Source organism: Aureispira sp. CCB-E (assembly GCF_031326345.1).
In the GTDB taxonomy this organism is placed as follows: Bacteria; Bacteroidota; Bacteroidia; order Chitinophagales; family Saprospiraceae; genus Aureispira.
This window is the reverse complement of record NZ_CP133671.1, coordinates 6,838,186-6,895,856: the sequence shown is the minus strand read 5'-3', so window position 1 is coordinate 6,895,856 and position 57,671 is coordinate 6,838,186. Positions and strand designations below refer to the sequence as shown.

Annotated in this window: 39 protein-coding genes (2 of these 39 only partly in view); 26 read left to right on the top strand and 13 right to left on the bottom strand. The window is 36.5% G+C overall.

The genetic code is table 11. From position 1 onward, the window contains the following. The 5 genes from QP953_RS26610 to cobC all read left to right on the top strand — a co-directional run. On the top strand, positions 1–338 hold the end of the coding sequence (locus tag QP953_RS26610; RefSeq protein WP_309553442.1) for an alpha/beta hydrolase. 475 nt of this gene lie to the left of the window's left edge; the window shows 338 of its 813 coding nt (coding positions 476–813); its start codon lies off the left edge, out of view; it ends in the stop codon at positions 336–338. 2 nt (positions 339–340) lie between these two features. Beyond that, entirely contained in the window at positions 341–790 is a 450-nt protein-coding gene (locus QP953_RS26605) for a macro domain-containing protein (RefSeq protein ID WP_052599191.1), read from the top strand. Between the two features lie 534 nt (positions 791–1,324). Further along, positions 1,325–2,326 (top strand): nicotinate-nucleotide--dimethylbenzimidazole phosphoribosyltransferase, encoded by a 1,002-nt coding sequence (gene cobT, locus QP953_RS26600; RefSeq protein WP_309553441.1) that lies wholly within the window; start codon positions 1,325–1,327, stop codon positions 2,324–2,326. Between the two features lie 2 nt (positions 2,327–2,328). Continuing rightward, positions 2,329–3,102: an adenosylcobinamide-GDP ribazoletransferase gene (locus QP953_RS26595; protein WP_309553440.1), complete on the top strand. Its 774-nt coding sequence runs from the start codon at positions 2,329–2,331 to the stop codon at positions 3,100–3,102. Continuing rightward, the gene (gene cobC / locus QP953_RS26590; RefSeq protein WP_309553439.1) at positions 3,087–3,650 is read left to right on the top strand and encodes an alpha-ribazole phosphatase family protein; all 564 of its coding nucleotides are present in this window, start codon (positions 3,087–3,089) and stop codon (positions 3,648–3,650) included. Before QP953_RS26595 ends, cobC begins: the two co-directional genes overlap by 16 nt. Positions 3,651–3,654: 4 nt before the next feature. Here cobC and QP953_RS26585 read toward each other — a convergent pair whose 3' ends face one another. Next, positions 3,655–4,086 (bottom strand): hypothetical protein, encoded by a 432-nt coding sequence (locus QP953_RS26585; protein WP_309553438.1) that lies wholly within the window; start codon positions 4,084–4,086, stop codon positions 3,655–3,657. Between the two features lie 119 nt (positions 4,087–4,205). Further along, positions 4,206–5,114, bottom strand: a complete 909-nt coding sequence (locus tag QP953_RS26580) for a DMT family transporter (RefSeq protein ID WP_309553437.1) — start codon at positions 5,112–5,114, stop codon at positions 4,206–4,208. Between the two features lie 706 nt (positions 5,115–5,820). On the opposite strand from QP953_RS26580, the gene map reads away from it, so the two are divergent. From map to QP953_RS26565, 3 genes are all read left to right on the top strand, one after another. Beyond that, positions 5,821–6,621, top strand: coding sequence for a type I methionyl aminopeptidase (gene map, locus QP953_RS26575; RefSeq protein ID WP_052599197.1), 801 nt, complete (start codon positions 5,821–5,823; stop codon positions 6,619–6,621). A 247-nt stretch (positions 6,622–6,868) separates the two neighbouring features. Then, positions 6,869–8,431 (top strand): LptF/LptG family permease, encoded by a 1,563-nt coding sequence (locus QP953_RS26570; protein WP_052599198.1) that lies wholly within the window; start codon positions 6,869–6,871, stop codon positions 8,429–8,431. Positions 8,432–8,638: 207 nt separating this feature from the next. Further along, a complete protein-coding gene (locus tag QP953_RS26565; RefSeq protein WP_052599199.1) occupies positions 8,639–9,373 on the top strand; it encodes a phosphatase PAP2 family protein in 735 nt (244 codons plus the stop codon). A gap of 187 nt (positions 9,374–9,560) precedes the next feature. On the opposite strand, the gene QP953_RS26560 is transcribed toward QP953_RS26565, so the two are convergent. Beyond that, the gene (locus QP953_RS26560) at positions 9,561–10,541 is read right to left on the bottom strand and encodes an SPFH domain-containing protein (protein WP_052599200.1); all 981 of its coding nucleotides are present in this window, start codon (positions 10,539–10,541) and stop codon (positions 9,561–9,563) included. A gap of 169 nt (positions 10,542–10,710) precedes the next feature. Between QP953_RS26560 and QP953_RS26555 the strand changes: the two genes are divergently transcribed. From QP953_RS26555 to QP953_RS26545, 3 genes are read left to right on the top strand one after another with little or no spacing between them, the layout of a single operon-like run. Further along, the gene (locus QP953_RS26555; RefSeq protein WP_309553436.1) at positions 10,711–11,010 is read left to right on the top strand and encodes a cytochrome c; all 300 of its coding nucleotides are present in this window, start codon (positions 10,711–10,713) and stop codon (positions 11,008–11,010) included. A 15-nt stretch (positions 11,011–11,025) separates the two neighbouring features. After that, on the top strand, positions 11,026–11,577 hold the full coding sequence (locus tag QP953_RS26550) for a GNAT family N-acetyltransferase (protein WP_309553435.1): 552 nt from the start codon (positions 11,026–11,028) through the stop codon (positions 11,575–11,577). Positions 11,578–11,616: 39 nt separating this feature from the next. Beyond that, positions 11,617–12,252 (top strand): polysaccharide deacetylase family protein, encoded by a 636-nt coding sequence (locus QP953_RS26545; protein WP_309553434.1) that lies wholly within the window; start codon positions 11,617–11,619, stop codon positions 12,250–12,252. 9 nt (positions 12,253–12,261) lie between these two features. On the opposite strand, the gene QP953_RS26540 is transcribed toward QP953_RS26545, so the two are convergent. Beyond that, complete coding sequence (locus tag QP953_RS26540) at positions 12,262–13,662, bottom strand: hypothetical protein (protein WP_309553433.1); 1,401 nt, start codon at positions 13,660–13,662, stop codon at positions 12,262–12,264. Positions 13,663–14,032: 370 nt separating this feature from the next. On the opposite strand from QP953_RS26540, the gene QP953_RS26535 reads away from it, so the two are divergent. Next, the gene (locus tag QP953_RS26535) at positions 14,033–15,157 is read left to right on the top strand and encodes a glycosyltransferase family 4 protein (RefSeq protein WP_309553432.1); all 1,125 of its coding nucleotides are present in this window, start codon (positions 14,033–14,035) and stop codon (positions 15,155–15,157) included. A gap of 10 nt (positions 15,158–15,167) precedes the next feature. Here QP953_RS26535 and QP953_RS26530 read toward each other — a convergent pair whose 3' ends face one another. After that, complete coding sequence (locus QP953_RS26530; RefSeq protein WP_309553431.1) at positions 15,168–16,901, bottom strand: BRCT domain-containing protein; 1,734 nt, start codon at positions 16,899–16,901, stop codon at positions 15,168–15,170. Positions 16,902–17,049: 148 nt separating this feature from the next. Continuing rightward, the gene (locus tag QP953_RS26525) at positions 17,050–19,602 is read right to left on the bottom strand and encodes an ATP-dependent Clp protease ATP-binding subunit (protein ID WP_052599205.1); all 2,553 of its coding nucleotides are present in this window, start codon (positions 19,600–19,602) and stop codon (positions 17,050–17,052) included. 548 nt (positions 19,603–20,150) lie between these two features. Here QP953_RS26525 and QP953_RS26520 point away from each other — a divergent pair. Then, a complete protein-coding gene (locus QP953_RS26520) occupies positions 20,151–20,549 on the top strand; it encodes an STAS domain-containing protein (RefSeq protein WP_052599206.1) in 399 nt (132 codons plus the stop codon). Positions 20,550–20,656: 107 nt separating this feature from the next. Further along, positions 20,657–21,568 carry a ribonuclease Z gene (locus QP953_RS26515; RefSeq protein ID WP_309553430.1) on the top strand — a complete coding sequence of 304 codons (912 nt, stop codon included), beginning with the start codon at positions 20,657–20,659 and terminating at the stop codon, positions 21,566–21,568. A 42-nt stretch (positions 21,569–21,610) separates the two neighbouring features. Here the strand turns inward: QP953_RS26515 and QP953_RS26510 are convergent, their stop codons facing one another. Beyond that, positions 21,611–22,081, bottom strand: coding sequence for a DUF6565 domain-containing protein (locus QP953_RS26510; protein ID WP_309553429.1), 471 nt, complete (start codon positions 22,079–22,081; stop codon positions 21,611–21,613). 681 nt (positions 22,082–22,762) lie between these two features. Here QP953_RS26510 and QP953_RS26505 point away from each other — a divergent pair. The 6 genes from QP953_RS26505 (at position 22,763) to QP953_RS26480 (ending at position 39,371) form a co-directional block, all read left to right on the top strand. Beyond that, the gene (locus QP953_RS26505; protein ID WP_309553428.1) at positions 22,763–32,680 is read left to right on the top strand and encodes a gliding motility-associated C-terminal domain-containing protein; all 9,918 of its coding nucleotides are present in this window, start codon (positions 22,763–22,765) and stop codon (positions 32,678–32,680) included. A 269-nt stretch (positions 32,681–32,949) separates the two neighbouring features. Continuing rightward, the gene (locus tag QP953_RS26500; RefSeq protein WP_309553427.1) at positions 32,950–35,178 is read left to right on the top strand and encodes a zinc-dependent metalloprotease; all 2,229 of its coding nucleotides are present in this window, start codon (positions 32,950–32,952) and stop codon (positions 35,176–35,178) included. Between the two features lie 218 nt (positions 35,179–35,396). Continuing rightward, positions 35,397–36,017 carry a hypothetical protein gene (locus QP953_RS26495; RefSeq protein WP_052599211.1) on the top strand — a complete coding sequence of 207 codons (621 nt, stop codon included), beginning with the start codon at positions 35,397–35,399 and terminating at the stop codon, positions 36,015–36,017. Between the two features lie 111 nt (positions 36,018–36,128). Further along, positions 36,129–37,157: a GTP-binding protein gene (locus tag QP953_RS26490; protein WP_309553426.1), complete on the top strand. Its 1,029-nt coding sequence runs from the start codon at positions 36,129–36,131 to the stop codon at positions 37,155–37,157. A 478-nt stretch (positions 37,158–37,635) separates the two neighbouring features. Continuing rightward, complete coding sequence (locus QP953_RS26485; protein WP_052599213.1) at positions 37,636–38,223, top strand: GNAT family N-acetyltransferase; 588 nt, start codon at positions 37,636–37,638, stop codon at positions 38,221–38,223. A 161-nt stretch (positions 38,224–38,384) separates the two neighbouring features. Next, positions 38,385–39,371, top strand: coding sequence for an aldo/keto reductase (locus QP953_RS26480; protein WP_052599214.1), 987 nt, complete (start codon positions 38,385–38,387; stop codon positions 39,369–39,371). 239 nt (positions 39,372–39,610) lie between these two features. Here the strand turns inward: QP953_RS26480 and QP953_RS26475 are convergent, their stop codons facing one another. The 3 genes from QP953_RS26475 to QP953_RS26465 form a co-directional block, all read right to left on the bottom strand. Beyond that, the gene (locus QP953_RS26475) at positions 39,611–40,798 is read right to left on the bottom strand and encodes a T9SS type A sorting domain-containing protein (RefSeq protein ID WP_309553425.1); all 1,188 of its coding nucleotides are present in this window, start codon (positions 40,796–40,798) and stop codon (positions 39,611–39,613) included. A 5-nt stretch (positions 40,799–40,803) separates the two neighbouring features. Further along, entirely contained in the window at positions 40,804–41,814 is a 1,011-nt protein-coding gene (locus tag QP953_RS26470; RefSeq protein WP_052599216.1) for a hypothetical protein, read from the bottom strand. Positions 41,815–42,136: 322 nt separating this feature from the next. Further along, positions 42,137–42,268, bottom strand: coding sequence for a hypothetical protein (locus tag QP953_RS26465; protein WP_255351970.1), 132 nt, complete (start codon positions 42,266–42,268; stop codon positions 42,137–42,139). A gap of 269 nt (positions 42,269–42,537) precedes the next feature. On the opposite strand from QP953_RS26465, the gene QP953_RS26460 reads away from it, so the two are divergent. Further along, positions 42,538–43,107, top strand: coding sequence for a Crp/Fnr family transcriptional regulator (locus tag QP953_RS26460; protein WP_052599217.1), 570 nt, complete (start codon positions 42,538–42,540; stop codon positions 43,105–43,107). A gap of 118 nt (positions 43,108–43,225) precedes the next feature. Here QP953_RS26460 and QP953_RS26455 read toward each other — a convergent pair whose 3' ends face one another. Further along, entirely contained in the window at positions 43,226–44,260 is a 1,035-nt protein-coding gene (locus QP953_RS26455) for an NAD(P)H-dependent glycerol-3-phosphate dehydrogenase (RefSeq protein ID WP_052599218.1), read from the bottom strand. A 393-nt stretch (positions 44,261–44,653) separates the two neighbouring features. Between QP953_RS26455 and QP953_RS26450 the strand changes: the two genes are divergently transcribed. Beyond that, positions 44,654–45,808, top strand: a complete 1,155-nt coding sequence (locus QP953_RS26450; protein ID WP_309553424.1) for a VWA domain-containing protein — start codon at positions 44,654–44,656, stop codon at positions 45,806–45,808. Positions 45,809–46,113: 305 nt separating this feature from the next. Further along, positions 46,114–46,353, top strand: a complete 240-nt coding sequence (locus QP953_RS26445; protein WP_309553423.1) for a CDGSH iron-sulfur domain-containing protein — start codon at positions 46,114–46,116, stop codon at positions 46,351–46,353. Positions 46,354–46,416: 63 nt separating this feature from the next. Here the strand turns inward: QP953_RS26445 and QP953_RS26440 are convergent, their stop codons facing one another. Together QP953_RS26440 and rmuC are read right to left on the bottom strand one after the other, a co-directional pair. Further along, positions 46,417–46,821 carry a thiol-disulfide oxidoreductase DCC family protein gene (locus QP953_RS26440; RefSeq protein ID WP_052599221.1) on the bottom strand — a complete coding sequence of 135 codons (405 nt, stop codon included), beginning with the start codon at positions 46,819–46,821 and terminating at the stop codon, positions 46,417–46,419. Between the two features lie 7 nt (positions 46,822–46,828). Further along, a complete protein-coding gene (gene rmuC / locus QP953_RS26435) occupies positions 46,829–48,121 on the bottom strand; it encodes a DNA recombination protein RmuC (RefSeq protein WP_052599222.1) in 1,293 nt (430 codons plus the stop codon). A 462-nt stretch (positions 48,122–48,583) separates the two neighbouring features. Here rmuC and QP953_RS26430 point away from each other — a divergent pair, with 462 nt between their 5' ends. The 3 genes from QP953_RS26430 to QP953_RS26420 form a co-directional block, all read left to right on the top strand. Next, positions 48,584–51,868: a CHAT domain-containing protein gene (locus QP953_RS26430; protein WP_309553422.1), complete on the top strand. Its 3,285-nt coding sequence runs from the start codon at positions 48,584–48,586 to the stop codon at positions 51,866–51,868. Then, entirely contained in the window at positions 51,849–52,916 is a 1,068-nt protein-coding gene (locus QP953_RS26425) for an OmpA family protein (protein WP_052599224.1), read from the top strand. The genes QP953_RS26430 and QP953_RS26425 overlap by 20 nt, the downstream gene beginning before the upstream one ends. Before the next feature lie 313 nt (positions 52,917–53,229). Then, positions 53,230–57,671: the start of a gliding motility-associated C-terminal domain-containing protein gene (locus QP953_RS26420; protein WP_309553421.1), read on the top strand. It continues 13,255 nt past the right edge of the window; 4,442 of the gene's 17,697 nt are visible here — the first part of the coding sequence; the start codon lies at positions 53,230–53,232; the stop codon falls past the right edge of the window.

Below are 57,671 nucleotides of genomic sequence, written 5' to 3'. Positions count from 1 at the left end.
CAGGAACCACCAGCTTGTCTCAAGCTAAAATAGCCACTATGATTTCCAAAGCTTCTAAAAAGGCAATTCTTTACTGTCTGCCTCATTTAGCAAATTTTGATTATCTAATGGATATTAAGAATTCTAAAGCACCTACCTTATTATTAGTAGGAGAAAAAGATAAGGAAATAAATGCTTGCCTAGACAGTACAATTGAAGCTTTTCAAGCTAGGGGAAATTTTCAACTAAAGTCTATCAAAGGAGCTGGACATTTTATAAATTTGGATGCTCCAGAGTTATTTAATCGAGAGCTAGAAGCCTTTTTGCAGGGTAGGAAATTATCTTCACCAAAAACGTAAACATGAAAACAATAACAGGAGACTTAATTCAGTTGGCATTAGAAGGAGTCTTTGAGGTAATTGTACACGGATGTAATTGCTATGGTACAATGGGGGCTGGAATTGCCAAAGGTATAAAAAAGCATTTTCCAGAAGCTTATGAAGCTGATTTGAAAACCGAAAAAGGGGCAAAGGATAAATTAGGTACCTTTAGTTTTGCCAATATTGAGGATAAAAACTTGATTGTAGTGAACGCTTATACGCAATATCATTGGAGAGGAACTGGGAGAAAAGTTGACTATGAAGCGGTACGAGCTGTTTTTAAACAGATCAAAAAACAATTTGAGGGAAAAAAGATAGCCTATCCAGCCATTGGAGCGGGGTTGGCAGGTGGAGATTGGAACATTATTGCCACAATTATTAGAGAAGAATTAGAAGGAGAGGATCATACCTTTGTTTTGTATCAAGCTTAATGAGTATAAGTAATCGTTCAGAAAAAAAATCTAAGAATAAGGCTATTTTTTTACCTATAATTTTTCAGCCTAACTGCTTGTATTATATAGTTATATAAATTTGCTTTTTAAGAATTAAAAACGGAATCTACTCCAAAAAAGAGCTTATACCCTGCTTTGAAGGGGCATATTGGAGCTTGGGAAATCGGGATGGCTTGTACTAGTAGTACAAAAGAATAAGCCTACGAAGAATACGTCCGCATTTGTCAGTTGTGACGAAGGAACAATCATTTGACAAATGCAGTATTCGAGTAGAGTAAGCCATCCAAGCGTAAATTAAGCCCTTAATTTTGCTTCTTTTATCAAGAAAAGAAGATACAAAAATCTTATTTAAAATTTGTGTACGGTTTAATAACTTAGATTAGAGAAATTAATGAGATAGCTTTAGAAAGCTACCAAAGAATTTTTTCTATACAGTTTGTGACAAAACTAATTTTAATAGAGCATTTTTAAAGCTATCTTTGCAAACAGTCATTGACCTCAAAAAATGCAACAATGTTAGACGCAATTCAACACAAGATCAATTTTAAAACCAAACCACTAGGAGCATTAGGATATTTAGAAACACTCGCAGAGCAAATTTGTGTCGTACAGAATACTTTGTGTCCTCAGTTAATCAAGCCAACGTTATTGGTTTTTGCTGCTGATCATGGCATTGCACAAGATGGTGTAAGTGCTTATCCTGCTGAAGTAACTGCTCAGATGGTGCTCAACTTTTTAAATGGAGGAGCTGCTATTAATGTATTTTGCCGTCAGAATGATATAACGTTTAAAGTGATAGATGCTGGAGTGAATTTTGATTTTGAGGCAGACCCATGCCTTATTGATGCCAAAATTAGTAAGGGAACGAAAAGTTCCTTAACAGGAATGGCAATGTCCCAGAAAGAACTGAACGACTGTTTTACCAAAGCCAATACAATATTGTTAGAGTTGTATGCATCAGGTTGTAATATAGTGGGCTTTGGAGAAATGGGGATAGGAAATACTTCTTCTGCTAGTTTGTTGATGAGTGCTTTGTGCGACTTGCCAATAGAGGACTGTGTAGGTAGAGGCACGGGGCTGGATGATGAACAATTGCAACGAAAAGTGGACATTCTGAAGGCGGTTCAAAAGCATCACCGCAAGCCTCAGGATGCCAAAGAAGCCTTGTGCTTTTTTGGAGGTTATGAAATTGCTCAAATTTGTAGCGCTATGTTAACTGCCTATGAAAAAAATATGCTCATCTTAGTAGATGGTTTTATAGCAACCGCTGCTTTTTTGTGTGCTTATCACATAAACCCCAAAATAAAAGAAAATGCTATTTTTTGTCATCAAAGTGATGAACAAGGGCATGGTCGAATGTTGACGTATTTAGATGCAAAGCCACTGTTAAATTTAGGTTTGCGTTTGGGAGAAGGAACGGGCTGTGCCTTGGCTTATCCGTTGGTGAGAAGTGCTGTTCAGTTTGTGAATGAAATGGCAAGTTTTGAAAGCGCAGGTGTGCAAAATAAATCATAGTTATGCTTAAACAGGAGCTTCATATCTTTTTTACTGCAGTAATGTTTTATACCCGAATACCTTGTCCTAGCTGGGTAGATCATTCAGAAGATTATCTAAATCAAGCCACTCGTTATTTTCCACTTATTGGTTGGATCGTAGGAGGAACAACGGCTTTGTTAATTTACGGACTCCACTTTTTACTGCCTATCTCTGTTGTGGTTCTGTTATCGTTAGCTTATAGTGTATTATTAACAGGGGCATTTCATGAAGATGGTTTTGCAGATGTTTGTGATGGTTTTGGAGGAGGTTGGACAAAGGATAGAATCTTGGAGATAATGAAAGATAGCCGAGTGGGTGCCTATGGAGCTATAGGAATGATTATTCTGCTTTTGTTAAAGGTGTTTGTCTTAATAGAGTTGTTTCAAATAGATGTGATGTATGCTCTAAAAGCGATCGTGTTAGGACATGTTTTGAGTCGATTTAGTGCTGTGACAATGATTTTTACACACGAATATTCTAGAGCAGATGCAAAAAGTAAGGTGAAACCGATTGCTAAAAAATTGAGTAAATCTAGCTTGTGGATCAGTTCATTTTGGGTTGTTCCTGCTTTATTATGGTTTCAAAGTAGCTGGATATTGCTTGTGTTAATTCCTGTTTATATGATGAAAATGTATTTAGCGCACTATTTTACAAAATGGATTGGAGGATACACAGGAGATTGTTTGGGGGCTACCCAGCAGATTAATGAAATAGTAACGCTTTTATTTTGTCTTGGTTTATGGAAATTTATTTGATTCGACATACGACACCTTCTATTGCCAAGGGGATTTGTTATGGTCAAACAGATGTTTGGGTAGAGCCCACTTTGTTTGATAAAGAACGAAAATTGGTTCAAAAAAAATTGCCATCTGACATTCAATATGGTTACTCTAGTCCGCTTCGTAGATGTACAGAATTGGCTACAAAACTCTTTGATAATATACAGGTAGACGCTCGTTTGATGGAATTAAATTTTGGAAATTGGGAGCAACAAGCTTGGAACAATATTGCGCCGTCAGAGTTAAACCCTTGGATGGAAGATTTTGTACAAGTTGCCCCTCCAAATGGAGAGAGTTACAGGGAGCTGCATCAACGCACCAATGTCTTCTGGGAAGACTTATTGGAGCGTAACGATTCACCTGTTGCTGTCGTAACACACGCTGGTGTTATTCGAAGTTTTCTTAGCTGGATGCTAGAGTTGCCTTTGTCCAATTCATTTCGCATAGATATTGCATATGGAGGAGTGGTTCATGCCTTTATAACAAAAGACAAACACTATAATAAGTTAATAAGAATAGAATGAGTGTTTAAATCTTTTGATTTTCATAAGCTGCCCAACTATCCAAAACCGAAATATTGTAATCAATTTTTGTAAATGCTTTGGTAAGCTGCCAATTGTTATCCGAATCTACTAGAATTTTTTTGACTTCTTTTAGAGGATCTTGTAAGTGAATATAGAGCTTCTGTTGGCTCCTAATGTCATCAGGAGTACTCAAGCCAACCAAAGACCATTTATTAATTGGGAAAAATTCTCGTTTTCTAAATTGATTATCCCAAACAGTATAATCATAAAGCATGAGTTTTTTCATTCCTGAGGTTTGGATATAACGATCTGTTTCCATCTTTTTTATCCAAAGATGAACGTTAGGAATGATAGCAGGTCTAGGGTCATTCCAACTAGTTCTTCTAATGACGTCCCATTCTTCGGACAAACCAATCCACCATATTGATTTTGACATATGCAGCGTTGTTTTGATACGAGTTTTTGTATTGGTTGCTTATTGCTTTTTTTTAAAACTACTCATTACTCTTACAATCTATTAAATATAGTAATTTCAAGTTCAAAATAAGGCATTATTCATTGGTTTTTTATCATCACATATAAAGTAACAGCTAGAATGATACTGCCACCTAAGTAGACATAGAGACTAGGACTTTCTCCTAAGAAAAGCCAAGCCAATAAGATGGCATAAAGCGGTTCCAAGCTAGCTATTAAACTAGCCGTTCTTGCTTTTAAGGCTTGCATACTGTGAATGAATAGTGTATGCGCAATAGCTGTAAATATAATTCCTAATAAAAGCAAATAAAGCCAATCTTGGGTAGTTCCTTCAAAAATATCAAGGGCAAAAAAAGGCATTAAAAAAATGGCGGCAATTCCATTTTGATAAAAAGAAACACAGTGACTTGTATATCCCTTTAACATACGTTTGCTTAGTAAGGTTAAAACAGCAAACGAAGCCCCAGAGGCAATCCCCCACAGTGCCCCTTGTGTATAACGATTGTTATAGTCAAAATCAGGCAGTACCAATGCAACACCTATAAAAACGATGAAAGCTAAGAGAAGGTTAGTTGCTTTTAGGGGTTCGTGATTTAAGAATGGTTCTAATAATGTTGTAAAAATCGGAAATGTAGAAAATGTCAGTACACCAATGGCGACACTTGAATTTTGGATCGCTTCAAAAAAAGCGACCCAATGAAATGCTAAAATGATTCCTAGTAAACAAAAAACAATAAAGTCTTGGGTTGATTGAGGACGGAATTGTTGTACACGAACAGAGGACTGAGAAGGATAAAAGTTGGATAGCTGACTAAAAAAATAGACAAATAGAGCGCCTAAGCATGCTCGACCTAAGACAATGCTACCAGCAGGCAAGTCAATTAGCTTTCCAAACAACCCTGCTCCTCCAAATAAGAGAACGGCTATATGAATACTTAGATAGGCATGTGTTTTAGGGGGATAGGAATTGGCATCAGGTGCGGTAGGCATGAGAAATAAGTTAAGAATAATAGAACAGTGTGTTGACACGAAGTTAAGTAAAATAGAGGCCTCAAATGCTATTTTTCAATTAAAAGTGAATCAGCATGATAAGTGATAATACAACTCAACGGAAAGTTTAAGTGTAGAATTTTTTACTATTCCTTTTCGTTTGCGTATTTTTGTAGTCAATAACTCATTTAATAAATGAAATATTCAAGTTTCTAACATTACTTCGTGGGAAAATTGCATCAGTTTGATTATCATTATCAATAGAGTATATTTTTGCTGCTTAGTTCTTTAAGGAGTTGATAATTAAATTGATGTAAGGGTACTTTTTTGGTTTTTTACAAAAAAGCTAAAAAATCCGCGAAGTACTATTCTAAGTAAGTGGGGAGAAAAAAGTAAGACTAAAATAAGGTTGTTTGACTACGTTGTTATTGCGTGGTTGATATATTTCTTCGAACAATTGCTTAGTTATTACTCCGTTGAAACCATGTAGTAGCAGCAAACTGAGCTTCGCAAGTTCACAGTAACAAAACAAAGCGATCTCGTGAAGTCGAAGCTAAAAAAGCAACGGAGCATTATTAGTGTAATATATTATAAAATAGTTGATGGCTTACGAAAAAATACTTTGTGATATAAAGAGTTTTTTGCAAAAAAACATTCACGAAGTTATGATTAAGTAGGCACCAAAAATAAGATAACGAACAAAAAAATGGCTGATTCACCAATCATATATAAAACGAGGGAAGAGATAGAATTGATGCGAGAAAGTGCTCAGTTGGTATCCAAAACGCTTGGATTAATAGCAGAGCATATCGAGCCAGGAGTAACAACCTTGTACCTTGATAAATTGGCAGAGGAGTTTATTCGTGATAATGGAGGAGTTCCTGGGTTTTTGGGACTATATGATTTCCCAAATACACTTTGTATGTCACCCAATGCACAGGTAGTCCACGGTATCCCGACAGATACTCCGTTGGAGAACGGAGATATTATTTCTGTAGATTGTGGCGTATTGATGAATGGTTTTTATGGAGACCATGCTTATACGTTTGGGGTAGGAGAGATTGATCCTAAGGTAGAAAAATTGTTGGAAGTTACGAAAGAAAGCCTTTATCGAGGAATCGAACAATGTTGTGTAGGAAATCGTATTGGTGATATTGGATATGCTATTCAAAGCTATGCCGAAAAGCACCGTTATGGAGTCGTAAAAGAATTGGTAGGGCATGGTTTAGGACGCACCATGCACGAAGAACCCCAAGTACCCAACTACGGTCGTAGAGGAAAGGGAAAGATGTTGAAAAATGGAATGGTCTTAGCTATTGAACCAATGATTAACATGGGAACAGCTAAGATTAAGCAGCTGTCGGATGGATGGACAATTTTGACTCGAGATGGTAAACCTTCTGCTCATTTTGAGCATGATGTGGCTATTGTAGATGGCAAACCTGATATTTTATCAACATTTGACTATATTGATGCTGCATTGGCAAAGAAAAAAGCACAGGTATAATTGCACTGTAAATTTTAGTTTTCTTAAAGAAAACTTATGTAATACCTAAAAATAATACAAAAGCTATTTAAACACCTGTTGTTTGAGTGGCTTTTTCTATATTTATGAAGTTGCTTTTTAATCGTAACAATGTTTAGAAATGGATGCTTGCTGATAACATGGTTTGGTTGGAAAGGCATAACATATCGACAGCTACAACACTTGAAATAACCTATTTTTTTTGAAAAATTGATAACTGTTTTGCCACTTGAAGAAAATTGATAAATTAATTGTACGAAGCTTTTTGCCACCTCTGATCATCTGGACATTGGTTGCTATGTTTATCTTTAACATGCAATTTCTTTGGAAATATATTGATGATATTATTGGCAAGGGACTGGATCTTTCAATTATTTTTGAATTGTTATTTTACCAATCATTAGCAATGATTCCTCGTGCAATGGTTTTTGGGGTTTTGATTGCATCGGTAATGACTTTAGGAAATTTAGCCGAGCATTACGAACTGGTAACCATGAAATCGGCAGGAATGTCTTTGTTTAGAGTAATGTCTCCTTTGATCTTTTTTGCCTTTACCTTAGCAGGCGTCTCCTTTCTATTTTCGGATCAATTGATCCCTGTAACGGCTCTTAAATTTAAGTCTACTCTCTATGATATTCGCAAACAAAAGCCTGCTCTTTCATTCAAAGAGGGACAGTTTAACGATGATTTTCAGAAGGTTTCTATTTTTGTAGACAAAAAAGCACCTAGTGGAAAGGTGTTGAAAGGGCTGAAAATCTATGATCATACCACTACTGTTGGTTATAAGGGACAAACCAATGCAGAATCAGGAGGATTGTTTTATGCTAGAGATACCTTACAAACAACGGTAAAAGCAACAATTCAAGATTCCATAATAAACAAAGACACAACAATTCAAAGAAGCTTTTTGGTCGTCAAACTTAAGAATGGAACTCGCTACGAAGAAATGGATCCCGATAGTAAGAAACCCAATGCTTACCCTCACATAGAGATGAACTTTGACACGTATACGACTTTATTTGACATGAGCGAATTTGAGTTTAATGAAACCAATGAGGATTTGTTTAAGGGGCATTATAGTTTGTTGACAACTAGGCAGTTATTGCGGGCAATAGACTCTTTGTTCAAGAAGCGAGAGGAACGTTATGAAATGCTAAAAAGAAATGCAGATGCGATGTTCCACTTTCGAAGAGAGGGCTTAGCTGAGCCAGGAGTAGATACTATAGAGATGATTCCGACGAGATATGCCAAGCATTATTACCCTCCAAATGCAGCACATGCACCTAAAGTTGAATTGGATACTACCGTTCATAATTTTTATGATTATATTCCACAAAGCAAGCGAGATTATATCTATCAACGTGCTTCTGGTTTTTGTCAGAATGTCAAAGGACAGGCTAATGGCGTTGCTAAGTATTGCAAAACAAGTGAAAAGATACATGCAGAACACGAAAATGAAATTCATCAAAAATTTTCGTTTGCTTTAGCTTGTTTACTTTTCTTATTTATTGGCGCCCCAATGGGAGCAATTATACGAAAAGGAGGCTTTGGATGGCCAATATTGGTAGCCTTTATCTTCTTTATGTCGTTTTTTGTGTTATTTTTAGTTGGCGAGCGATTGGCAACAAGTTTATCTGTTCCCTGTTGGGTTGGATCTTGGTTGCCTAATTTAGTATTGTTGCCTTTTGGCTTGATGTTAACCCACAAAGCATTATACGATTCAAGGTTTATTAGTATGGAAAAGGTGCTAAACCTTTTGCAATGGATTAAGGGGATTTTTAGCCGAAAATAAGTTATATCCAATAAAAAAAGCAGCAAAGCCTACTATACTCTAAGAACAATTTTACCCGCTAGATTGTATCTATGTTGACAACTTTTGTACGACACGAAGTATACATCAATAGAAGTTTTTTATCAAGCTAATACGGTTTTAAGCATGCTCTAAAGCGAATTACAAATCAAAGCAATAGATTTACCAACGAATATACCCCACGATAAAATGACAAAAGAAGCAACTACCATATCTGATTTAACAATAGCAGATCGCAATTTACAAGCTCAAATTGACCATTTTGTAGCAGAAAACAGATGGTATATTGCGAGTTTTTTATTGCTTTGGGGAATTGCTTGTTATTTTTTGATGGGGGTATTGAGCAAAGGAGATGTGATTTTATTCTTTGCAGAAAATCGAAGCGAACTAAAAAATACATTTTTCCTCTTTTGCACTTATATAGGAGAGGGCTATGTGTACTTGTTGGCTACAATCGTCCTATTGTTTTCAGGTTATTCAAGAAGTTTGGCTATTTGTCTAAATGCTATATTGGTTTTGACAATTAGTCATGCCTTAAAGGTTTTCTTTGCCCATGAACGCCCAGTTCGTTATTTTGATAATTTATTAGAGCAGCCCGATTTGCCGAATTATGTTCCTGATGTTGTTTTGTTAGATGGATGGACAACTAGCTTTCCTTCTGGGCATACAACATCTGCTTTTGCATTTTACAGTCTTTTAGCATTTTTCATCCCCAACAAATGGATTAAAATGTTGTGTTTGTTGCTGGCAACCTTAGTAGGACTTTCTAGAATGTACTTGGTTCAGCATTTTTTGAAAGATGTAACTACGGGAATGTTGACAGGTTTTTTGATTGCTTTGATAGTGTATTGGGGACATGAAATGCTATCACCTAGTGTTACTAGCAAGAAATTACGATTAAGAAGAAAGAAGGCTAACCATTAGTATCTGGAAATAAAAATACAGCCCAAAGATTACTTTACTTCGTGGAAAATAAACACAAGTATTAACTTCCAACACTTATTATTGCCATCATAAAAAAAGCGTTACGAAGTTATTCTCCATAACGCTTTTAGAAGCTTATTGATAATTGTTTGGTAATTGATCAAAAGGGTCACCTTTTGACAGTCACTTAATCTAAGCTTTTATTAATATCTAAAATATCCTTTTCTTTCTGAGCAAATGTTTTCTTAACAGTGGGAATCTTAGTACGATCTTTACTCAATCGATTAATTTCATCAGCCATTAAATTACCTTCCATAAGTTGTTGTTGCAAATTTTGTAAATTGCCAGGAGAATAAGGAACAATAATAGAGCTGTTTTTCTCTCCAACTTCCTTGATGGTATCGTAATGTTGTGTTAATAGAACGAACTGCATAATTTCAATTGGAGATACATCGTTAAGTGTGTTGCTAAAATCTTCTACAGAATCTGCAAAACCTTTGATGATTGCTAAACGTTGTTCGGCAACCCCTTCTCCTTGCAAACGTTTGGATTCTTTATCGGCTTCCGCATCTTTAATTTTTGCAATTTTTCGTCCTTCTGCATCTTCATAAATCGCCTCTTTGTTGCGTTTAGCAGCATTGATTCGGTTCATAGATTCTTTTACCATTGCATCGGGATCAATGTCAGTAATCAAGGTTTGGACAATACGATAACCGTATTTTTCCATATGTTCAGACAACTCTGTCTTTACTGCTGTAGCAATATCGTCCTTACGAGCAAATACATCATCCAATTCTAATTTAGGAACTTCAGCGCGAACGGTATCAAAAATATACGAAGATATTTGACTATATGGATCGTCCAATTCATAGAAAGCTTCTTTTACCTTACTCTTCATGATTTGCACATGTACCGAAACTTGTAGTTTTACAAATACATCATCTTTTGTTTTTGTCTCAATATGGATGTCCAACTGTTGAACTTTGAGGTTAACGGTTCCTGCAACAGTTTCTAAGATTGGAACACAAAAGTTAATACCTGGGTGTAAAATTCTGTTAAAACTACCCAAGCGTTGAACAATTTTTGCTGATTTTTCTTGAACTACTTTTACTGTGGAAAAGAGAAAAAACAGAAAAACAACCGCAGTGACAATAATAAATGGATCCATAGACGCTGATATTTTGAGAAGGTTATTAATTAAGATTAAAAATAGATATTGTCCAGCCTTTTTAAGTATTTTGTGTGCCAAACGATGATTAATATAGAGAATCAATCATTATCTAATATAATAAATAATGTGGAACGATGAATAAGAGTTCCCAATAATCATAAAAAAGATGCGAATTACATTTGTTTTGATAATACTGAGTTGGTATGTATGGGCTTGTTCTGCCCCCGAGAGTAAACCCCAAACCATTTCAGGAGTAGAGATTTATAAAACACGTTGTGTGACTTGCCATGGAACCGATGGTAGAATGGGAATGAATGGCGCCAAAGAATTACCTGACTCGCCTTTGAATGCGGCGCAACGAATAGAGGTGGTCACACATGGTAGAAACATTATGCCTGGATTCAAAGAAATGTTATCAGAAGAAGAAATAAAGGCAGTTGTAGAGTTTACAATGACTTTAAAGTAAATAGTAGTAGGATGTATGAAAAAGATGATCGAATCTAAACGGTGGGTAATCCGATTATTGGGAAAAAAGGATGCAGCGAAACTTCAGCAGTATTATAGTAAGAACAAAGCTTTTTTTAAACCTTGGATGCCAACGTATGCGCCCAATCGATTTCAATTAGAATATGTAGAAGCCAGTATTGTTGTTTCGCTCGATCATTATCAAAAAGGAGTTTTGCTTCCTTTTATAGTATTACATCCTATAACTGATGAGCTAATAGGCACCATTACCTATTCTCAAATTCAAAGAGGAGTTGCTCAATATTGTTGTGTAGGATATAATATATCTGAAACTTGGAATGGTATGGGGGTCGCAACAGAGGCTTTGGAAGCAACCAATCGTTATGTTTTTGAAGTGTTGAACTTGCATCGGATAGAGGCTAATATATTGCCTGTCAATAAGGGATCTATTCGAGTAGTAGAAAAGTTGGGCTTTGAAAAAGAAGGGATTTGTAAGGCTTTGTTAAAAATTGATGGACATTGGCAAGACCATATAAGATATGCTTTAATTAATCCTCTAGTTGAATAATAACCTACGTCGAGCCGATAGTATCAAACTCCAACAACTATGTATTATCCAATTAAGGTTCCAAAGTGGTTTCAAAAACTTTTTCCAGCCTATCTGTGGAGAGGGGCAACAGTGCAAAATAAAAAACAACTTTATTTGACATTTGATGATGGTCCGATTCCACAAATAACGCCTTGGGTGTTGGATCAACTTAGAGCATATAAGGCCAAAGCAACTTTCTTTTGTGTTGGTGCCAATGTGCAAAAAAACAAAGCAATTTATCAACGGATTTTAAATGAAGGACATCAAGTCGGAAACCATACTTTTAATCATGTCAATGGTTGGAAAACAAAACACCAAGATTACATCACAAATGTTACGGCATGTAGGGAACAAGTCGAAAGCAAGCTTTTTAGACCTCCTTATGGGCGCCTAAAATGGCAGCAAGCCAAGGAACTACGCAAGGATTATAAGATTGTAATGTGGGAAGTTTTGGCAGGCGATTTTGATGCTTCTATAACAGGAGAACAGTGTTGGCAAAATGTATGTCAGTCAGCTAAAAATGGTTCTATCATAGTTTTGCACGATAGCCAAAAATCATGGCAGCATTTGTCCTATGTATTGCCGAAGTTATTAGAACATTATCATCGACAAGGATTTACTTTTGAGGCTATAACTATAGAAGACGAAAGCTAGAGCAATACCCTAGTTTAGAGATGCCGTTTGTATTGTTGTATTGGGACTTGAAAGTGGTGGTGGCGGAGCAACTTTAGGCTTTCGCACTTTGTCCAATAACAAAACCATAGCAATGTAATAAAATGGTAAACAAGGAATTTTATACCGAGCTAAGGCACCAAAATTAAAGGAAGTGAAGCCAACTGCAAAGGCAAAAATAATCGCAAAAATTAAACAGAACAGAATAACAGGATCACTGAATATGGCTTTTAACGTTTTAAAAACACCTACTTTAAAAAATACGTAGATGGTGAAACCTAACGTAAATAAGGCTTCGGCCGCTGATGGCAAAACGATGATCTTTGTGGCTTCCCAAGGATAGGGACGAAAAAGAGCTACGTTAACTGCTTTGGGAAATGTGGCAATTAAACCACCTAAAGAAGGGTCTAAAACTCCTAAATCATACCCTGTGCCATTGTCTCGTTCTGTACTCAGCTTTAACCACCACTGAACCTTTGCCGCTTCTTCCAAGAAACCTTCTAAAGTATATTCTGAAAAAACGCTGCCCAGTTGTTGTATAACAATTACGCCTCCTAAGGCTCCTACGCCAAAAAAAATAGGGGTCGCTAATTTTCTTAAAGTATCATTTTTGATGCGCTCTTTGATCATAAAAAAGACCCAAACAACAGTTGCTGGAAAAATAGCGACCAAAACATATACCTTAATATTTTTCATCAAGAAAGCTCCCATGATAATAAAAAAGATAGAACGCAGTATTTTTTTCTTTTTGCTAATCAAACTATAATAAATACCATTAACAAAAAAGCCTAAGGCTCCAATAACAATAGAATCTTTCATGATACCTGTGCTCCAAAACCACATAGAGGGCAAAAATAAAACGGCAAGTGCTATTGGAAAATGTAAGTGAGGAACGAGGTCATAAAAAACTCGATACATTGCCCAACAACCTAAAAAACTAAAGACAGTTAAAGCAAAGGAGGTGCCTATATAAGTGCCAAACCCTAATGGGCTAACAATTCCTGCCAATTTAATTACCATTGCCTCTTTCGGATTGACAAAGAAGCCACGTAAAGTAACCGAATTGTAAGCTTCTAAGGACCACTGTTTATAGTCAACGGCAATAAGCTCGTAAGCGGTTCCTGGATTGTTGAGCATGGCATTGTAAATATCTCTTGCACCAAAGAAATAAAAAAAAGTATCTCCATAACCATAATAATATTGATACATCAATGCGGTTAGGATGGCTCCCAACAAGCGAAGACCTAATGCAGGTAGAAAATATTTTTTTATAATATCGTTGGAGTACTTTCTGTTTCGGTAGAAATAGAAAATGAGCACCCAGATCACCAAGAAAAAAGGCAATAAGATAAAATCTTTCGTATAAAGTATTTGCCATGCAAGTAAAAACATACTAGATAAAGCTGTATTTTGTGCTTGAAAGATTAAGAGGATGTTGCGTCACCAATTTAAAGTTATCCCTTGGGTGTATGATGAAAATATAAAGGTACGCAAATATTGTATCTAGTGCAAAAATAAAACTCAAGCATTTTAATGTACCTTTGAGAAGGGGGAAATAAATAAAAGGAAGGCAGCACAAACTAGTAGCAGCGTTGCTAACTAAAAGCAAAGTGCTCGCGAAGTGCCACGGAGCTAAATTGATGGGGCTTTCCAACAAACAATAGTTCGTTGAAAAACTAATATAAATGTGCTTTTTTATCTTTTTGGTAAAAAAGTAAAAAATCAACGAACTACTAAACAAAGTAATGTAATAATAGAAAGTGTGAATAAGCAACTAAAAATAGGAATTGTTTTAAATACAGCATGGAATATATACAACTTCCGATTGGGGTTGGTCAAAGCTTTATTAGCGGCAGGGCACGAGGTTTATGCTATTGCTCCAGTTGACGATTTTGTACCAGCAATAGAAGCAACAGGGTGCCAATTTGTTCCCGTTCAATACTTAAGTAGAAAAGGAGTAAATCCGATTCAAGACATGCGTTTTGGATATGAATTGTATCAAATTTATAGCTCCAAAGAACTAGATGTTGTGTTGCAGTATACCATTAAACCTAATATTTATGGATGCTTAGCAGCAGGAAGAGCTAAGGTAAAGAGCATTTCAACGGTGACGGGATTGGGATATAGCTTTTTGAAAGAAGGTTGGGTAAATAAAATTGTAAAATTGCTGTACAAGACAGCCTTCAAATCTGGGACACGCATTGCCTTTCAGAATCGAGATGATAAAAAACTATTTGAAAATTTGACCTTGTGTCCTGCTTCCAAAACTACTCTAATCAAAGGTTCTGGGATTAATACCAGTCATTTTAAACCCATGCCCAAACAAAAGACCTATGACAAATTAATTTACCTATTTGTGGGGCGTTTGTTGTATGATAAAGGAATCAATGAATTGTTTGAAGCGGCACAGAAGTTTAAAAAACAGTGCCCTGATACAGAAATTTGGGTAGTTGGAGCGATTGATGATGGCAATCCCTCTGCTGTTAACAAAGAAGAAGTAGCAGAGCAAGAAGCCAATGGAACGATTCGTTATTGGGGTGTTTCGAAGGACGTACGCTCGATTATGCAAGAAGCAGATGTTGTGGTTTTGCCTTCTTACAGAGAAGGGTTGCCTAGAGTTATGCTGGAGAGTTTAGCAATGGCTAAGCCAATTATCACAACAGACACCGCAGGTTGTAGAGAAACAATTCAAGATACTAAAAATGGATTTCTAGTTCCTGTGAAGGATGCAGAAGCGTTAGCCAGTGCGATGTTAAAAATGTACAACTTGACAGATGAAGAAAGAAAAAATATGGGGAAAGTGGGACGAGAAATGGCTTTGCAAGAGTTTGATGAACAGGCTATTATAAAACGCTATTTTGAAGAAATACAAAACATGACGTCATAAGACACCATCCCTATAATTTTAATTGCAAGTTGGGTATTAATTCTTTTATTTTTTCGAGTAATTTTTTGTTTTCTAAAAGATTATAATTCCCTTTTAAGATCAGGACTTTTAATTGGTTGAGTTTGGGGAGCAATTTAGTAGAAATAGATCGCAATTGATAGTTGTAAGATAAATCTAAGATTTCCAATTCATCTAATTCAAAGAGCGAAGTTGGCAAGGTTGTTAGACCAATTTGAGAAAGAGACAATTGCTTGTCTTTGACGCGTTCTCTAAGTAGTTCAATGCTTTCTTTTTGAGGGAGTTCTGACAAAAGAAAGGTAAACCCTTTTTTATAGGTTTTGTATCCGTGCCAAGCTATTTTTAAGCAGTCCAGTTCTGTACGCCTTTGCAAGCTTCTTAATTTGCGTTTTATACCTACCTCAGATGCATATTTTGAAAAAATGACTTGATTTTTTTTGAGCTCATCGACAAGATTAATAGAGCCATATTGCCGAATTAGACGTTCTGACTCTCGATGTATGGCATTGTTATCGGTTTGTCGATGCGCCAAGAACAACTCTGTAAGCAATTCCATCGGAAAACCTCCCTGTTTGAACAGCGTTAAGGCTAATAAAATATTTTCATCTTGACCAGATAACAATAGTTGCCCAATATGCTCCGTGTTGACATCTGCATCATCTACTAAGTATTGCTCCGAATTACTATTGATAAAATTCAAAACATATTGTTCTGATAAAATTGGTATTTGTTGCTCCAAAGCATCTAGATAAGCACCATGAGATAGTTGCCCTAGCAGTAGATGGGTAGTTTTGGATGTTATTTTAGAACTGTATTTAATTCCTTGTGCTTTCAGTTTTTTGCGCAACTCTTGTTTGTTAATGCCAATTTTGCCAGCAACAGCTAGTTGTGCACCTTTTAGAAGGGGAGAAGTCGTATTTTTTGTCCATCTATTGTGATAATACTCTAAAGCTTTGAGCCTAATAATCTCCAACAACTTAATATCAGTTGTTTTCAAAATCATTTCTTGCGTAACAAAACGATCTAATTTGGTCATATTACCAGCTAACAAATTGAACAAAACAGCTCTAAAAGTCCAATCAAATTGATGTTTTCGGCAAATGTTTAATAAATTATAGTAATACTTCTTTTCTAATGTGCTATGACCATACAAATAAGGGATGTTAGCACAAAAAATAGGATGCTTTTTAATTAGTTGATTATAAAGTTTTTTAGGAAGTGCCAACTCAGATAAAGTATGCAGCTCTGCAATCTCTACAGGAAGTGCTTTTAGTTTGGCACGCAATAAATTGACGTATTTTAATGATTTAATAGAGTTAAGGACAGCCCATTCGTGTATGTCGTTTTCAAAATGAGAGCCATTAAAATCCAATTCTTCGAGGCGAGGAAGATCAGCAAGGGATCGAGGGATGGAGGACAAAGAATGCTCCTGCAAGCCCAAGGTTTTTAAGCTTTTTAACTTTCCGATGGAGGGCAAAATAGCATTTGCTTCTACTCCTCTAAATACCAATGTTTGTAGTTTAGGAAGTGTCAGGATAGAAGCGGGAATAGTGACTCTAAAGTAACTCTCTAAAAAATAAAGTTCTTCGAGGTTAATACATTTACTAATTAACTCGCCAAAACGCTTAGATTTGTAGTAACTATTTGTCCGAATACAAACAATTTCTTCGTAGTCATCTACAGTTTCCAAGTCATCGATGCTATATAAGGTAATTCGTTGCTTCATGCATTAAAAATAACTTTTTTCTACAGAAAAAAAGATAATTGATTCAAAGTTCTCATCCTAAAATGCTTGCTTTGAGGCATTTTTTCTAAAAACAAAATGCCAACACTTTTGGGAGTGTTGGCATACATTATTGTATTCTTATTAAAATCTATTTTTTAGTAGATTTTTTCTTTTTCTTAACTGTAATAATCATTTCATCTTCTTCGCCCAAAGTTGCAATCAAGGTTGCCCCTTCCTCTAAAGTAGCTTGATTGTTCAAGATAAATTCTGCCAAAGGATCTTCCAAGTATTTTTGAATAGCTCTGTTCAACGGTCTAGCTCCAAATTGAGGATCGTAGCCTTTTTCTGACAAGAATTTTTTCGCTTTTTCGTCCAATTCTAAGCTATAGCCTAGTTCTTGGATACGTTTGTACAAATCTTTTAAGGTAATATCGATAATGCGGAAAATATCTGCTTGATCTAAGCTGTTAAAGACAATTACATCATCAATCCTGTTTAGGAACTCTGGCGAGAACGTACGTTTTAATGCTCCTTGAATAACACTTTTCGCATTATTGTCAGAATCTTCTTTTCGAGCCTGAGTTGCAAAACCAACCCCTTGACCAAAGTCTTTTAGGCGGCGAGCACCAACATTAGAGGTCATGATAATCAGTGTATTTTTGAAATCTACTTTTCTACCTAGACCATCTGTCAATTGACCATCATCTAACACTTGCAACAAGATATTAAAGATGTCGGGATGTGCTTTTTCAATTTCGTCCAATAAAATAACTGAGTAAGGCTTGCGGCGTACTTTTTCTGTCAATTGTCCCCCTTCTTCGTAGCCTACATAACCTGGAGGCGCACCGATAAGACGACTAACAGCAAATTTCTCCATGTATTCACTCATGTCAATTCTAATCAAAGAATCCTCAGATGTAAATAGTTGACGAGCCAATACTTTTGCCAATTCTGTTTTTCCAACTCCAGTAGGTCCCAAGAAAATGAAGGTACCAATTGGTTTGTTGGGATCTTTTAGTCCAACACGATTGCGTTGAATTGCTTTGGTTACTTTTAGAATTGCTTCGTCTTGTCCGATAACCTCACCTTGCAGATCCGTTGTCATACTCAACAATTTATGGCTTTCGTTCTCTGCAACACTACTTACAGGAATGCCAGTCATCATAGAAACTACTTCAGCGATGTCGGCTTCTTCAACAGGATAACGTTTTGTTTTAGCCTCTTCATCCCATTGTTTTTTTGCCTGTTCCAATTGACGGATCAATTTAGACTCTTTGTCACGATAATTAGCAGCTTTTTCATATTCTTGATCTCGAACCGCTTGATTTTTGTGTTCCTTGGTTTGTTCGATTTCATCTTCTAATTGAACAATGTGTTTAGGAACATGGATGTTTTTAAGATGGACGCGAGCCCCTACTTCATCCATAACATCAATAGCTTTGTCTGGCAAGAAACGGTCAGAAATATAGCGATCACTCAACTTCACACAAGCCTCAATCGCATCATCAGAGTATAATACATGATGAAACTCTTCGTATTTCTCTTTGATATTGTGCAAAATATGAACGGCTTCTTCAGGTGTAGGAGGGTCAATAACCACTTTTTGGAAACGACGATCCAAAGCACCATCTTTTTCAATATATTGACGATATTCGTCAAGTGTAGAAGCACCAATACATTGCAATTCACCACGAGCTAAGGCTGGTTTAAATATATTAGAAGCATCCAACGATCCTGTTGCACCACCGGCCCCTACAATCGTGTGAATTTCATCAATAAATAGAATGACATCCCGTGATTTTTCTAGTTCTGTCATAATCGCTTTCATTCGTTCTTCAAACTGACCACGATATTTGGTTCCAGCCACTAGTGCAGCCAAGTCCAACATCACAATACGTTTGTTAAAAAGCGTACGAGAAACTTTGCGTTGGTGGATACGTAGCGCCAATCCTTCGACTACTGCTGTTTTACCAACACCAGGCTCCCCAATCAAAATAGGGTTGTTCTTTTTTCGTCTAGACAAAATTTGAGAAACACGTTCGATTTCTACTTCTCTACCAATAATAGGATCTAATTTATCTTCTTCAGCAAGTTTTGAAATGTCTCGTCCAAAATTATCCAAAACAGGCGTATGCGATTTTCCTTTTCCTCTACCACGAGATTGAGGACCAGAATCTCCACCGCTACCAGCACTTTCTTCTTCATCGTCAAATTCGCCACCAGGCAAATCAGAAGTGATATCAGGATTAATTTCAGTGCCTACAAATTCTAATTCTGTTTTGAAAACATCATAAGAGACATTAAATTGTAGTAATACACGAGCTGCTAAGTTGTCTTTGTGTTTTAGAACAGATAGCAAAATGTGTTCTGTTCCAATAAGCTCACTTTTTAGTAGCTTAGCTTCCAAAAAAGTTACCTTTAAAACCTTTTCAGCTTGCTTTGTTAACGGTAAATTCCCAATATTATAAGAAGTAGGTAATGTATTGGTGTTTTGATTAATTGAATTCTCAACAGCAACACTTAATTGATGTGAATCCACATTAAGTGATTCTAAAACACGGACAGCTAGGCTAGTAGGCTCTTTTAATACTCCTAATAAAAGATGCTCTGTACCTATGTAATCATGACCAAACTTAAGAGCTTCTTCTCTACTATGTGAGATGATCTCTTTTACTTTGGGAGAAAATCTGTTGTTAGGCATATCTTTAGTTTATAAATTGCTAGACCAAGGGTCTAGTAAATAGTTTTAGATTTATGGGTATTATGATTTCTAATTTGACGTGTTCCTAACAAGAACAATAATTTTAGTCAAAAAGTTTTGTCCTCGTTTTCTTACAAAGAAAGGTAGAGAATATTTTCAGAAAAGGAAAATTTTTGATTTTTTTTTGTCTTTTATCTACGATATCTAATAATAGTTTCTATCTATCTCGCAACAATTTTGTCAGGTATTTGTCTATTATAATATAATAACGTCTACTTTGTAATTACTGACGAAAATAGTGCCAAGCTAATTTTGTATTTTTTATAGAAAATTGATTACATTAGCCAATAACTTACTTACTTTTGCAGTACTATTGTATAGTGTATAGAAACAAAAGAAGCCTTACTAGGTTGATTAAAAGGTAGTTATTTGTTGTGTGCCTATGTTAATACACTAAAAATTTTATTAAAAAGTTTTGTTACTTCAATATTATTTGGAGAAATAAAAAATTTAGTACATTTATTTTTGATAAAGAAATACCAAATTTTATGAAATATTCTGTTGATAAGAAAGATGATTACGCGGTTTTGACCCTTGCAGAAGAAAATTTAAATTCTCTGAAAGCACCAGATTTAAAAGCAGAACTTATTGTACTGCACAATGCAGGTATTAAAAATTTAATCATGGATTTGTCAAACACTAAGTTTGTCGATTCTTCAGGATTGAGTGCCATATTGACAGGAAATCGTCTGTGGGCAGAATCTGGAAATGCTTTTGTTTTAACAGGGTTAGTACACCCTAGCGTTAAAATGCTAATCACAATTTCTAGACTAGATAGTGTATTGACAATTAAAGAGACCTTGAGTGATGCTGTTAAATATGTTATGATGGAAGCATTTAAGAGCGAACTAGGAAGTGAAAAAACGACTGAAGAGGAAGAAGATTAATCATCGAATAGTCTCTTCAACAACAACCATAAAAAATATTAAAGCACTCATAAGCATTTCCTTGTTTGAAATGTTTATGGGTGCTTTTTGCTTTATAGGATAGAAATATGAACTTTGAATTGCAAATCTTGGGAACCAATGCTGCTACTCCTGCTCATGGAAGGCATTTGTCTGCTCAAGTACTAACAATAGGGAAAGAATCTTTTTTGATTGATTGTGGTGAAGGGACACAATTTAGAATGTTGAAATTCCAAGTCAAGAAAAGCAAAATCAACCATATCTTCATTAGCCATTTGCATGGCGATCATACCTTTGGTTTGGTTGGATTACTAATGACCTATGACTTAATCGGGAGAAAGAAGCCTTTGCACATATACAGCCCAGAAGATTTGCAAGCAATCGTTGAAATTCAACTAGGAACAACCTTACGATTCCCATTGCATTTTCATACCACAGACTCTACGAAGTCAACCGTATTGTTTGAGAATAGTGCGGTTACAGTTCATTCGATTCCCTTGGTGCATCGAGCGCCCTGTCATGGCTTTTTGTTTGTAGAAAAAGAACGTCCAGCTAATATCATAAAGGAAAAAATCGATGCTTATCAAATTCCACATACAGCTATTCCTGCCATCAAAAAAGGCGCAGGTTATACATTGGCGGATGGTCGTATTATTCCCCATCAAGAATTAACCAAAGCTCGTACAGCCCCTCGGAAATTTGCTTATTGTTCCGATACAATCTATTCAGAAGCTATAATTCCCTTAATAAAAGGGGTCGATATATTGTACCATGAAGCAACATTTATGCACGATATGTTACTCAAGGCTGAAAAAACAATGCACACGACAGCAAAACAGGCTGCTACTATAGCGGCACAAGCAAAGGTAAAACAATTGATTCTAGGTCATTTTTCATCTCGATACAGCAATTTAGAGCCTTTGTTAGCAGAGGCAAGGGCTGTGTTTAAGGACAGTTTTTTGGCTGAAGAAGGAAAGAAAATCAGCATAGAGAGCAGTTAGTATTCTTATGGTAATAACTACTAATTTTACAGGTGCTCGAACTTATTTCCCATAACGCTTTTCTAAATCATCCATGATTTGATGAATTTCATCAGGATTATTGAGAATTTCTGTGGCAGCATTAAATAAAACGGTATAATCTATTTCTAACAATACTTTTTGAATGGCTAGTTCTGCCTGTGCTAATTTTATCATGGCGCCCATTCCATGTTTGGCATAATAATAAGTTGCGACAGAAGCGGCAACCCCTAATTGGTCCGTTGTGGTAAGCTCTTTTTCAAACTGAGGAAAACATTCTTCGGTTAATTTCTTAAACTTAGCATCATAACTTTCCCACTGACTATCGGAGATCGTTCCTTGTTTTTGCTCATTGGTTAACTCTTCTATAAAATTGTAAAAATTGTCTACAAAAGCTTCTTTATCTCCTCCACAGCTAATATAGTTGGTACAACTAAAAGTAAATAATAATAAACTAAGTAAAAAGGACGATAATATAAGGGTAGTAGAACGCATCGAAGTTAGTTTTGTGTAGAAGTCGTTAAAAACTTCTTGGTGTGAATGAATTATAATGACAATGTATAAAAAAGGTTGTGAACAGTAAGTGTCGACCTAGGTGCCAAACTTAGACCTTATCGACTAAAAAGGAACAACTCTGTAGTACCTGTCTACATTTTGCACAATATTTCCCTAAAAAAGAATGGAACAACATGACTTCAAAAGGGAGGCTAAAAAGCTTCTGTAAAAATAAGCTTCTTCTCATAAATAAGAGGAAAACAGAGGAATTTTATTTTAGAGCTGACGAATACAATATTATGACTAAAACTATTGGCAGCAATCAATTTTGTTGATGGCAGATAATTAATGGAAGAACAAACGAAAAAATAAAAAATATTTTCTTTCTAAACGGTTACCTCTTTCGAGGTCATTCCATATACCCAATATATAGGTAGAAAATAGGAAAAAATACAACAAAAAGCAGATGCTTTTAGAAGCTATTTGGAGTGAAAAATAGAACCCATTAAAAGTAGTTGGATGCTTTGTTTTCAGGTTTTTAACTTAGATGACAGAATCAAACTTTTGACAAAAAAAAGCATTGACAAAAACTAAATTCCAAAACTCCAGTTCAAATTAGAAGAATGTGCTAATTTGTTTTATTTTTGTTCCTTAAGTATGCACAGAAAATTATAGAAATATATGAAAAAGAAATTTACCTTATCGCATTGTTGTAGGTTTTTGGTCGTTGTTTTTATGGTGTTGAGTTTTAATCATCTCAATGCTCAAACGACGAACTTTCAACGAATTACAACAGAATGTTATTCTGGTCCAACGCTAAGTTATACCAACACATCAGGAACATTGCTTCCTTCTGTAAACTTTACAGTAGGACCAGGCGCAGGGCAAATACCTGTTGGTCATGTGGTTGCCGATGTTATCGTAGAGATTGTCTGGTCAAAAACAGACGATGGCTCTTGTACTTCTCCTACTGGAAGCCCTGTAAACTTAGGCGATGTAGGATTTCAAATTGCAGGACCTATTGGAGGGGCTCGTTATTTGGCAGCTTCCAATGCAACTTCTGGTTTTGCTGGAACAACCAATACCTTTGTAGGAACATCCAACGTAATTACGACTAGAACCGTATTTCGAGATGGGGCATCTTCTGTAATTCCAGTGACGCCAACAGGTTCTGACACCATCGCACCAAACAACGATCCTTTAAGTTTTTATCGTGGTCAAACGCCTGGAGGAAACTGGTCAGTGGGAGCTATCGATGACCTCCCAGGAAATAGTTCTCCTGCTTTGTGTATACATTCTTACTGTATTACTTTGATAACTTGTGATCCAGCTTCTTTATCGGCAACCTGTCAAGCTTTTCCTACTGTTAATTTGGGAGCGACAGGTGTGCATACGTTTGAATTTCCCGATTTAGATAGTTTGAGTGATGTCTCTTGTTTAGTAGATGATATTACATTTACGCCAGCTACGGTCAATTGTTCTAACCTAGCAGCACGAGTGCCAGTGACCATGACAATCAGAGATAATCTGGGAAATGTTGATAATTGTGTGAGTTTGGTAAATGTTACAGATAACACACCACCAGTAATCCCATATTGTTCTCAACCATTCGGAACCATCTTTACGGATCTGTATTTAGATGCCAATGGTAGAGATACTTTTTATGCAACTTCGGTTCCAATGACAGATAACTGTGGTCCCGTAACGCAAGAAGTAAGAAATATAACTCCAGGTAGCCCGTGGCGACCTTTTGTCGATTTTAATTGTGTAACAGGACCGCAACAATTTTTTGTTAGAGGAGTAGATCCTAGTGGCAATATGGATTCGTGTCGTGTTATTGTTAACATTATAGATACCATTCCACCAACAGCTGTTTGTGGTCAAGATACTGCGTTTGTAGGAAATGGACCATTTACAATGCCTGCTATTCGGTTAGACAATGGTAGTTTTGATGTTTGTCCACCGATTACTGGACGTTGGATTAATGTGCATACTGGTCCCGACCCTGTGTATACTTGCGCCGATTTGGGAATAGATACGGTTTCTTTAATCGTTTCAGATGCTTCTGGTAATTTAGATACTTGTGATAATGCAATTGTTGTTGTGGTAGATCAAGTTCCACCAACAGCAGTTTGTCAAAATGTAACGGTTTATCTTAATGCTGCTGGAAATGGAACCTTATTCGCTTCGGATGTAGACAATGGCTCTGTAGATTCTTGCTCGATTCTTAGCCGAGATATCAACGGTGTGGCGAGTATATCTTACAACTGTTCAGACATTGGAACGAATCCAACTGTTACATTGCATGTATTTGATCCTAGTGGTAATGTTGACTCTTGTACAGCAACAGTAACAATCTTAGATACTTTTCCTCCAACAGCAATCTGTAGAAATTTTACAGTCAACTTGGATGCTTCAGGTGTAGCAACATTAGTGGCGGATAGCTTGAATAATAATAGTACAGATGTTTGTACAGGTAATAACCTAGATTTCTTTATTAATGGAAATCCAACAACAACGTTTGATTGTGCTGATATTGCAACCAATCCAAATCAAGTTATTTTAACAGTAGAGGATGCTTATGGAAATCAAAGTACTTGTGCTTCTAATGTTACTGTTGTCGATAATATTGATCCTGTGGCCAACTGTGCAACGCCCACAGTTTATTTGAATAATGCAGGTCTTGCAACCGTAACAGCAGCAGAATTGAGCGCAGGTAGTACAGATAATTGTAGTGTGGTTGATAGCTTTGTAAATGTAGTCGGAATTACTTCTGCTAATTTTACTTGTTCGGCAATCTTCACACCACAACCGACAACACTGATTGTTCGAGATGCATCAGGGAATACGGGGTCTTGTAATACGGTTGTTAATGTCGTTGATACCGTAATGCCAACAGCTCTGTGCGAATCTAACTATGTCGCTACACTAGGTGCTAATGGTTTAGCAACAGTGACACCTGCTAATATAGATTCATCTAGTACCGATAACTGTGGATTGGTAGAATATCTTATTAATGGATCTCCTAACCAAGTATATACTTGTACAGATGTTGGAACATTGGGAGCTGTTTTAACCGTAAGAGACTCTTCTGGTAATACGGCATCTTGTCCAAGTACTGTAACGGTAGTAGATAATACACCACCAACGGCTTCTTGCCAAATTACCAATGCCTACTTAGGGGCTTCAGGAACAGTAGCTATTACACCAAATGATGTATTGGCATTTCCTGCTACAGGAGATAACTGTGGTTCTGTTACGACTAGTTTCCAAGGTGGAGGTACTAATATTATTTATAATTGTGATAGTATAGGACCACGTTCCGTTACGGTTGTTGTTCGAGATGCAACTGGAAATACAGCGACTTGTCAAACAACAGTAACTGTTGAAGATACTGTTGCACCAACAGCAAGTTGTCGTCCAGTTCCTTTTACCGTTCAACTAGATGCTTCTGGAAATGGGTTTGTTGTACCTGCCAATGTAAATAATGGTAGCTCAGATATCTGTGGTTTGGATACAATGTTAGTGAATGGTGTCGATTCATTCTTCTTTACTTGTGCCAATATTGGTAATACAGCAGTAACACTCTCTGTTTTGGACGAATCGGGGAATCAAAATACTTGTGTAGCAAATGTAATTGTAGCAGATAATATCAATCCAACTGCGTTGTGTCACGATACGACTTTATACTTAAATGCTTCAGGCGTAGTGACAGCTTTCCCAACAGATATTGATGCAGGAAGTTCAGACAATTGTTCGTTCACAAGACGAATTAATAACTTGCCATCCGTAACGTATAGCTGTAACCAAGTTGGTGTGAATACAGCACAACTATTGATTAGAGATGGTGCTGGTAATACAGCCCAGTGCTCGGCAAATATTACAATACTAGATACGATAACACCTGTTGCCAATTGTATTGCACCTAATATTCGTACAATATACTTAGATAATACTTGTTTTGCTTCTGTACCTGCGGCAACGTTTAATAACGGTAGTACTGATAACTGTAGCAGTTCTTTAAGATTTAGAGTTGGAGGTTTGCCAAATGCTACTTTTACTTCTGCTAACTTAGGAACGAATCCAAATCCTGTTACACTAACAGTTTGTGATGGTTCTAATAATTGTTCTACTTGTAATACTACAGTTATAGTTAGAGATAGTACACCGCCTAACTTAGTTTGTCGCCCAGATACCGTTCAATTGGATGGTACTGGAAATGCGATTGTTCTTCCTAATGATATTAATGGAGGAAGTTCAGACAATTGTAGTGTACCTACTTATACCATTAATAATGGTCCTTTTGTTAATATGACCTGTGCCAATATAGGAATTAACAACGTAACACTAACTGGAACCGATCAAAGTGGAAACGCAGATTCTTGTACAACAACTGTTTTAGTACAAGATGTTACCGCACCCAATGCTTCTTGTAATAGCATGGTAACTGTAATACTAGATGCTGTAACAAGCAATGGTAATTTGACGGTTGCTGATGTTAATAACAATAGTTCAGACAACTGTAATATTGCTACTTATACTTTGTCTAAAACAGTATTTGATTGTGGTGATATACCAAACAATACCCATATTGTTACCATGGTTGTAACTGACCAAAGTGGTAATACAGATTCTTGTACGACACAAGTAACGGTTGTTGATACAGTTGCACCAGTGGCTATTTGTAGACCAACGCCTATAAATTTATTCTTAGTAGGTAGTACGGTTTCAACTACGATTGCTGCTATTGATAATGGTAGTTTTGATAATTGTGCAATAGCTAATAGAACATTAAGCCAATCTACATTTAATTGTTCCGATATAGGAAGCAATACAATTACACTAACCGTAACCGATTCTAGTGGAAATGCAGGTACTTGTACTGCGACAGTAAATGTGGCGGATACAACAGATCCTACACCATTCTGTTCTAACCCAACAGCTCAACTAAATGCGAATGGTACTATAACCTTAGCGGCTACTGACTTAGCACCAGGTAGTTTTGATAATTGTTCAATTGATACCATGTTAGTCAATGGGCAAGATTCAATTACATTTACTTGTGCTAACTTAGGACCAAATGTGGCGACAGTATTTATGCAAGATCCTAGTAGTAATACGGCAACATGTCCTTCTACGATTACTGTAGTAGATGATGTTGACCCAACAGCAATTTGTACAACAACGCCAGTTCAATTATTTTTAGATACTGCTGGAATTGCCGTTTTAAATCCAGTTGATTTGGATGGGGGAAGCACTGATAACTGTAATGTTGTTGGTTACACTGCTTCACAAGATACATTTGATTGTTCCCATGTTAATAGTAGCCCTAATAGCGTTATTTTGACTGTAGAAGATCAAAGTGGTAATACTAATAACTGCTCTGCTCAAGTGAATGTTGTTGATACTGTAAGACCAAATATGGCTTGTCAACCAGTTACTCTAAATTTGAGCCAAGGAGGAGTAGCACCTGTGAATGCATCTATGTTTGATGGAGGAACAACTGACAATTGTACAATTGCTAACTTGAGTTTTAGAGGGGCACCGAACTTAGTAACTTGTAACGATGTGGGAACACATGCTATTACCTTAATAGCAACAGACGTCAACGGTAATACAGATTCTTGTACAACAACTTTAACTGTTTTAGATACTGTATCTCCAACGCTTTCTTGTAATACAATTACAGTTGATTTAGATGCTTTTGGTAATGCTACTGTCGATTCTGCTACAGCTGGTTTATACAGTGCTTCAGATGCTTGTGGTATTAACTCTTTGACCTTGAATGGAGGAACAACGGTTAATTATACCTGTGCAGATGTAGGAGCAAATACTATTAATATAGTGGCAACTGATGCAAGTGGAAATTCTTCTAGTTGTACTGCAACAGTCAATATTCAAGATGTAACTGCTCCATCTATTACTTGTGGTATTACGACACAATACTTGGATGCAAACGGATTATTACCAGTAGATCCAGCTTGGATAACAGCAAATGTTATAGAGGCTTGTGGCATTGATACAACTTTTACCAACCCAGATACTTTGACTTGTGCAGACGTGGGACCATTTAATGCCGTAACGTTGACAGTAGTTGATGTTAATGGAAATTCAAGTTCTTGTAATGGAAATATTGAAGTGTTAGATACAATTCCGCCTACAATGGTTTGTCGTGATACATCTGTTTGTGTTAGCGGAGGATTTGTGAATGTTACAGCCGCCGATGTAGATGGAGGAACAACCGATGCTTGTGGTTTATCTGCGATACAAACGATCAATGGTTCTAATAACGTTATCTTTACTTGCGCCGATTTGGGAATACAAACAGTTATTCTAGAACGTCAGGATGTCAATGGAAATACGGATACCTGTCATGCTTCGGTAACAGTACAAGATTGTACTCCACCGAATGCTGTTTGTAGAAGTAGCTATACGGCACAAATAGGTTCTAACGGTTTTGTAACGATTTATGCAATTGAACTGGATTTTGGAAGTTCTGATGATTGTGGTATTGATTCTAGCAGCTTTAAGATCAATGGTCAAGATAGCTTGTCATTTGGCTGTAATGTTATCAGTGCACCGTTTACAGTAACCTTTACAGTGGCGGACTCTTCAGGAAATATGGATACTTGTATTTCAACCATAACAATACAAGATACAGTGGCACCTATTGCTAGATGTGGAGGACCAATCAATGCTGTACTTTCTGGAAATACAGGAGAGTTCTTTGCGAATGCATTTGATTTAAATAGTACGTCTAATCCAAGTAGTGATAATTGTAGTATAACATCTTACCTAATCAATGGTCAAGCAAGAGATACGTTTACTTGTTCTATGATTGGACAAAATACAGCAGTACTAACGGTCATAGACCAAAATGGAAATTCAGATACTTGTCATGCCATTGTAGATGTACAAGATTTAACGAATCCAACTGTTAACTGTCGATTTATAACCAACTTGACCTTGGATTCTTCGGGGCAAGCTTCAATTGCAGCTAGTAGTTTGTTAGTAAGTTCTAATGATAACTGTAGTATTGATTCAATTCTTGGAAACGGATTGGATACCTTAAACTTTACTTGTGCGGATATTGGTGGTAACCAAATTCAGGTGATTGCTATTGATCAATCAGGAAATCAATCTTCAGCTTGTAATGCAATTGTTAATATTAGTGATACAACAACACCTGTTGCTATTTGTCCAACGATACCAGTATACTTAAATCCAGTCGGTAATGTTTGGGTGCAAGCACAGCAAATTGATAGTGCTAGTTTTGATAACTGTGGTATTGTATCTTGGTTGATTAACGGACAAGATTCGATTATTTTTACTTGTAATAATGTTGGGGTATCGCAGCAAGCAACCTTGACAGTAACCGATGCGGCAGGGTTATCCGATGATTGCGTAGCAACTATTGAAGTATTAGACACCATTCCTCCTGTAGCCAATTGTACATCATTTGTTGCTGTACTCGATCCTAATGGCTTTGTAGAAGTGACACCCAACCAAATTGATAGCAATAGTTTTGATAACTGTGGTTCCTTTAATTTGACTTATGCTATTAATGGGCAATCGAGAGATACCTTCTATTGTAGCAATGTTGGTTCACCAACCACGGCTACTTTGAGCGTAACCGATCAATACGGAAATACAAGTACTTGTGTGGCAAACATCGACGTAATTGATCAAACTGATCCAGATTTAATCTGTACAGGGACAACTCAATCAGTTTATTTGGGACAAAATGGTTTGGTAAATGTTGATCCTGAAGACCTAGCATTAGGTGCTTCAGACTCATGTACCATTTTAACTTGGTATATTGATGGATTGACAGATACAACCTTTACATGTGCCGATATCAATATTACTCATCAAGTAGTAATTAGAGTAGAAGACCCAAGTGGTAACTTTGATGAATGTAACGCACTGGTTCGTGTATTAGATACAATTGCACCAGCGCAAGGAAATCCAGTATGTGCTTCATTAGGAACACTGTCTTTGAATGCGGCAGGAGTAGTTGAAATTACAGGATCGCAATTGAACTCATTTAACGTAGATAACTGTTCCATTGTGGATACCTTGATTAATGGGCAAACTAGCATTACTTACGATTGTGATAGTCTTGGTCAACGTCAAGCAGTCTTGACTTTGACAGACCCATCAGGAAATAGTAGTACTTGTACTGCCAACTTTACAATCGCAGACAATACTGATCCAACGGCACTTTGTTATGGTTCGTTGCCAATCCTATTAAATGCTAATGGAATTGCAGCAGTCGATGCCAATCAATTGGATAGTGCTAGTTTTGATAACTGTGGTATTGTATCTCATTTAATTAATGGAGTCGCTGTTGATACATTTGATTGTACTAGAGCTGGAATTCCAACACCTGCATTACTGACAGTAGCCGATGCGGCGGGTAATACAACGAACTGCACCGTAACACTTCTTATCGAAGACGAAACACCTCCTGTGGTGAGTTGTCAAGATATTGACCTTTATTTGAGTAATGTAAGTGGAACGGCAACATTACAAGCCTCTCAAGTGGATAATGGTAGTTTTGATACTTGTGGAATCAATAGCATACTGTTTAATAATGGGGCTAGTTCTATTCAATATACTTGTGCTGATACTGGACAAAATGTTGTTACATTGGTTGTAACTGATGTGAATGGAAATGTAGATTCATGTACAGCAACAATAACCGTAAGAGATACAACACCGCCTGCATTAAATTGTAGAGGAGTCAATGTGAACTTAACCAATGCTGGTAGTGTTGTGTTGCAAGCAAATACTTCTAATCCATTTGGTGTCATCAACTCGGCTGGTGATAACTGTGGTATTGATACCATATTTGTGACACCTGATACAATTACTTGTACGGATCTTGGAAATGTAGTCTTTACCGTAACAGCAATTGATCATAGTGGTAATATGGGAACTTGTCAAGATACAGCAAGAGTATTCTTGGAGCGCCCAACAATTTTGTTGCCAACACAAGATACAGTGCTTTGTGAAGGAGATGTATTGCCATTGAGCGCTAGTGTGCCACCAAATGGTATCAACTACTCTTATGCATGGACAGGTCCAGCAGGACCAATAACTTCTGATCCAACAACAAGAGATACGGTCGTATCAAACGTAACAATTGCTAATGAAGGATGGCAAATATTTACCATCACACCACCATCAGGAAATGGATGTCCTGCTTCTGATTCTGTTTATTTAGATGTGAACGAAGTTCAGCCTCCTGTCTTGACTGGTGTACAACCTTGTGATGGCGATAGTGCTACTATCTACTTAGCTAATAGAGCTACTTACATTGGAACAACAATTACTTACAATTGGTATTTTAATGGGAATTTGATTTCTAATAGTCCTGATTCTTTGATTATACCAAATATGTCTGCTGCCGATAGTGGGGTATATTCTATGTCTATACAAGTTATAGAAGGACCAGCAATTTGTTTTGATAGTTCAGCAGTTGGATTTAATTTTGATGTTTTGGATTTACCAGTAGCACCAGTGCCAACAGCAAACTTGCCTTGTGAAGGTCAAACTTTGACATTATTAAATAATGCACCAGGAAATACTTACAATTGGTCTGGCCCAGCAGGATTTAATACAACATTACCTAATCCAACAAGACCAAATACAACGCAAGCATTTGCTGGTCTGTACACATTGACTATTACTGATGTGAACAATTGTTCGAACACTGGTACTGTAAATGTTGTGATTAGCCCAACACCACCTCAACCAGATGTTTTCTATACAGAGCCATTGTGTGCAGGAGATTTGTTAGAGTTGCAAGATACTTCTACATATAATTTCCCTCCAGTATTGTATTACTGGGAAAGTCCATCAGGAACTATTGATACAACGACTATTGGTCAATTATTCTTGTCAGGAGCAAGTGCTGGTAATTATATGTTAACCGTTTCAATGAATGGTTGTCCTTCTGCAACAGGAGATACGGCAATTGTAGCATATGAAGCTATTCCTACTGGTGGAGATGATTACTTTACAATTGAATTTAGAGATTCTCTAACAGGAGCTACCAATGGTGGTAATAGTATTATTATCAATGATAATCCAAATGCAAGTGGCTATCTGTTATCTGTTATTGATAGTACCAAAGGAGGCGTGATTCGATTGAATCAAGCTACAGGAACTTTAAATTATTATCCTCGTTCTGGATTCTTTGGTATTGATACAATGTACTACTCTATTTGCGATGTTCAATGTCCGAATAGTTGCGATACAGTACAAGTACGAATTGAAGTAACTACTGATTTTGAGTGCTTCATTCCGCAAGGAATTTCTCCTAATGGAGATGGCATAAATGACGAGGTAGTTGTTCGTTGTGCCAATAATTATCCGAATGCGACCATGCAAATTTTCTCTCGATGGGGAACATTAGTTTATGAAGGGGCTCCAACGGGATGGAATGGTCAATTTAATGGACAAGATTTGCCAGATGGAACGTACTTCTATATCTTAAAGTTGAACGATACTAGCTATACTGGTACTGGGTCAAACCCAGATGAAGGTAGAGTAGGAGACCAATATTCTGGATACATCATGTTACAACGTTAAACACAAAACGATCCATAAATAAGAGCTGCCTGATGATTTCAGGCAGCTTTTTTTTTTGAGAAAAAAATATTAGAAGCTTTTAAAAATCGAAGTTTTGATGTTGTCTAAAATGAGAAAGCTTGATTTCTGTGCTTTTATCTGTTTTGAGTTTCCTTTATATTTAAGTAATAATATTTTTTAGTTAGAGAGTTGCAATAGAAGGAGCCCTATGCACATTATAAAAATAAGAAGTACCTCTTTGCAACACATTATTACAAAATTAAGGAACGATGACATACTACTTTTTACAAGCATTTAGAGTTGTATTACTCTTAATGGCAACGAGTTTTTGGTTGCAAGCACAACATTTGGATTGCGGAACCTCTTACGAATATGGGGAAAAAATTAAACAACGAATGTTAGATAATAGAAGGCAACATAGTAGTTTAATGTCCCGTTATAATCAAGCTCGCAGTGGCAACAATACGGTGTATATTCCTGTTCAATTTCATATTGTCAATAAAACAGATGGAACAGGGGGAGAAAAGGTACAAGATGTGCTTGATAACCTTTGCAAGTTAAATTCAGATTTTGCCCCTATCAATGTAGAGTTTTATATGTACAAGCCCATTAATTTTATTAATAAAGATTTATTGTATACGAATGATGAAAATAGTGGTATGGGGTCTTATTTTATGGGTTTACTAAAAGAGCCCGGTGTCGTGAACATATTTATTGGTAATGAAATTATCAGTCCACAAGGTGGAACAATTTTGGGGTATTATGATCCTAATCTCGATGCTATTTATGCCATTCAAGATGCTGTTAATGGTTATTCTTATACCTTAACACATGAAGCTGGGCATTTTTTCTCTTTACCACATACTTTTGCGGGGTGGGAACGCCAAGATTATAACACAGTAACGGCTAATTCTAATGGAATTACGCCTAAAAAATTACCTAATGGTGCTATCGTAGAGCGATTGCCAAGAACAGGAGGGCAAGAAAATTGTCAAATCGCAGGCGATGGATTTTGTGACACAGATCCTAGTTATTTGTTTGGATATTATAGAGGTGTTTACAATAGAGGAACACATTTTTGCGAGCATGCATCTGCAGCAGTCGACCCTACAGGAAAACTGTTTCGTCCAGATTTAATTCGTCCTGCCACACGTTTTAGTATGAAAGAGGATGATCCTGCTTTTACAGAGTTGTTAACAACAAATGCTTTTGTAGGTACATATTTTCCTCCCAAAACTTTGTTACTTGTTGAAACCTCTTTTACGCCGCAAGGAGGCACGCCAACTATTATGTGGAAAGATACTATAGGAAATTCCGATACAACAGATTACAACTTACAGACAAATTCGAACTTAATAGGTCTTGGAATGGATCAGGTTAAAATAGGACATATTTCTATGGGAGATTACTATTTAGATCAAAATATCGTGGTAAGCGGTTCTCCCGATGTTTCTAAGTCAGCAACTGTACCCGCAGAATATAGAGTTATTCCAGGAGGAGCTTATACAACAGAAATGTCTTCTTTGGAGTTGCTAAATTCAGGGACTACAACTATTTCTAGTGGTATTACTGTTGAAGTTGAAGAAAGATTATATCATAAAATAACAGGACTGGTTGCATCAGAGTCTTGGACTATTCAAGTGGCAACACCATTGCCTCCTGGAATCACAACACTTCCTGCCTCGAATTTGTACAAACAAAAGAGCACGATTGCAGGTTGCACTTTTGATATCAAATTGGAGGCTCCTTATACAACAGTAACGGGAACATCTTCAGAAAATATTATGAGTTATTACAGTACAAATTGTAAAAATACATTCTCCGCAGAACAAGCCGTAGCCATGCAGTTGGATATTGCATCTAGAGGTTTGGCAACTAGGTATCCAGCACCTACAGCGACATTAATAACCAGCCAAGTTGCTACTATTTACCCAGTACAAAATATAACAACGCCTAATAATACGGTTAACTTTTCGTGGAATGCTATAACAGGGGCTACGTCTTATCATGTTTATGTGTATCAAGTCGATGCATTAGGAAACCCGTTGCTAAATGGTGACAAATTAGATTTTATTGTTACGAGTCCTAATTTATCAGTTTCCCTAAAGCCTAGTAGCAAATACGAATGGAAAGTAACTCCTTTGAATGCTGTGAGTTTCTGCGATCCCAATACGAGTTCTAGTGAAGTGCTGTTTGAGACGGGGCTTAGTACTTCTGTTACCAGTTTGAATACGCCATTATCTACCCTAAATGTTTACCCTAACCCAATTGCTCAAGATAAGGTGGTAACACTAGAAATTAACTCAAAGGTAGTAGAACAAGTAACCGTATCCATTCTTAATGCATTGGGGCAAGAGGTAATGCCCGCACAGTCTGTAGAATTGATAGAAGGTGTTAATAAAAACCAATTGGATGTTCGGACATTATCAGCAGGATTGTACTTGATTAATGTAAAAAACAAAGATGGTATCCAAAGCAGTAAATTAGTAATTGAATAATGTGATTTGTATAAAATAGGTTCGAGTAGTTGTCTTTTTGCAAAGTACTTTTAAGATAACTATATTAAATGGTTGCACTTTGGTAGGTGCAACCATTCTTTTTTGTTTATAAAAATATTTGCCCTTCTACCTAAAAAGCATTAATTTGGTAATTTATATTGTACAGAAGTACGTAACTCGAAATGGAGATTATTTTGTAGAATCATCAAACCGACAACATGTCGAAACTTATAACCTTTCTTTGTCTAATTTTGTTAACTTCTTGTGTGGAAACGGTTTCTTCAGACACATTAAAAGATGCTCCAGAAGCAAGTTTGATTGTACCTGAAAAGATCATGTCTCCAGAGCAGCGTGCCTTGGAAAATAAAGTCGCGAACCGAACTCTTTTGCAAAAAGTAGTGGATAGTTCAGAAGATTTTCAACGCATAGAGCTTTCTTATGCTTGTAATAATCTTGCGGGGGGGATTTTGACTTATATTAAAGACAATCAAGAAACGAAAGGAATGCGTTTTGCGCTATCGGAAGAGGGGAGGAATGAGTTTGTTAGTTTTTACTATAGAGGAAAAGAGCTTAGTTTAGCCGTTTATGAAAAAGGTGTTTGGCAGGGAACTGAGGAGGTTTCGACTCAAACGGTTTTTTATTTGGATGATGGAGAAGTTTTTCGCTGTTTGCAGAAAAAAGTAGCAGGGGAAACCACTCAAATGGAAACACTGATCCGAAAGGCAGAATTTGAATTGATTTCAACAGACCAAAGTGTGTTTAATAAATTAAAACAGTACGAGCGTTTGTTTTTGACTGAAATTACAACAGAAAATATTGCTTCTTACTTCTGTCGATAGTTATCTGTTTCCTTCCAAGGTGTAATCAAAAAACAATAAATAAGATTTTATAAAATTTTTCGTATTTGGGAATGACCAAAGAACTTAAAAGCATACTTAAAATAAAAAAAAATGAGTGAAGATAGGGTTCCCGTGACCATACTAACAGGTTTTTTAGGTGCAGGAAAAACAACTGTACTGAATCATCTAATTTCTACCAACCCTAATACAAAATTTGCTATTATTGAAAATGAGTTTGGAGATATAGGAATTGATAATGAGTTGGTAGTAGGAGCAGATAGTGGTATTTTTGAAATGTCTAATGGCTGTATTTGTTGTACCCTAAATGGTGAGTTGGTGCAGACATTGGTAGACTTGGTCAATGGTGAACATGAGTTTGATCATTTGATTGTTGAGACGACTGGAATTGCCGAGCCAGATGGAGTTGCGGCTGCTTTTGTAGCAGAACCAGCTATTCAAAGTCGTTTTCGTTTGGATGCCACAATTTGTTTGGTAGATGCACATCATGCAGAAGATATTCTGAAAGATCGAGAAGAGGCCAAACGTCAACTTACGTTTGCAGATTATATCGTTATCAATAAGGCTAGTGAAGTCTCTGCGGATTATATCAAACAATTGGAAACAATTCTTAAACAAGCGAATTCTTTTGCGGCAATTACGCATTGTGACTATGGAAAGGTGTCCTCTAATTTATTGACTTTGAATGCCTATGATGTTCATCAGGTTGAGCGAAAATTAAATGAGGCTCATGCACATCATCATCACGATCATAATCACGACCACGATCACGAATGTGATGCATCTTGTCCTGCACATGATCATGAACATCATCATCATCACAGTGATATTGTCACGCAAAGTTTTATAATTAAAGAACCCTTAGATGTTTTAAAATTTAGACATTGGTTGAATGTTCTTTTAATGATCCAAGGGAAACATTTATATCGCGTCAAGGGGATTATGAATTTCCAATACCAAGATAAACGAACTATTGTACAATCGGTGAAGCAAATGTGTGTCTTTACTGCAGGAGATGATTGGAACGAAGGAGAAGAAAGAGTTACCAAAATAGTATTTATTGGAAAGCATTTAAGAAGGGATATTTTAGAAAAACAACTTCAGAACTGTCTTTTTAAATAGATTTTTTCATGACTTGAAGGGGGAAATGTAGTATTGCGCTTTTTTTAATAGCGTTTTAATACTTCGTAGATTAGATCGGTTACTACCTCTGATAAGGCTACGTTGTAGCTCGCTGCGATCGTAAATAGCTCCTATGTGTGACTAACAAAAGCTTTCTCGGTAGACTCAGTTGGCATAAAGTGATGTTGTATTTTGTTGATTATCAATGTTTTGTTGTTTTGTGATGTCGGAGTTGTTCTGATTGGTAATCAATTGAATACGATGTTGGTATGGAGTAATAAGAATAAGAATATAAAATTTAATTATTTGTTAAAGAAAATGAAAAAAATATAGGCTAGAAAATTGCAAAAGATATAGAAAATTACTAACTATGGAGAATGCTTTTTTACTTAAAATAAAGTGTATTGTTATAGTATTGGTAATATTCTTTTGATAACCAATATTTTGTCCTACAGAACACCTAAGAAAAGATAACACTATGATTCGTATCGCTCAAGAGTCAGATATAGCCGAAATGTTGGCTATTTATGCTCCTTTTGTAGAAAATACTGCTGTTACATTTGATATGAAGGTCCCCACCTTAGTAGAGTTTACAAAAAAAATTCAAACCATTCAGAAAGAAGCACCGTGCTTGGTCTATGAATCGAATGGAGAAGTACTAGGGTATGCTTACGCTAGTGCCCACCGCGCCAAAGAGGCGTATAAATGGACTAGGGAGATGTCCGTTTATATTCGGGAAGATTCTAAAACTAAAAAATATGGCACAGCTTTATATTCGTCTTTAATTGAATTACTCAAATGCCAAAATTATCGCAGTGTATTGGCGGGTATTACACTCCCCAATATACCAAGTGTTAATTTTCACGAGCGTTTTGGTTTTCATCCTGTGGGGGTGTATGACAATGTGGGATACAAGCTAGGAAAATCGCACCGAGTAGGGTGGTGGCAACTAATGTTAAGGGATTATCAAGAGCCTGCCAAAGAAATTATTTCTTTGGAGCAAGTCCTAAATACAGAAGAAGGGCAGAAGGCGTTGAAAAAGGGAGAGTCTAGAATTTTAGCTTAAAAATGTTCTTATAAAAAATAGAATAAAGTCGCTATTTGTATCAACAGATAAGCGGCTTTTGTTGTTTAGAAACGTAATTGTAAAATAATCACTCATAAGGATATGTTTGTAAAGGAAAAAGATGGAATCATTTTACAAACAAAGCCTAAAAAATTATCATAATGGAATATAGAAGATTAGGAAAATCAGGTTTACAAGTAAGTGCTCTTTCCTTAGGTTCTTGGTTGACTTTTGGAAAACAAATTGGAGATGATGTTGCCGAAGATTTAATGGTTGATGCTTATGACAAAGGAGTTAACTTTTTTGACAATGCAGAGATTTATGCTCGTGGAAAATCAGAATTGGTGATGGGAAAAATTCTGAAAAAGCAAGGGTGGAGAAGAAGCTCTTATGTGGTGTCAAGTAAAGCCTATTTTGGGGATGGAAACTCGTTGCCGAATGAGACTGGTTTGAGCCGAAAGCACTTGATAGAAGCTTGTGAAGCTGCTTTAAAGCGTTTGCAAGTAGAGTATTTAGACTTGTATTTCTGCCATCGTCCGGATAAAAATACGCCAATAGAAGAGACAGTGCGTACGATGAACACACTAATTCAGCAGGGAAAAATCTTTTATTGGGGAACATCAGAATGGTCGGCACAAGAAATCATGGAGGCGCATATGGTGGCCGAAAAATATGGCTTGATAGGACCAACTATGGAACAACCTCAATACAATATGTTTCACAGAGCTAAAGTAGAAGTAGAATTCTCTCAAATATACAAGACGGTAGGATTAGGAACAACTATTTGGTCTCCATTGGCATCTGGTGTTTTGACGAATAAATATATTGATGGGAAAAGTACAGAGGATACTCGATTAGGAATGGATGGTTTAGAGTGGTTGAAAGAGCGCTCCTTGACAGAAGAACGTCTGAATACGGTTCGTGGTTTGTCCAAAGTAGCCGATGACTTGGGAACCTCTGTTGCAAAACTAGCTGTAGCTTGGTGTTTAAGCAATCCTAATGTTAGTACGGTTATCCTAGGCGCGTCTAAATTGCATCATTTACAAGAGACATTAACATCTATTGATTTGTTGGATCAAATGACTCCAGATGTAATGGCCGCAATAGAAGAAGTACTTGGAAATAAGCCAGAACGTCCTGCTTTTTAGGTAGAAATTTTTATAGAATTAGTAGTTTGGTGATAATTCTCTTTGGTTAAGAGAGTACAGCTAACTATTGATAGCATATTTTTTATGAAAAATACGTTGCTATACGAGTAAAACTAGCATAGCATCAAAAAATAAATCGACCGAAAAACTTTTTTCGGTCGATTTTTATAGTTAGCAAATATTTTTCATTACTAAACCACTAAAACATTTAATGTTTTAGAAAACAAGCTTGTATGTTTCTATTTGGAAAGGATTATTTTTTCCTTGAGTAATCTTTCTTGACCAGAAAGAACAACAATATAAACTCCATTTTCCAATTCAGAAGCATCTATAGTTTGTTGAATGTGCTTGATAGCAACCGTTTTTCGCAAACGCCCCATTAGATCAAAAACCTGAACAACAGCATCAGAGGATACTTCTTCTAGATGAATAGTAAAGACTCCTTGTGTTGGATTGGGATAAATACCAAAAGTACTTTCAGAAGGAGCAGAAGAAATAGTTTCCATTTTATGTTCTGGAATATTGACAAGTTTATTACTTCTTGCATCATTTCTGTTGGATCTACTAGAACGAGATTTTCCATAGAAACAGCCTGTAATCCCTTCAGGTAAACAAGAACAGGGACCTATATGTGCTAAAAATACTTCGTTGGCAGAAAAACCGGGCTCCAGAGTAACTGCTTTCCCTGCCTTGAATTCTACATTGCTAAAGGTGTTGGTTGAAACATCGGAAGCTACAATATAATTATTAACGGAATTATATTCATTGGTTATGGGAGAAGCACTTGAAAAAGTTAAATCATTGGCACAATTTCTTGCTACTGTAATACACTCTGTTTTTTCTATATTGCAGGATGTTTGAGCAATAGTAATACAAATTTCACCATAAGCAGCAGCATCAGGCGTAAAAGTAAACTGATTGTTAGCATATGTATATGAAAAACAATCGGGATGTTCTACGCTATAAGAAGCAGGACCTGGCTGAGGAGCTATGCTAATCGTAAATGGCGTTACGTCATTACACAACAAATTAATGCTACTAGGTGAGGCAATAATAGGCGTATTAACATTTAAAATATAAATGATTAAAGTTGCTGTTTTGCTCTGAGTTTGTGGATTACCATCGCTGTCATAAGTGGTGCAATCATAGGTTGCTGTTAAGGTTGCTTGATCTGGACCACTTCCTAAGGTAGACCATGTTATGGTCACAGGGTTTGATCCAGCTGTTACTGATGTTGTCGGATAATTTAGATTCCAATTGATATTACTAATACTTGAGCAAGTGTTATCCGTCAATGTATAGGAACCTGTTACCAAATTTATTCCTGGACAAATTTCAGTTGGACCTGAGATAGTTTGAGCAAAAAGATTATTTCCTATAAGCCCCAACAGAAATAACAGCATTTGTTTATATACAATACTTTTCATGGTACTTATTTTATTTTAGTTTTTAACTGTTCTACTTCTGCTTTTAATGCTTCATTTTCTTCTTTTAATTGAATCATATAAAGTGTTAATTCTTCAATTTTTTCTAATAATTTAGCATCCATTTTGGCAACATCAATTCCCTCTTTCTGAACTTCTTCAGCACTAGGTACACCTGGCAAGTGCTTATGTTCCTTCACAAATTTATCCACATCACTTAAAGGCATGAGTTGATAATTGTCAGCAAAAACATAATCAGCCCAATCAGCAGTATTTTTTAGGGCAACTTTTACTTTTTCTGTTAAAATACCCTTGCCTACATAAAGATTGTAATCCCCATTGTAGGTATTGGCTGCGGTAGGATCCAACCCTATACTGACTTTACCATTGTCATTGATAAATAAATAATAGTTTCCATGTCCTGCTGATGCGCCACTAGGCTTCCAAAAATTTAAGCCCCTTGCACCAGGATTGTATTCGATACCCCATTCTCCATAAGGAACGCCTGTTTGTGCGCCTAGCAATAAAGAAGCTTGGGCACCATCAATCAAGGTAAATCCTTCTAGATGAGCATCTATTTTAGTACTATTAAAATTTTTGACATGCAGTGTTGCATCTGGATTATTTAAACCAATGCCTACTTTCCCATCAGGTTTAAGATTCATAATAGTCGTATTGGTACTCAAACTATGAAAAAGCATGGTATTGTGTGTAACAGCAATATCCCAACTAAAATCAGTGTAGTTAGTCCCTAAAGCAGAGTATCTATGTGTAAAACGCATGCCTGTTGTATAGGAATGTAATGGAGCTCCTAGGGCTGGAAGTCCTGAAAATTTTCGATATAATGTCAGACGTCTAGCATTCGTAAAACTTGGATAAGAAGATGTCCCTATTACTAATTTTCCAGTAATTAGACCATTGTCGCTAAGAGTAGAAGGATTGGTTCCTGTGAATTGGGCATAGGTAGCTTGTGTTGATATGTATAAACATACCAATACCATAAAATTACGAATTGTCATAATTGAAGTTTAATTTAAATTAGGTAATAAATTTGAATTTTAGCAATAGCAGAATACTATATAGTACTCCGTTTGTTTGTTTGTTTGTTACGTGTATGATTTTTGGCTTTGTATTAGTAGCGCAAGCCTACTTGGAAAGCTTAGTTTTTTAGTTCTTCTGTGAACCCAAAGACTCACAAATTAAGAACATAAAATATAAAAATATAAAAATATTGTTTATTCTTTGATTGTTGGGCACAAAACAGGTGTTTCATCACCATAAAATAGAGACCGCTAGACAAGTTGCTTAGGTCTATCTGAGTTTGATAACCTGAGTCAAAATCTACTGTCCCTTCAAACCAAATGCGGATTTGAAGATTTTTACAAATCCAGTTGCTGATTCTTCTGTCGGGTTTTTGACAATAGCAAACCATATAAAACTTGCTAATCCTAACATTATTAATCCTTGAATCATTTTTTGTATTATTTTATTTACAGATTCTTAGTACACTGTGGCAAAAGTTTCATTTAACAAGGTCAAAATTATTAGATATCGCACAAAGTTGTCCTAACATATGTTAGCTAATTATATTTGCGTTAAAAATAATGTTTCTGTTGGCTTGGTGAACCTTGTTAAGATGAACGAATTAGTGACGTGCTGTTAATTTTTTTGATAGCTTTACAATTTATTTTTTAGTTAAATTTTTTAATTCATTATTCCTGAATTTTTTAGTCCCAAAAAAGATGCAAACCTACGAATTTATCAACTCAAAGTTTGAATGCGACTTTTCAGCCAATAGCGATTTACCTATTAAAATATATACAAAACATATCCCTGCCAATCAGGTGATTACGAATTTTGGAGTTGTAGAAAAGTATTGTTATTTCTTAGTTGATGGGATTGCTCAAATAGGAACAGAAACGGTTAATTTTGAGTATAGAATTATTGATTTTCTTTTTCCCAATCGTTATTTTAATGCTTATATGTCTTTTGTAACCCAAGAGCCGTCTACTGCCGAGATTAAATCTATTACAGATTGCCAAGTAGAGTATTTCATCTACGATGACTTGCAAGAAGCCTATAAAGATTCGTTTTTGGTGAATAAGATAGGGAGGGTGTTAACAGAAGAGTCCTTTATATTAAAACACCAGAGAGAGCTTGATTTTTTGACAAAATCAGCAAAAGAGCGGTATGTAAGTTTATTAACTCGTTGTCCCAATATCGTTCAACAGGTACCTATAAAAAGCATTGCACTTTATTTAGGAATCCATCCAGAAAGTCTTAGTAGAATTCGAAAAAACATTACAAAATAATAATATTGTCTTTTTATATAGTAGCAGCGAACCGAGCATAGCGAGCTCACGACCGTAGGGAGTAACAAACCCAGCTTGCTGGCTCATAACCGCAGGGAGTAACTAAGTTAACTATTGTTTACAAAAAGTCAACATCAACCGCATAAGGATAAGTAATTAAGACTTGAATAGCTGTATCGATGGGCATTTGTTTGAAGAATACTCGATAAAGCATTTCAACAATAGGTGTTGTAATTTTTAGGTGAGCTCCCAAGGCACGAATGGTTTCTAGAGTTTTTACCCCTTCAATAACATCAACCGATGTTTCCATAATTTCTTCGAGTGTTTCCCCCTTTCCCAAACGATATCCAGCTTGATAATTGCGGCTATTCTCACTAGATGCAGTTGCCACCAAATCACCAATACCAGCTACTCCTAAAAATGGCTTTACATCTGCACCAACAGCTTTTCCTATGTGAATCATTTCAGACAAACCACGAGTCACTAACAAAGCCCAAAGGTTTTTTCCAAGCCCTTTACCACCTAAAATGCCAGCAGCCAAGGCTATAATATTTTTGAGTGCTCCAGCTAGTTCTGCACCAATAATATCGTGATCACCATACACTTGAAAGCGATTACTTTTTAGGACAGCTTGTCCAGCTTTGATAACTTCAGTAAAAGGACTTGCAATAAGTGTAGCAGCAGGCTGTCCTTCCATAATTTCCTTAGATAGATTAGGACCTGATAAACAACCAATGCGACAAACAATGCTTTCTTCTTGGATGACCTGACTCATCGTTTTGATGTGTTGAGGACGTAGTGATTCACCTTCTGCTAAGGTAGCGATGTCAAGCCCCTTCGTACCATGAATAAGGAAGTGTGTAGGAGATAGGTAAGGACTCAGTTTTTGCATCATACTTCTAAATGCTTGTGATGGCACAATTGGAAAAATAAGTTGACAGCTATTGGCAACCAATTTTAGATCCGATACAGCCTGTATACGAGGAGATAGAACACTATATCGTCCTTCTCGTTTCTCTATAGCTTGACGTACTTCTTCTCGTCGAGCATACAACAAAACATCTACATTTTCTGATAATAAATTGGCAATAGCCATTCCGAAACTTCCGGAACCAATAACTCCGACGGGTGCTTTCTGTTCTGATTCTTCCATAGTCTGCAAATTCAATCCTAGATTTACTTATTTTGAACGAAGTTAGCGATTTAATTAGGAATTATGAAATGTAATAGATGGAGGAATAGTAAAGCATTGTAGATTCACTTTTGTAGTAAGGAAAGACATTGGGGGATCTACTGTTAAATTCTTTGTTTGAGGAGCCCAGAAAAAACTGCAAAATGCTGCATTGTTGTTAAGAAAATATTAAAACGTAAGAAAAAAGATTTTAAGCACGCCAAAAATGCATTAAGACACATCTATCTAGTCATAACACCAACAAATTGAATACATTGCCTATTAGTGTATGCTGTTTTATAGAGCTATTACTTTTACAAAGAATGTACTAAATGTTTCCCAAAACAATTTTTAACCAAAACAAAACGACACGCCATGTTTAAATTAATTTCAATCCTAAGTTTATGTATGTCAACCATCTGCTTGTTGGCAACAGATTTGAACCAATCTCCTAAGGAACTAGACCCCAACCGCACTGCAAAAATACAAGTTGCTTTACTTTTAGATACTAGTGGTAGTATGGATGGCTTGATTGAACAAGCTAAATCTCAATTATGGAAGATGGTCAATGAATTGGCAACTTCTAAGAAAAATGGAAAAGCCCCTGCCATTGAACTGGCTCTATATGAATATGGAAAAAGTTCTTTGCCACAAGAAAAGGGATATTTGCAGCAGTTAGTACCCTTGACCAATGATCTTGACTTGGTTTCAGAAAAACTATTTAGCTTGACAACTAATGGAGGAGATGAGTATTGTGGTTGGGTGATTCAGGATGCAACAGAAAACTTGGAATGGAGTGAAAGTAATGAAGATTTAAAAATTATCATTATTGCAGGCAACGAAGAGTTTACACAAGGTAACATTGATTATAAAAAGTCTTGCAAAGGGGCGATCACGAATGGCATAGTTGTCAATACGATTTACTGTGGAGATTGCGAAGAAGGAATTCGTTATTTGTGGAAAGATGGAGCCGATCGTGCAGATGGAAAGTATATGTGTATTAATCAAAATGATCAAGTAGCACATATCGAAACGCCTTATGATAGCGAAATTGGGCAGTTAAATGATGAGTTGAATAAAACTTATGTCGCTTTTGGAACAAAAGGGAAGGAAAAACAAGCGCGCCAATTAAGTCAAGATATGAATGCAAAATCTTATGGTGCCTCTAACAATGCAGAACGTGCGATTTCTAAATCCAAGAAATCAACATACAATAATGCAACGTGGGATGCAGTAGATGCCATGGCTGAAAATGACGATTTTATAGAGGAAGTAGAGGAAGAGGAATTACCAGATGAAATGAAAGGAATGGATATGGAAGAGCGCAAGGAGTATATTGAAAAAAAGGCAACAGAACGTGCAGCCATCCAAGCCAAAATTCAAGAAGCGGCTAAAAAACGCTCGGCATTTATTGCTGAAAAACGCAAAGAAGCAGCTGGCGAAGAAAAAAATACTTTGGACGCTGTGATGTTAAAAACTGTTCGTGATCAAGCTAAAAAGCAAAACTTTCAGTTTGAGAAAAGTAAATAATTTTGATGAAACTTTAAAATGAGTGCTTAGTTGGGCAGTTTTAAACTGCGGGTTTTTATTGATAAAATAATAGTAGGTTAATAGTTTTATTATCAAGAGTTTATTAAGACTAAGTCTATACTAAATAGAGAAATGGTATTCCTAAAACCAAGGGATACCATTTTGTGTTTTAATTGTTGCAGCATTAAATGTTTTGTATGCTATTTGTTTGAGAATAGAATAAATAGTGTACTTAGAATGAATACTTAGCAGGACAGCTAACTATTGAGAATAAAAAATAGACTTTAAATAAAAAAACAAGAACAATGGAAAAGCCAACAATTGCAGGAAAATCACCGATGCCCGTAGAACTAGAAGCAGGAAAAACATATGCTTGGTGTTCGTGTGGACAATCATCCAATCAACCTTGGTGCGATGGGACACATCAGCCTACTAATTTTACTCCTGTTGTTTTTAAAGCAGAAGAAACAAAAACAGCTTATATGTGCAATTGCAAACATAGTGGAACACCACAATTCTGTGATGGAACACACACTAAATTATAAGAGACAAACGACAACGTTATAGATGTACAATGAGTTGTTAGACAAGACTAACGACTCATTTTTTTATGATAAAAAACGATTGCGAATTTCAGGTGTTGGCATCATACAATGTTCTTGTTTACCAAACCATTTATAACGATTTTTACTAATCCATTTGTAAATAGGATTTCTAATAAAAGTAGGTACCAAAATAAAAATATAGAAGATAGGCCAAGGTAAACGCAATTTCCTAACAATTCGAAGAGGAGCCGTAGAATAAGTATAAGCTTTGCCCTGCTCAATTAATACAATCGTATCCAGTACATCAGGAGATAGGTTGTATTGATGCAAAAGTGCTTGACCACTCTCAGACTGTAGGGCACCAAACTTAAAATAACCTTTTGGATCTCTTTTGATAATAAATTGGACAGACTGATTGCAGAAATTACAAACACCGTCGAAAAGTACAATGGCAGAATCTGTTGTCATAACCGAATTATTCTGTTTCTTCAAATTTTTCTGGTAACTGCTTCGTAGTTTTTGCCCCTAATTCTTTTAATTTGATTGCTCGACCAACCAAATTACCTTTGCCAAATTGAAGCTTTTTCATCGCCTCATTGTAACTGTGCTCTACTTGCTGTATTTTATGCCCAACCTGTTCTAAATCATGAATGAAATTGACAAATTTATCATACATCCGTCCAGCTTGTTGAGCGATCTCTTGCGCATGGCGACTCTGATTTTCTTGCTGCCAAACGTTAGAAATAGTTCGAGCTGTTGCCAATAGTGTCATAGGACTCACAATGATAACATTTTGCTCAAATGCTTGATAATACAAGTTGTGGTCGTGTTGCATGGCTAAAGCAAAGGCTGCTTCAAGGGGTATAAACATTAAAACAAAATCCAACGTATTCAGTTCGTTAATTTGTTGATATTTCTTGACACTCAGTTCTTTGACATGTTTTTTGACAGAAATAAGATGTTCTTTGATCGCTTGTTCCGCAGCAGCAGTACTCTTGGCAGAACTAAATCGTTCATAAGCTGTCAAACTCATCTTCGAGTCAATAATTAAGTGTTTTTTGTTGGGGAGGTTTAGGATTAAATCAGGAAATTGACGTTTCCCATCTTCACTGACAAAGTAACTTTGAGTAAAGTATTCTGAATCCTTGCGTAAGCCTGATTTTTCTAAGATGCGTTCCAAAATCAATTCTCCCCAATTTCCTTGTGTTTTCGCCTCGCCTTTCAGTGCATTGGTCAAGTTGCGAGTTTCCTCATTCATTTGTTGATTGAGCTGTGTTAACTGCCTAATTTGCTCTTTTAAAGTAGCTCTTTCTTTGTTTTCATCATTATAATAAAGTTCTACTTTCTGCTCAAAAAGCTGCAATTTTTCTTGTAGTGGTTTGAGGATATGATCTAAGTTTTCTTGATTTTGAGAAGTGAATTTTTGACTTTTCTCCTCTAGCAAGCTATTGGCTGTATGTGCAAATTCTAACCGCAATTGTTCTTGAACTTGAAGCAAATTTTTGCTTTGTTCTTCTAATTTATCTTTTTGATTGGTAATAATTTGCTCTTGACTAGCGAGAACTTTATTTAAATCAATACATTCAATTTCTTTGTCTTCTAAGGTATTTTCTAGTTTTTCAATTCTAGACAAAGCGGTTTGATGTACTTCTTGTAAGATGAATTTTCGATCATCGGGAGTATGATTACTCTTCCCTTTTAAAATGCCCATTAAATAACCTAGTACCCATCCTATTACAATACCAATTCCTAAATAAATTAAATCCATAAATAAAGCTTAAAACGAACTATATACTACTGTGTTTTGAAAATGTATCTAGTACCTAGGTCGTTAGTTAGTTGGCTATACTTGTGAGTAGGCAAACTTCATACATTATCCGTTGAAAATCACCTTAATGTTTTTGTTAGATTGATTGTTTTGATTTATCGTTTGTAGTTGATAATCAATCATAAAAACTTCACAGAGTGCCCTGAAAGAGCAGCAAAGCTAATTAAAAAATGAAATAATAATGCATCGTAATTGGAAAAGTAAGTGTGTGTGTTGTTGATATAAAGTACGTAAGATTTTAAGAATAGTTATAGAAATAAGCCGTTATTTTTACTAGATTTTTTAAAATTGGGAATAAGGAAACAAGGACGTAGAAATAGGGGCAAAACTAAATAGTTGTTTAATCAAGAAAAATAGGTTAATTTCACAGCTTACTAAGGCACGAAAACAACAGATTACGAGATGTTTAAAGAAAATTTAAGACTATGGAAGGTGCTTGTGTGTAGCACTGTTATGTTATTAATGTACAGTACTTCCAGCGAATTGTTAGCTCAAGCTTCTAGACCGATTAAGACAGCAGATGTTCTTTTTGGTAAAGGAGAGTTCTTGTCTGCGGCTAAGGCTTATGAAAAATTAGCCAACGTTTCGGGACCTAAAAAGGAGCTTTATGTGCAAGCTTTGGCAGCGGCAGCTTTGTCTAAAATCAATTTAGGGCAACAAGCCAAGGTTTTTGAATTGCTAAAAAATGCAGAACTAGCTGCCTTTGATCTAAAGAAAGTATCAACAGAAACTCAAGCTCGCTTAAATATAGCTTTGGGAAAGTACCACTTGGTATACCGAGAGCACGACTTGGCTATTCCATTACTACAAGATAGTCACAAGAAAAGTGAACAATTAGGAACAAAGTTATCGGCTCCTATGCACATCGAACTGAATAAATCTTTGGCAGATTTATATTATGAACGGAGCGACTATAACAAAGCATTGGAGTATTATAACCAAGCAATAGCCGCAGCAGATGCACAGCCCCACGAAGAAAAAAACTACAAACAACTGGCGGATATAAAAATTTTGGCTGGAGAAGTTTATGATAAAGTACTAGAACCCGAAGAAGCGATTGATCGATACGAACGAGTATTGAGTCAAAAAGATACATTGCTTAAAGATGAACCAGAGCGAGCGGGAGAGTTGTATTATAGATTGGGAGGTGTTTATTTTAAACGAAAAGATTATGATGCAGCAGAAGTCTATTTAAATCAAGCACTGAAATATGAACTGAAAGAAGGAGCCATTTCTGATGCTAAGTTTATGTTGTCTACGATTTATTATGATCGAGAAAAATATGATTTAGCCTTGATTTTGAATGGAAGTGCTTTGAATAGCTGGAGCCCTCAAAAAAGTAAACTGCCCGCAGAAAATTTTAAGGCTTTTTTGCAATTCGGCAAATTGAGTGGCAAACAAACGAATTCTGTGCAAGCCAAGACATCTTATAAAAAAATGACTCAAAAAGGAGAAAAATGGTCGATCGAAGCAGAGCTGGCAAAGATTAAAGAAGAGAAAATAATATATGCTCCTGATCCTAAGTTGTCAGATAATTATAATATTTCTTTGTTGAGTTATCACGAGTCTAGTTTGACAATTCCCAAATTGGCAGTGAACAAGCAAACCATTGCTGAGATAGATGTTCAAATGGCAAAAGGCGCTTTGTTTTTTCAAACCAAAAATTACAATAGAGCAAAGGGGCATTTCGAACGAGCATTGGATTTAATGAAAGAAATTTACCCAGAAAAACATCCTATGGTCGTAGAAGCGTCTCGTTCGTTGAGTGAGGTTTATTTGGAAGAACAAATCTATGGTCAGGCAATGAGTTTTATTGACAAAGCTTTGGCGGCATCTATGAATGAAGGAGATACTTATAACAAAAACGATGTACCTGCTATTGATCAAGCCAAATTCCCTTTAGAACTATTGTATGCTATTGGAACAAAAGGGAAAGTCTTGAAAGGAGTCTACAGCGAAAATAAGGATACAAAGACCTTGGTTCAAGCATTGGCTATGTTTGATGCGACCATCAAATTGTTGAACAAGTTGCGCCGAACGTATCGGAAAGAAGGTTCTAAATATCAATTGGCGGCATTGGCACAAGAATTTAGCCAGCAAGCATCGTTGGTATGTTATCAATTGTACGAGGTCACTCAAAAAGAAAACTATCTACATCGAGCATTTGATTATACAGAGATAGCAAAAGGATCTTTGTTGTTGGAAGCCGTTCGCGATTTGAAAGCTCGTAAAGTGGCTAATATTCCCGATTCATTGATTCAAAAAGAGAATGAGCAAAAAATAGAAATTGCCTACTTAAAAGGAGAGATATACTATGAGGTGCGTCAAGGGAAGTTTAAAGATTTAGAACGACTCATTATGCTAGAAAAAGAATTGAGTGATAAAACAAAAGTCCACGAACAGTTGGTGCTAACTTTGGAGCAAAAATATCCCAAGTATTTTGCCTTAAAATATGATTATTCTACGGTGAGTATTGACTCCGTACAAGCTGCCTTAAAAGAAAATGAATTGCTCTTGGATTACCTAATGTTGGATTCTTTTGTAATGATTTTTACGATAGAGAAAGAGGCGATGACTTGCCAATTGGTACCTCATCAATTGAAAAAAACCAATCGGACGATTGTTAAATTTTTGAGCTCTATCCGAAAAAATGAAATTCAAGACATTCAATTTGAAGGGACTTATTTGTATCGGTTATTGATTCAGCCGCTAAAAGATCTGCTAGGCAATAAAGATATTATTGTTATTCCAGATGGTTTTCTAAATAATATACCTTTTGAAGTGTTGCCTATTTCTGAAAATGGTGAAATTCGATATTTAAATGAACAACACGCTTTTTGTTACAATTACTCTGCAACACTTTATTTGACAAGCAAAGAGGCATTTCAAAATACGAATGCGCCTAAAAAAATAATTGGTTTTGCGCCTGATTTTGCGGTATTGGATTCTATTTTAAACCAAGGAGATAGCTTATCAAATGTAGTAGTAGAACTAGATTTGGAACCTCTAGTTTACGCCCGTCAAGAAGTAAAGGTACTTCAAAATTTATTTGGAGCAAACAGTCGGGGAATTATAGGAGCTGCATCTACAGAAACAGCCTTTAAGAAGGTAGCTGGAGACTATGGAGTACTGCATTTTGCAACACATGGTATTGTCAATCACAGCGACCCTATGTTTTCAAGCCTGGCTTTTTTGACGGATGATATGAACGACGGTTTACTGCATACACATGAGTTGTTTAGTCTAGAATTAAATGCAGAGTTAGTCACGTTGAGTGCCTGTAATTCGGGGGTAGGCAAACTCTATGCAGGGGAAGGGGTCATGAGTATTGCAAAAGGTTTTGCTTATAGTGGAGCACCGAATATGATTATGACACTATGGCCAGTATCCGATCAAGCAACAGAGGCTATTATGCATTTGTTTTATCAGTATCTAAAGGAAGGAATCCCCAAACACAAAGCTTTGCAAGAAGCTAAATTGGAATTTATCAAAGAATATAATATTGGGCGCAGCCATCCGCAATTGTGGGCAGGATTGATTGTAATTGGAAACACAGAACCTGTCAGCAGTTTGACGGAAATTAGGAATACTATTCCTTGGATATGGATAGTATTAGGAACTTTATTAGTTTTAATAATATTGTTTTTTCTGATAAAAAAAAGAATCAATGCAACAAGGACTACATAATCACTACAAGTACTTTTGGATTTTCGTTATAGTTTGTTTTGCCCCCTTGGTTGTTCAAGCTCAATTTACTATCCCAACAGCATTGGAGGTAGAGAATACGTATAATTTGAAACCTGTTATTGGTGCTCAAGTTGCTGTTCAACAAAAGGAGTCAGATGGCAAATATTATACGTTTGGAACATACTATACTGATAGTTTGGGAATAACAAACTTATCCCTAAATAAAGGAAAAACGTATACCATTATTACTAAAAAGGAAAATTATTATACCCAAATAACAGTACTATCTACAGAAGAATTGAGTCGGATTGGAAAGAATAAATTTGGATTGTCCATGCGCCCCAAAGATTGTTATCGTTTGAGGGGAAAGGTAGAGAAATCAGAGGTGCTAGCAGGAGAAAATTATCTTGTTTTGAAGAACTTGAAAACCAACGTATCGGAGACGGTAGCTATTAATCAAGAAGGCTATTATTTTGCTTGTGGTACCTGTGGTCAGAGTTATTTGGTGATTCCTTATCTTGATGGCAAGCAACAGAAAATGGACACGATTGAGTTGCACGAGGAAACTTGCCAAGGCAAACGAAATCCATTGTTGGAATTAAATATTACTCCTCAAGAGGCAAGAATAGATTCTATAGAAAATACTCCTCCTCAAGGAAAATATGCCAAAGGGGATTCTTTAATTCTTAAAGATTTGGTTTTTGAGGGCAAAACGAAACAACTCAATGATGTAGGAGGAGCTGCACTTGATTTGCTGTACCAAAATTTAGTCGAAAACCCCAAATTAATTGTAGAACTAAGAGTTCATACAGATGCTAGAAAAAGTGAACGTTACAATTGGTTGCTTGCCAAAAAAAGAGGGGCATTTATTGAACAATACTTATCAGAAAAAGGCGTAACTGCTGACCGATTTACTATTGTGGCAGTAGGAGAATCCGAAATAATGAACCACTGTACCAATGGGAAATCTTGCTCTAAGCAAGAGCATGCTGCTAACAATAGAGTTGAAATGCGTGTGCTTCAGGGAGATAAAGATTTTTTAGATTAATGCTTGGTGAACGCTCATTTCTTTGGCAAGAATAGAATATTCTTTGGCAAGAATGAGTACTAGTGAAATTATATATTCTAATATACTTGTATTGTATTCGTTTAAAGATCAGTTTATATTTTTATAAAATTAATAGTAAAAAATTTTCTTTTTACTAGAAAAGTACTACCTTAAAAAAACACTTCTTTTATTACTTTCTTTGCATTCCCGCACAATACTTCAAAATCAGTTAATTTCTCTATTCCTATTTATTGATCTCTACTCAATATAAATGGGATAGGTAATCATATTTTACAACTCAAACCACCATTCTATGCAAATACAACGACACTCATTTAAATGGATATTGTATGGTTTTTTATGTTGGATGACAAGCTTTGTACAAGCTCAAACACCAACGCTAACAAATGCAACGCCCGCAGAAGGCTTTATTGGTGAACAAGTTTGTTTTCCAGTAACGTTTGTCAATACAGGTGCTCCTGGATATGGACCTTATGTTCGTCTGATTGTACCAACAGGATTTACTTTTGACAATGCTAGTTTTGGTGGCTCTATTCAAACTGTACAAAACTTAGGAGTTATTGTTTCGGGGGCTCCTAATAATTTTGTGATTGACCCAATTGCTCAATCCAATAGCAACTCAACGACGAATGATACGATTTTTGCGCCAGTAGGTAGTACGGTTATTCTATTAGAATACCCCGTCGGTTCTATGGTTCAAGGAGGAGTATCGTTGATTAGTGAGGTTTGTATGACGGTAGATCCCGCTGCAACCATAGGAGTGCCTGTTGATATTTGTACTCAAGGAGTATATGAGTTTGGAGACACACCAACGGGTGATAACGGACCAATTGCAGGTGCAAATGAATGTGAACCGATTATACCTATTTTATTTCGATTCGATAAAAAAGTAAATGGTTCTGATGGTGTATACAATGAAGTGCCAGGAGGCGGCGCTAGTTTATGTCATATACATCAATACGAACTCAATATAGATATTGCCGCTGCTGGAACCTTAAATGGACCTATTACAATTACAGACGTACTTCCAGGAGAGTTGGCTTATTTTGGAAATATTAGTTTGCCAGCAGGTTGTTCGGCTGTTGAACCAACAGTAGGAGGACTAGGAGGTACTTTGACGGTTACTTGCAATGGTAGTTACCCTGGTTCGACAGCAAATATTGACATGCAAGTGACGTTTGATGCTGCGGTTTCAGATACTTTAGATGAAACCATTTGTGACGATACAGATATTAATAATGGTGCAACAGTTAATGTGCCAGGAAATCCTTCTCAAAGTGATACTGTTGTAACGCACGTAGAGCATGTTTTATTGGGGCATACGAACAACACGGTATCGCCTGTAACAATAGGACAAACTGTTTTGTACACAATAGGAGCAGAAATAACAGAATATACCGCGGGTTTAACAGCGGCTTCTATTACATTTATTGTTCCAGATGGAATGATTTACAACCCTGCTAGTCTAACATGGGCAGGAACTCCTGTTGCAGCAGGAAATGTTGTTATTGTTCCAGGACCAGGGACAGGATCAACGGTAACTGTTGATGTGCATACTCAAAATGGAGCCAATATTTTGCCTTGTGCTTCTCCCTCATTGCAATACACCGCAGATGTTAATCAGACTTATGCAAATGGGGATCCTGTTTTGAGTAGAGATAGATTAACACACAGTTCTACTTTAACCTACGATCTAGTAGAGGGAGCAACAGGATGTACAACATCGGCAGGAACTCCAATTGATGTTATCGATATTTTTTTCCAAAAAACAGTCAACAATTCACCTCCAACAGGACCTGGTCGAAATGGGCAGTGGTGGCCTGGAGATGTCGTTCAATACCGTTTAGAACTACAAATTCCTTCTTTGGATTTGGATGATGTGGTCATCACGGATTTCTTTCCACTTCCTATCCATGATGTTGCTTCATTAGCTGCAACATTTGGTACAGATGTGCGTTTTGATCCTGCTACGTGTTGGAATACTGCGCCTGTTACCTATACTAGAGATATACCAACCAATAGCTTGATTCTAGATTTTGGAGATGTTTCAGATTTGGTAACAGGAGGTTGTGTAGATATTGTTTTATTGATAGATATACCAATTACAACATTGCCGTTTGCGGATGGATTATTCCATTCCAATTTTATGCAAGTTAATAGTGATAACTCTACCGCAGATGACATTACTAGCAGTGCGTTAACGTTGATACAAGTAGGAGCGCCTGATCTAGAGTTGACCAAGGGAATAGTTTCTTCTGATAACCCTAATGTTACGATTAGCCCAACTGTCGTTCCGCCAGATGGAAACGCAACAGATGTGAGTGCTGGAGATCAATTGTTTTTTGATATAACGATTGAAAACGTAGGGGGGGCTCCAGGATATGATGTCCAAGTAAGAGATGTTGCACCACCTGAGTTAACCAATTGTGCTTTGGTCGCTCCCAATCCTGTTGTTGATGGGAGTAATAATGCACTTGCCTTTTCTGGTGGTTTTGTTGGTAATACATTAACCATCGATTTAGTAGCTCCTAATGATTCTATTGCATTTGCAACTGCTCCCAATAACAATGACTTGATAACCGTTTCTTATGTTTGTGAAGCCGTAGCTGGAATTCAAGCAGGAACACGGTTTGATAATACAGCAGAAGTAGATTGGTCTTCAACTAGAGGAGGGGTTAAGTTTCCGCCAGTAGAGGACGATGCAAACGGAAGAATTGCAGATCCAACTATGAATAAAGTTGTCGATTATATATTTCCTAATTATAGTAATACCAATACACAAGCTAGCATAGGGGAAGTGGTTGCATATGAGTTGCAGTTGAATATTCCTGAAGGAAATATGAACAATGTTACGCTAGTAGACCAAGTAGATGAAGGACTAGCTTTTGTTGCTGTAGATTCTATTGTTATTTGTAATTCATCGGGTAGCACCAATATTATTACATCAATAGGTGGAGGATTTCCTGCTGTACAAAGTGGGGCAACTATTACCAATTTAGGCGCAAACCCTCAACAACAAGATCGAGTCTTAACGTTAGATTTTGGAAATCTTCAAAACTTGGATACAGACAATATAGAAGATACCATAAAAGTTTACTATAGAACAATTGTGATCAATCATGTAACTAATTTTGATGGAGAGCGAGTGCGAAATAGAGCGGTATTATCATGGGATAATCCGAATACTCCAGGAGATCGTTCTTCCATTAACGATCGTGCCCCTTTTGTTACAATTGTAGAACCTCAATTAGAAATTTCGAAATCATTTACACCAGATGAAGTCTTGCCAGGAAACAACTCCTTTGTAACCTTAACGGTTCGAAATCCAGGAACTTCTTCTGCGCCAGCTTTTGATGTAAGTCTTACTGATATATTACCAACAGGGATGACCTTTGTTTCTGGTTTTTCGGCTGGTGGAACAGCCAGTATTACAACACCACCAACAAATGGAGGGGGAACCATTACGGCACATTGGGATACTATTAATGTAGGTGAAGTATATAGCATTACATTTGAAGTACAAGCTTCTTCTTCAATCACACCTTGTTTTACATTGACCAATTGTGCAAATCTAGTATGGGAAAGTATTGCAGAGGTAGACGAACCCAATATGCCAACAGCTTTCTCTTCTAATCTAGGAGTACAAAGAACAGGAAACCCTGGAAATCTAGGTGGAGCAGCCAATACATATACGCAAGATAGTTGTGCAGATTTAGATGTTGTTATTGATAATACATTTGATCCTTTTATCACAGCCAATACACCATTATGTGAGGGTGATAGAGTGGTGTTAACAGTCCAGCAGTATCAAGGAAATGTGGTGCGTTATAATTGGACAGGTCCTGGTGTGCCTGCGGGATTCAACAATTATGAATTGGTATTAGATCCTGTTACAACCGCAGATACAGGAACTTATTTTGTATATGTAGAATTGGATGGTTGTATTACTGATACGTCTAATTTCTTCTCTTTGCAGTTAAGACCAAAACCAGTTACACCCAATATTAGCCCAGGAGATACGACAATCTGTGAAGGCACAAGCATTCAATTCTCAACTTCTACAATTGCTAATAACTATACTTGGACAGGACCGAATGGTTTTACGGCTAACTCTGCAACAACGCCTTTGATTAGCCCAGTTACTTTAGCTGATGCAGGACGTTATACTTTGTTTACAACCAATGCACAAGGGTGTAATTCAGATCCTATATCATCTAATTTGACAGTGACACCAAGACCTGCGCAACCCAGCATTGCAAGCAATACACCAATATGTAGCAATGAAAACATCATCTTGACTTCTAGCACTTCAGCAATTACGTATCAGTGGATGGCACCAAATGGTCAAGATACGATTACTACAAATAATACCTTAACTTTAGAACCTAACAACCCTTTATATACACCAGGGAATTGGACATTGGTTGTATTTGATGCGAATGGTTGTGCCTCTCAGCCTTCTACAGCAGCAAATGTTATTATCAATGGCACTCCAATAGCACCAATGACTTCTAATAGTGGACCAATTTGTGAAGGAGAGGATGTTACACTAATGGTGAATACAGTTAGTAGTGGCACTTATGCTTGGTATAGCGATGCCAACTTAACCAACTTAGTAGCATCAACTCAAAATCCAGTAATTAGTGGTCTTTTGGCAAGTAATTCACCAGACACCTTCTATGTGCAGGTTAGCTCAAATGGCTGTTTATCAGATACTGGGTTTACGGTTGTGCA

What these genes read in the sequence shown, in the direction of transcription:
- QP953_RS26525 (WP_052599205.1), bottom strand. Translation starts at nt 19,602, where the DNA reads ATGCCTAACAACAGATTTTCTCCCAAAGTAAAAGAGATCATCTCACAT.
- QP953_RS26540 (WP_309553433.1), bottom strand. Translation starts at nt 13,662, where the DNA reads ATGTTTTTACTTGCATGGCAAATACTTTATACGAAAGATTTTATCTTA.
- QP953_RS26545 (WP_309553434.1), top strand. Translation starts at nt 11,617, where the DNA reads ATGTATTATCCAATTAAGGTTCCAAAGTGGTTTCAAAAACTTTTTCCA.
- QP953_RS26605 (WP_052599191.1), top strand. Translation starts at nt 341, where the DNA reads ATGAAAACAATAACAGGAGACTTAATTCAGTTGGCATTAGAAGGAGTC.
- QP953_RS26505 (WP_309553428.1), top strand. Translation starts at nt 22,763, where the DNA reads ATGAAAAAGAAATTTACCTTATCGCATTGTTGTAGGTTTTTGGTCGTT.
- cobT (WP_309553441.1), top strand. Translation starts at nt 1,325, where the DNA reads ATGTTAGACGCAATTCAACACAAGATCAATTTTAAAACCAAACCACTA.
- QP953_RS26550 (WP_309553435.1), top strand. Translation starts at nt 11,026, where the DNA reads ATGAAAAAGATGATCGAATCTAAACGGTGGGTAATCCGATTATTGGGA.
- QP953_RS26440 (WP_052599221.1), bottom strand. Translation starts at nt 46,821, where the DNA reads ATGACAACAGATTCTGCCATTGTACTTTTCGACGGTGTTTGTAATTTC.
- QP953_RS26510 (WP_309553429.1), bottom strand. Translation starts at nt 22,081, where the DNA reads ATGCGTTCTACTACCCTTATATTATCGTCCTTTTTACTTAGTTTATTA.
- QP953_RS26455 (WP_052599218.1), bottom strand. Translation starts at nt 44,260, where the DNA reads ATGGAAGAATCAGAACAGAAAGCACCCGTCGGAGTTATTGGTTCCGGA.
- QP953_RS26470 (WP_052599216.1), bottom strand. Translation starts at nt 41,814, where the DNA reads ATGACAATTCGTAATTTTATGGTATTGGTATGTTTATACATATCAACA.
- QP953_RS26585 (WP_309553438.1), bottom strand. Translation starts at nt 4,086, where the DNA reads ATGTCAAAATCAATATGGTGGATTGGTTTGTCCGAAGAATGGGACGTC.
- QP953_RS26595 (WP_309553440.1), top strand. Translation starts at nt 2,329, where the DNA reads ATGCTTAAACAGGAGCTTCATATCTTTTTTACTGCAGTAATGTTTTAT.
- QP953_RS26475 (WP_309553425.1), bottom strand. Translation starts at nt 40,798, where the DNA reads ATGAAAAGTATTGTATATAAACAAATGCTGTTATTTCTGTTGGGGCTT.
- QP953_RS26555 (WP_309553436.1), top strand. Translation starts at nt 10,711, where the DNA reads ATGCGAATTACATTTGTTTTGATAATACTGAGTTGGTATGTATGGGCT.
- QP953_RS26480 (WP_052599214.1), top strand. Translation starts at nt 38,385, where the DNA reads ATGGAATATAGAAGATTAGGAAAATCAGGTTTACAAGTAAGTGCTCTT.
- QP953_RS26565 (WP_052599199.1), top strand. Translation starts at nt 8,639, where the DNA reads ATGACAAAAGAAGCAACTACCATATCTGATTTAACAATAGCAGATCGC.
- QP953_RS26520 (WP_052599206.1), top strand. Translation starts at nt 20,151, where the DNA reads ATGAAATATTCTGTTGATAAGAAAGATGATTACGCGGTTTTGACCCTT.
- QP953_RS26450 (WP_309553424.1), top strand. Translation starts at nt 44,654, where the DNA reads ATGTTTAAATTAATTTCAATCCTAAGTTTATGTATGTCAACCATCTGC.
- map (WP_052599197.1), top strand. Translation starts at nt 5,821, where the DNA reads ATGGCTGATTCACCAATCATATATAAAACGAGGGAAGAGATAGAATTG.
- QP953_RS26580 (WP_309553437.1), bottom strand. Translation starts at nt 5,114, where the DNA reads ATGCCTACCGCACCTGATGCCAATTCCTATCCCCCTAAAACACATGCC.
- QP953_RS26425 (WP_052599224.1), top strand. Translation starts at nt 51,849, where the DNA reads ATGCAACAAGGACTACATAATCACTACAAGTACTTTTGGATTTTCGTT.
- QP953_RS26445 (WP_309553423.1), top strand. Translation starts at nt 46,114, where the DNA reads ATGGAAAAGCCAACAATTGCAGGAAAATCACCGATGCCCGTAGAACTA.
- QP953_RS26465 (WP_255351970.1), bottom strand. Translation starts at nt 42,268, where the DNA reads ATGATTCAAGGATTAATAATGTTAGGATTAGCAAGTTTTATATGGTTT.
- QP953_RS26500 (WP_309553427.1), top strand. Translation starts at nt 32,950, where the DNA reads ATGACATACTACTTTTTACAAGCATTTAGAGTTGTATTACTCTTAATG.
- QP953_RS26560 (WP_052599200.1), bottom strand. Translation starts at nt 10,541, where the DNA reads ATGGATCCATTTATTATTGTCACTGCGGTTGTTTTTCTGTTTTTTCTC.
- QP953_RS26485 (WP_052599213.1), top strand. Translation starts at nt 37,636, where the DNA reads ATGATTCGTATCGCTCAAGAGTCAGATATAGCCGAAATGTTGGCTATT.
- cobC (WP_309553439.1), top strand. Translation starts at nt 3,087, where the DNA reads ATGGAAATTTATTTGATTCGACATACGACACCTTCTATTGCCAAGGGG.
- QP953_RS26490 (WP_309553426.1), top strand. Translation starts at nt 36,129, where the DNA reads ATGAGTGAAGATAGGGTTCCCGTGACCATACTAACAGGTTTTTTAGGT.
- rmuC (WP_052599222.1), bottom strand. Translation starts at nt 48,121, where the DNA reads ATGGATTTAATTTATTTAGGAATTGGTATTGTAATAGGATGGGTACTA.
- QP953_RS26460 (WP_052599217.1), top strand. Translation starts at nt 42,538, where the DNA reads ATGCAAACCTACGAATTTATCAACTCAAAGTTTGAATGCGACTTTTCA.
- QP953_RS26430 (WP_309553422.1), top strand. Translation starts at nt 48,584, where the DNA reads ATGTTTAAAGAAAATTTAAGACTATGGAAGGTGCTTGTGTGTAGCACT.
- QP953_RS26515 (WP_309553430.1), top strand. Translation starts at nt 20,657, where the DNA reads ATGAACTTTGAATTGCAAATCTTGGGAACCAATGCTGCTACTCCTGCT.
- QP953_RS26530 (WP_309553431.1), bottom strand. Translation starts at nt 16,901, where the DNA reads ATGAAGCAACGAATTACCTTATATAGCATCGATGACTTGGAAACTGTA.
- QP953_RS26495 (WP_052599211.1), top strand. Translation starts at nt 35,397, where the DNA reads ATGTCGAAACTTATAACCTTTCTTTGTCTAATTTTGTTAACTTCTTGT.